The sequence below is a fragment of the Curtobacterium sp. Leaf154 genome, assembly GCF_001424595.1.
In the GTDB taxonomy this organism is placed as follows: Bacteria; Actinomycetota; Actinomycetes; order Actinomycetales; family Microbacteriaceae; genus Curtobacterium; species Curtobacterium poinsettiae.
Genome location: NZ_LMOS01000006.1, coordinates 170,552 through 228,222, shown reverse-complemented (window position 1 = coordinate 228,222; position 57,671 = coordinate 170,552). Strand labels below are relative to the sequence as shown.

General features: G+C 71.4%; 50 protein-coding genes (2 of these 50 running past the window's edge). 23 read left to right on the top strand and 27 right to left on the bottom strand.

Going from position 1 to position 57,671, the window contains the following annotated elements; genetic code table 11:
• The 3 genes in view from ASF75_RS12845 to ASF75_RS12835 are tightly spaced (each overlapping or abutting the next) and all read left to right on the top strand, a layout consistent with a single transcriptional unit that may run on beyond the window.
• A protein-coding gene (locus ASF75_RS12845) for a pyridoxal phosphate-dependent decarboxylase family protein (RefSeq protein WP_056071975.1) crosses the window boundary here: on the top strand, positions 1-1,013 show its 3' portion. It extends 412 nt beyond the left edge of the window; 1,013 of the gene's 1,425 nt are visible here — the last part of the coding sequence; its start codon lies off the left edge, out of view; its stop codon occupies positions 1,011-1,013.
• Entirely contained in the window at positions 1,010-2,476 is a 1,467-nt protein-coding gene (locus ASF75_RS12840) for a lysine N(6)-hydroxylase/L-ornithine N(5)-oxygenase family protein (protein ID WP_082509739.1), read from the top strand. The genes ASF75_RS12845 and ASF75_RS12840 overlap by 4 nt, the downstream gene beginning before the upstream one ends.
• Complete coding sequence (locus ASF75_RS12835; RefSeq protein WP_056071970.1) at positions 2,473-4,884, top strand: GNAT family N-acetyltransferase; 2,412 nt, start codon at positions 2,473-2,475, stop codon at positions 4,882-4,884. Before ASF75_RS12840 ends, ASF75_RS12835 begins: the two co-directional genes overlap by 4 nt.
• Positions 4,885-4,914: 30 nt before the next feature.
• Here ASF75_RS12835 and ASF75_RS12830 read toward each other — a convergent pair whose 3' ends face one another.
• The 12 genes from ASF75_RS12830 to ASF75_RS12775 all read right to left on the bottom strand — a co-directional run bounded on the left by ASF75_RS12830 (position 4,915) and on the right by ASF75_RS12775 (position 14,568).
• Positions 4,915-5,550, bottom strand: coding sequence for a pyridoxal 5'-phosphate synthase (locus ASF75_RS12830; protein ID WP_056071967.1), 636 nt, complete (start codon positions 5,548-5,550; stop codon positions 4,915-4,917).
• A gap of 18 nt (positions 5,551-5,568) precedes the next feature.
• Positions 5,569-6,219 (bottom strand): NUDIX domain-containing protein, encoded by a 651-nt coding sequence (locus ASF75_RS12825; protein WP_017885456.1) that lies wholly within the window; start codon positions 6,217-6,219, stop codon positions 5,569-5,571.
• A complete protein-coding gene (locus tag ASF75_RS12820; protein WP_056071964.1) occupies positions 6,216-7,802 on the bottom strand; it encodes a nicotinate phosphoribosyltransferase in 1,587 nt (528 codons plus the stop codon). Before ASF75_RS12820 ends, ASF75_RS12825 begins: the two co-directional genes overlap by 4 nt.
• The gene (locus tag ASF75_RS12815) at positions 7,799-8,650 is read right to left on the bottom strand and encodes a phosphoribosyltransferase family protein (protein WP_056071961.1); all 852 of its coding nucleotides are present in this window, start codon (positions 8,648-8,650) and stop codon (positions 7,799-7,801) included. Before ASF75_RS12815 ends, ASF75_RS12820 begins: the two co-directional genes overlap by 4 nt.
• Positions 8,651-8,674: 24 nt before the next feature.
• Positions 8,675-9,757 (bottom strand): hypothetical protein, encoded by a 1,083-nt coding sequence (locus ASF75_RS12810; RefSeq protein ID WP_056071959.1) that lies wholly within the window; start codon positions 9,755-9,757, stop codon positions 8,675-8,677.
• Positions 9,754-10,185, bottom strand: a complete 432-nt coding sequence (locus tag ASF75_RS12805; protein WP_156463882.1) for a hypothetical protein — start codon at positions 10,183-10,185, stop codon at positions 9,754-9,756. Before ASF75_RS12805 ends, ASF75_RS12810 begins: the two co-directional genes overlap by 4 nt.
• 188 nt (positions 10,186-10,373) lie before the next feature.
• The gene (locus ASF75_RS12800) at positions 10,374-11,144 is read right to left on the bottom strand and encodes a hypothetical protein (protein ID WP_156463881.1); all 771 of its coding nucleotides are present in this window, start codon (positions 11,142-11,144) and stop codon (positions 10,374-10,376) included.
• 53 nt (positions 11,145-11,197) lie between these two features.
• Entirely contained in the window at positions 11,198-11,806 is a 609-nt protein-coding gene (locus ASF75_RS12795) for a hypothetical protein (RefSeq protein WP_017885450.1), read from the bottom strand.
• Positions 11,803-13,038: a hypothetical protein gene (locus ASF75_RS18150; protein WP_235517673.1), complete on the bottom strand. Its 1,236-nt coding sequence runs from the start codon at positions 13,036-13,038 to the stop codon at positions 11,803-11,805. Before ASF75_RS18150 ends, ASF75_RS12795 begins: the two co-directional genes overlap by 4 nt.
• A gap of 497 nt (positions 13,039-13,535) precedes the next feature.
• On the bottom strand, positions 13,536-13,832 hold a 297-nt coding region (locus ASF75_RS18145), incomplete at its 3' end, for a WXG100 family type VII secretion target (protein ID WP_268750874.1).
• Between the two features lie 2 nt (positions 13,833-13,834).
• A complete protein-coding gene (locus ASF75_RS12780) occupies positions 13,835-14,164 on the bottom strand; it encodes a DUF6507 family protein (RefSeq protein ID WP_152427322.1) in 330 nt (109 codons plus the stop codon).
• A 107-nt stretch (positions 14,165-14,271) separates the two neighbouring features.
• Positions 14,272-14,568: a WXG100 family type VII secretion target gene (locus ASF75_RS12775; RefSeq protein ID WP_017888162.1), complete on the bottom strand. Its 297-nt coding sequence runs from the start codon at positions 14,566-14,568 to the stop codon at positions 14,272-14,274.
• Between the two features lie 105 nt (positions 14,569-14,673).
• Between ASF75_RS12775 and ASF75_RS12770 the strand changes: the two genes are divergently transcribed.
• The gene (locus tag ASF75_RS12770) at positions 14,674-19,089 is read left to right on the top strand and encodes an FtsK/SpoIIIE domain-containing protein (RefSeq protein WP_056071947.1); all 4,416 of its coding nucleotides are present in this window, start codon (positions 14,674-14,676) and stop codon (positions 19,087-19,089) included.
• A gap of 64 nt (positions 19,090-19,153) precedes the next feature.
• Here ASF75_RS12770 and ASF75_RS12765 read toward each other — a convergent pair whose 3' ends face one another.
• The 6 genes from ASF75_RS12765 to ASF75_RS12740 form a co-directional block, all read right to left on the bottom strand.
• Positions 19,154-19,765, bottom strand: coding sequence for an FHA domain-containing protein (locus ASF75_RS12765; RefSeq protein WP_056071944.1), 612 nt, complete (start codon positions 19,763-19,765; stop codon positions 19,154-19,156).
• Positions 19,765-20,373 (bottom strand): hypothetical protein, encoded by a 609-nt coding sequence (locus tag ASF75_RS12760; protein WP_017888159.1) that lies wholly within the window; start codon positions 20,371-20,373, stop codon positions 19,765-19,767. Before ASF75_RS12760 ends, ASF75_RS12765 begins: the two co-directional genes overlap by 1 nt.
• A gap of 5 nt (positions 20,374-20,378) precedes the next feature.
• Positions 20,379-21,218, bottom strand: a complete 840-nt coding sequence (locus ASF75_RS12755) for an oxygenase MpaB family protein (protein ID WP_082509737.1) — start codon at positions 21,216-21,218, stop codon at positions 20,379-20,381.
• Positions 21,215-21,580, bottom strand: coding sequence for a hypothetical protein (locus ASF75_RS12750; protein WP_152427321.1), 366 nt, complete (start codon positions 21,578-21,580; stop codon positions 21,215-21,217). Before ASF75_RS12750 ends, ASF75_RS12755 begins: the two co-directional genes overlap by 4 nt.
• Before the next feature lie 38 nt (positions 21,581-21,618).
• Entirely contained in the window at positions 21,619-21,906 is a 288-nt protein-coding gene (locus ASF75_RS12745) for a hypothetical protein (protein WP_017888156.1), read from the bottom strand.
• Positions 21,907-22,139: 233 nt separating this feature from the next.
• Positions 22,140-23,771: a RecQ family ATP-dependent DNA helicase gene (locus ASF75_RS12740; RefSeq protein WP_056071940.1), complete on the bottom strand. Its 1,632-nt coding sequence runs from the start codon at positions 23,769-23,771 to the stop codon at positions 22,140-22,142.
• A gap of 223 nt (positions 23,772-23,994) precedes the next feature.
• Here ASF75_RS12740 and sucC point away from each other — a divergent pair, with 223 nt between their 5' ends.
• From sucC to ASF75_RS12700, 8 genes are all read left to right on the top strand, one after another.
• A complete protein-coding gene (gene sucC / locus ASF75_RS12735; protein ID WP_056071937.1) occupies positions 23,995-25,164 on the top strand; it encodes an ADP-forming succinate--CoA ligase subunit beta in 1,170 nt (389 codons plus the stop codon).
• 11 nt (positions 25,165-25,175) lie between these two features.
• The gene (gene sucD / locus ASF75_RS12730) at positions 25,176-26,063 is read left to right on the top strand and encodes a succinate--CoA ligase subunit alpha (protein WP_042539799.1); all 888 of its coding nucleotides are present in this window, start codon (positions 25,176-25,178) and stop codon (positions 26,061-26,063) included.
• A 141-nt stretch (positions 26,064-26,204) separates the two neighbouring features.
• Positions 26,205-28,274, top strand: coding sequence for a DUF6350 family protein (locus ASF75_RS12725; protein ID WP_056071934.1), 2,070 nt, complete (start codon positions 26,205-26,207; stop codon positions 28,272-28,274).
• 41 nt (positions 28,275-28,315) lie between these two features.
• Positions 28,316-28,909, top strand: coding sequence for a phosphoribosylglycinamide formyltransferase (gene purN / locus ASF75_RS12720; RefSeq protein ID WP_056071933.1), 594 nt, complete (start codon positions 28,316-28,318; stop codon positions 28,907-28,909).
• Positions 28,906-30,540 (top strand): bifunctional phosphoribosylaminoimidazolecarboxamide formyltransferase/IMP cyclohydrolase, encoded by a 1,635-nt coding sequence (gene purH, locus ASF75_RS12715; protein WP_056071930.1) that lies wholly within the window; start codon positions 28,906-28,908, stop codon positions 30,538-30,540. The genes purN and purH overlap by 4 nt, the downstream gene beginning before the upstream one ends.
• Before the next feature lie 584 nt (positions 30,541-31,124).
• Positions 31,125-32,933, top strand: coding sequence for an ABC transporter ATP-binding protein (locus ASF75_RS12710; protein ID WP_042539805.1), 1,809 nt, complete (start codon positions 31,125-31,127; stop codon positions 32,931-32,933).
• A 119-nt stretch (positions 32,934-33,052) separates the two neighbouring features.
• Entirely contained in the window at positions 33,053-34,852 is a 1,800-nt protein-coding gene (locus tag ASF75_RS12705; RefSeq protein ID WP_031260262.1) for an ABC transporter ATP-binding protein, read from the top strand.
• A 37-nt stretch (positions 34,853-34,889) separates the two neighbouring features.
• On the top strand, positions 34,890-35,318 hold the full coding sequence (locus ASF75_RS12700; RefSeq protein ID WP_017888146.1) for a DUF805 domain-containing protein: 429 nt from the start codon (positions 34,890-34,892) through the stop codon (positions 35,316-35,318).
• Between the two features lie 22 nt (positions 35,319-35,340).
• Here ASF75_RS12700 and ASF75_RS12695 read toward each other — a convergent pair whose 3' ends face one another.
• From ASF75_RS12695 to ASF75_RS12660, 8 genes are all read right to left on the bottom strand, one after another.
• Entirely contained in the window at positions 35,341-35,679 is a 339-nt protein-coding gene (locus tag ASF75_RS12695) for an MGMT family protein (protein ID WP_082509736.1), read from the bottom strand.
• A 14-nt stretch (positions 35,680-35,693) separates the two neighbouring features.
• Positions 35,694-36,149: a GNAT family N-acetyltransferase gene (locus ASF75_RS12690; RefSeq protein ID WP_017888144.1), complete on the bottom strand. Its 456-nt coding sequence runs from the start codon at positions 36,147-36,149 to the stop codon at positions 35,694-35,696.
• Between the two features lie 104 nt (positions 36,150-36,253).
• The gene (locus ASF75_RS12685) at positions 36,254-37,003 is read right to left on the bottom strand and encodes an SDR family NAD(P)-dependent oxidoreductase (RefSeq protein WP_056071924.1); all 750 of its coding nucleotides are present in this window, start codon (positions 37,001-37,003) and stop codon (positions 36,254-36,256) included.
• Complete coding sequence (locus ASF75_RS12680; protein ID WP_235517669.1) at positions 37,003-37,800, bottom strand: SDR family NAD(P)-dependent oxidoreductase; 798 nt, start codon at positions 37,798-37,800, stop codon at positions 37,003-37,005. Before ASF75_RS12680 ends, ASF75_RS12685 begins: the two co-directional genes overlap by 1 nt.
• Entirely contained in the window at positions 37,797-39,146 is a 1,350-nt protein-coding gene (locus ASF75_RS12675) for an MFS transporter (RefSeq protein ID WP_017888141.1), read from the bottom strand. The genes ASF75_RS12680 and ASF75_RS12675 overlap by 4 nt, the downstream gene beginning before the upstream one ends.
• A gap of 82 nt (positions 39,147-39,228) precedes the next feature.
• Positions 39,229-40,275, bottom strand: a complete 1,047-nt coding sequence (locus ASF75_RS12670) for an asparaginase (RefSeq protein WP_017888140.1) — start codon at positions 40,273-40,275, stop codon at positions 39,229-39,231.
• Positions 40,272-40,646, bottom strand: coding sequence for a hypothetical protein (locus ASF75_RS12665; protein ID WP_056071918.1), 375 nt, complete (start codon positions 40,644-40,646; stop codon positions 40,272-40,274). Before ASF75_RS12665 ends, ASF75_RS12670 begins: the two co-directional genes overlap by 4 nt.
• Positions 40,646-41,548 carry a polysaccharide deacetylase family protein gene (locus tag ASF75_RS12660; protein ID WP_017888138.1) on the bottom strand — a complete coding sequence of 301 codons (903 nt, stop codon included), beginning with the start codon at positions 41,546-41,548 and terminating at the stop codon, positions 40,646-40,648. Before ASF75_RS12660 ends, ASF75_RS12665 begins: the two co-directional genes overlap by 1 nt.
• A gap of 195 nt (positions 41,549-41,743) precedes the next feature.
• Between ASF75_RS12660 and ASF75_RS12655 the strand changes: the two genes are divergently transcribed.
• The 4 genes from ASF75_RS12655 (at position 41,744) to ASF75_RS17410 (ending at position 47,911) form a co-directional block, all read left to right on the top strand.
• Positions 41,744-42,796, top strand: a complete 1,053-nt coding sequence (locus tag ASF75_RS12655; protein WP_082046968.1) for a LacI family DNA-binding transcriptional regulator — start codon at positions 41,744-41,746, stop codon at positions 42,794-42,796.
• A 103-nt stretch (positions 42,797-42,899) separates the two neighbouring features.
• Positions 42,900-44,246, top strand: a complete 1,347-nt coding sequence (locus ASF75_RS12650; protein WP_056071915.1) for an ROK family transcriptional regulator — start codon at positions 42,900-42,902, stop codon at positions 44,244-44,246.
• A gap of 101 nt (positions 44,247-44,347) precedes the next feature.
• On the top strand, positions 44,348-45,325 hold the full coding sequence (locus ASF75_RS12645; RefSeq protein ID WP_156463879.1) for a hypothetical protein: 978 nt from the start codon (positions 44,348-44,350) through the stop codon (positions 45,323-45,325).
• Between the two features lie 267 nt (positions 45,326-45,592).
• Complete coding sequence (locus ASF75_RS17410) at positions 45,593-47,911, top strand: lamin tail domain-containing protein (protein ID WP_162243024.1); 2,319 nt, start codon at positions 45,593-45,595, stop codon at positions 47,909-47,911.
• A gap of 199 nt (positions 47,912-48,110) precedes the next feature.
• Here ASF75_RS17410 and ASF75_RS12635 read toward each other — a convergent pair whose 3' ends face one another.
• Positions 48,111-48,623, bottom strand: coding sequence for a hypothetical protein (locus ASF75_RS12635; protein WP_056071909.1), 513 nt, complete (start codon positions 48,621-48,623; stop codon positions 48,111-48,113).
• A 144-nt stretch (positions 48,624-48,767) separates the two neighbouring features.
• On the opposite strand from ASF75_RS12635, the gene ASF75_RS12630 reads away from it, so the two are divergent.
• The 7 genes from ASF75_RS12630 to ASF75_RS12600 all read left to right on the top strand — a co-directional run.
• Positions 48,768-49,610, top strand: a complete 843-nt coding sequence (locus tag ASF75_RS12630; protein ID WP_056071906.1) for a PhzF family phenazine biosynthesis protein — start codon at positions 48,768-48,770, stop codon at positions 49,608-49,610.
• Positions 49,611-49,809: 199 nt separating this feature from the next.
• Positions 49,810-51,168 carry an extracellular solute-binding protein gene (locus ASF75_RS12625; RefSeq protein WP_017888132.1) on the top strand — a complete coding sequence of 453 codons (1,359 nt, stop codon included), beginning with the start codon at positions 49,810-49,812 and terminating at the stop codon, positions 51,166-51,168.
• A 108-nt stretch (positions 51,169-51,276) separates the two neighbouring features.
• A complete protein-coding gene (locus tag ASF75_RS12620; RefSeq protein ID WP_017888131.1) occupies positions 51,277-52,227 on the top strand; it encodes a carbohydrate ABC transporter permease in 951 nt (316 codons plus the stop codon).
• Between the two features lie 5 nt (positions 52,228-52,232).
• Positions 52,233-53,126 (top strand): carbohydrate ABC transporter permease, encoded by an 894-nt coding sequence (locus ASF75_RS12615; RefSeq protein ID WP_371830315.1) that lies wholly within the window; start codon positions 52,233-52,235, stop codon positions 53,124-53,126.
• Positions 53,127-53,230: 104 nt separating this feature from the next.
• Positions 53,231-56,266, top strand: coding sequence for an alpha-mannosidase (locus tag ASF75_RS12610; RefSeq protein ID WP_056071903.1), 3,036 nt, complete (start codon positions 53,231-53,233; stop codon positions 56,264-56,266).
• A gap of 385 nt (positions 56,267-56,651) precedes the next feature.
• A complete protein-coding gene (locus tag ASF75_RS12605) occupies positions 56,652-57,392 on the top strand; it encodes a histidine phosphatase family protein (protein ID WP_056071900.1) in 741 nt (246 codons plus the stop codon).
• Positions 57,382-57,671, top strand: the start of a protein-coding gene (locus tag ASF75_RS12600) for an NAD(P)H-hydrate dehydratase (RefSeq protein WP_056071897.1). Its footprint extends 574 nt past the window's final position; 290 of the gene's 864 nt are visible here — the first part of the coding sequence; the start codon lies at positions 57,382-57,384; its stop codon lies beyond the right edge, outside the window. The genes ASF75_RS12605 and ASF75_RS12600 overlap by 11 nt, the downstream gene beginning before the upstream one ends.

The window sequence follows — 57,671 nt, the reverse complement described above, 5'->3', positions numbered from 1 at the left end:
CCGCGGGGGACGGCATCTTCACCTCCGGCGGCTCACAGTCGAACCTGCAGGCCCTGCTGCTGGCGCGCGAGGCCCTCGGCACCGGCGGCACCGTGTTCACGACCGCTGAGACCCACTTCAGCATCGCGAAGTCCGCCCGGCTGCTCGGGCTCGAGACCGTGGTCGCCGTCGCGACCGACCACGCCGGCCGGATGGTGCCCGCGGCCCTCGCCGAGACGATCGCTGCAGCCAGGGCCAACGGGCAGCGACCGATGGCCGTCGTCGCCACGGCCGGTACCACCGACCGCGGCGTGATCGACCCGATCGAACCGATCGCGGACGTCTGCGACCTGGAGGACGTCTGGCTGCACGTCGATGCCGCGTACGGCTGCGGGCTGCTCGTGTCGCCGACGCGCCGCCACCTGCTCGACGGCGTCGAACGAGCCAGGAGCGTGACCGCCGACCTGCACAAGTCGTTCTTCCAGCCGGTGTCGTCGAGCGCCCTGCTCGTGCAGCGCCCGGAGGACCTGCGCCGCACCGCGTGGTACGCCGACTACCTGAACCCGGAGGACGCCGCCGAGCCGAACCAGGTCGACAAGTCCCTGCAGACCACCCGCCGGTTCGACGCCCTGAAGCTCTGGGCCACGCTGCGCGCGACGGGGGCCGACGCTATCGGAGCAGCGTTCGACGCCGTCATCGACCTCGCCGCAGCCACCCACCGGATCGTCGAGGAGCACCCCGACCTGGTGCTCGTCGCGCCGACGCAGCTCAGCACGGTGCTGTTCCGCTGGCAGCCCGCCGGCATGACGGACGACGACGCCGACGCGCTGGTCGCCCCGATCCGCTCGGCGCTGCTCGCCGAGGGTCGGGTCCTCATCGCCAAGACGGTCATCGACGGCCGCCCGTGCAACAAGCTCACGCTGCTCAACCCCGAGACCACCCCGGAACAGATGCGCGCGTCGCTCGAGCACGTCGTCGCCACGGCCGCCCGGGTCAGGGCCACCACCACCGCCCCGGAAGGAGCGTCCCGATGACCGCCGACCGCGCAGACCGCACCGCCGACCGCGCAGCAGACCGCACAGCAGACCGCACCGCCGACCGCGCAGCAGACCGCACCGCCGACACCGTGCACGACGTCGTCGGCATCGGCATCGGCCCGTTCAACCTCGGCCTGGCCTGCCTGACCGACCCGATCGCCGACCTCGACGCGGTGTTCCTCGACGCTGCCGACGGCTTCGCCTGGCACCACGGCATGATGCTCGACGACGCCACGATCCAGGTGCCGTTCCTCGCCGACCTGGTGACGATGGCCGACCCGACGTCGCCGTTCTCGTTCCTCGCCTGGCTCAAGGAGACCGGACGCCTGTACCCGTTCTACATCCGCGAGGACTTCCACCCCCTGCGCAGCGAGTACGACGCCTACTGCCGCTGGGCCGCCGACCGGCTCGACACCCTGCGGTGGGGCCGCCGGGTGACCGCCGTCGAGCACGACCCGGTCACCGACACGTTCACGGTGCACGCCGAGACCGATCAGGGTCCCGAGACGTACCGCGCACACCACGTCGTCGTGGGCATCGGCACCGAGCCGTCCGTCCCCGCCCCGCTGCGCGGGATCGGCGGACCGGCCGTCCACTCCGCCGAGTTCCTGCCGAACCGCAATGCCCTGCGCGACGCCGGGTCGATCGCCGTCGTCGGCAGCGGGCAGTCCGCCGCCGAGGTCTACCGCGAACTGCTCGAGGACATCCGGCAGGACGGCTACCGCCTCGACTGGATCACGCGGTCGCCCCGGTTCTTCCCGATGGAGGACACCAAGCTCACCCTCGAGATGACGAGCCCGGAGTACACGGACCACTTCCACGGGCTGCCCGAAGCCGTCCGCGATCGCCTGGGGCGGGAACAGCGCGGCCTGTACAAGGGCATCAGCGCCGATCTGGTCGACGACCTGTACGACCAGCTCTACCGGATCAGTGCGCGCGGCCCCGTCCCGACGACGCTCCGGACCGAGACGAGCGTCGTCGACGCCGCCTGGCTCGCCGACCGTGGCACGTACCGCCTGACGCTCCGGCACGAGCAGCTCGACCAGACGTACGAGCACGAGGTCGAGCAGCTGGTGCTGGCCACCGGGTACACCCCGCGGGTCCCGCGCTTCCTCGACCCGGTCGAGCACCTCGTCGCCCGCGACTCCCGCGGTCGCCTCGCGGTCGCCCGCGACCACCACGTCGACACCCTGGGCGGGCGCATCTGGGTGCAGAACGCCGAGGAGCACACGCACGGCCTGACCGCGCCCGACCTCGGCATGGGTGCGTGGCGGAACGCGTCGATCATCCGGTCCGTCACGGGTCGCCCCGTGTACGGCCTGGAGGCCCGGATCGCCTTCCAGGAGTTCGGCCTGCCCGCCGCGGAGCAGTCAACACCAGAGCCGTCCACCGCCCATCCCGGCGCCGCGGAGCGCGCGCCGGCCCGGCCTGCGACCGAACGTGCGGAGGTCTCCGCATGAGCACGACCGTGACCACCACGGCGCCGGACGCGACCGCGCCCGGAGGAGCCGGGCCGGGCCTCCTGACCGTCGAACCCGTGGACCCGGAACGCGACGCCGCCGTCGTGCAGTCGTGGCTCGCCCACCCCGCGTCGTCGTGGTGGGAGATGGGCGACCTCGACGTGGACGGCGTCCGCACCTACCTGGCCGGCGTGCAGGCCGACCCCGCGCAGGCCGCGTGGCTCGGCCGCCGGAACGGCGAACCGTGCTTCCTGGCCGAGACCTACGACCCCTCGGCCGTCCTGCTCACCGACGTGTGGGCTGCCGAACCCGGCGACGTCGGCATGCACCTGCTCGTCGCACCGGTGCCGGCCGAGGGCCGCGTGCACGGCCTGACGAGCGCGGTCATGCGTGCCGTCGTCGAGCACTGCCGGGACGCCCTCGGCGCGCGCCGGGTCGTCGTCGAACCGGACGTGCGGAACACCGCCGTGCAGGCGAAGAACGCCGAGGTCGGGTTCCGTGCCCTGCGACAGGTCGACGTCGACGGCAAGCGGGCGCTGCTGTCGGTGCTCGACACCGACCGGATCGGCGTCCCCGACGACGACGGGCCGGCCGCGCACCTGCGGCCCGAGCACCTGGAGCCCGCCGAACGGCACCTCGTCGCGAAGGCGATCGCGGAGTTCACCCACGAACGGCTCATCGCACCCGTGCCGGACGGGGACGAGTGGCGGCTCGACACGGGGGAGTCGACCTACCGGTTCCGGGCACGGCAGCACCTGCTCGAGCACTGGTCGATGGACGAGGCCTCGCTGACGCGGACCCGTGCGAGGGCGTCTGCACCGCTCAGCGCGCAGGAGCTCGTGCTCGAACTGCACGAGGTGCTCGGGATCCCCGACGAGTTGCTCGGGACGTACCTGGAGGAGATCGCGTCGACGCTGGCGAGTGCTGCGGCGAAGCACCGACGGGGTGGGCCGTCGGCCGGGCAGCTGGCACGGGGGCGGGGCGGGGCCGGGTCGGCCGGTTCGGTCGGTTCGACCGGTTCGACCGTCTCGTCCGGGGCCGTCGACGACGCCGTAGCGTCGTTCCAGGACGTCGAGTCGGCGATGACCGAGGGCCACCCGGCGTTCGTCGCCGCCAACGGGCGGATCGGGTTCGGCCTCGACGAGTACCGGGCGTTCGCGCCCGAGTCCGGCGGCCGGTTCCGGTACCGGTGGCTCGCCGCCCGACGCGAGCACACGCACCTGGCGCTCGCCGCGGACCGGACCGAGCAGGCGCACTGGGAGTCGGAGCTCCCGGCAGCGGTCGTGGCCGGGTTCCGGGCCACCCTGGAGCGCCGCGGGCTCGACCCCGACGACTACGTGTGGCTGCCCGTGCACCCCTGGCAGTGGCAGCACCGGATCGCCGTGACCTTCGCGCCCGACCTGGGGCGGCAGGACCTGGTGGACCTGGGCGAGGGGCCCGACGAGTACCAGCCGCAGCAGTCCATCCGCACCGCGTTCAACCGCACCGAGCCGGCACGCTCGTACGTGAAGACGGCGCTCGCCGTGCAGAACATGGGGTTCCTGCGGGGGATGTCGCCCGCCTACATGCGGAACACGCCGGCCGTGAACGACTGGGTCGCGTCGATCGTCGCCGCCGACCCGACGCTCGCCGAGGCCGGGTTCTCGGTGCTCCGGGAGCACGCCGCCATCGGCTACACCGGCGACGCGTACCACCGGGTCGACGTGTCCTCGCCGCAGCGCAAGATGCTCGCGGCGCTGTGGCGGGAGAGTCCCGTCCCGCAGCTGGCCGAGGGCGAACACCTGCTCACCATGGCGGCACTGCTGCACCGAGACGGTGCGGGGAACGCCGTCGTGTCAGCCCTGATCGAGGCATCGGGAGTCCCTGCCGACGAGTGGGTCCGACGCTGGCTCGACGCCTACCTGCTGCCCGTCGTGCACTGCCTGACCGTGCACGACCTGGTGTTCATGCCGCACGGTGAGAACCTGGTGCTCGTCGTGCGCGACGGTGTCGTCGTCCGCGCCGTGATGAAGGACATCGGCGAGGAGGCCGCGGTGCTCGGCCGGCTCGACGACCGCCCGGTGCCCGCCGACATCGACCGGATCGTGCACCCGGTGTCCGACGACGAAGCGGCTCTCGCGGTGTTCACCGACGTGTTCGACGGGGTGCTGCGGTTCGTCGCGGCGATCCTCGACGACGACGGAGTGCTGCCGGAGGCCCGGTTCTGGCAGGTCGCGGGGGAGTGCATCGACGCGCACGCCGCCGCACACCCGGACCGCCGTCGGCCCCTGGACCTGCGGGTGCCGACGTTCGAGCACTCGTGCCTGAACCGGTTGCAGCTGCGGAACACCCTGTCGATGGTGGACCTGGCCGACCAGTCGTCGTCGCTCATCCGGGCGGGCGCGATGCCGAACCCGATCGGGCGGTAGGGGGCGCCGGCTCTCGCGATGCGCGAGACGTCAGGGCTGCAGGCGGGTGGCCGACCACGCAGCGTCGGCGAGGACGTACTGCAGCCGGCGGTGCATCCGGTCACGGCTGCCGTGCCAGAACTCGACGACGTCGGGTTCGAGTCGCCAAGCCACCCAGCCGGCCGGCCGCGGCACGGCGTCGTCGGTCTCGTCGAGCAGGTCGTTCGCGTCGTCGATCAGGTCCTGCAGGGTCCGCGGTTCGAGCACGTCGGACTGGTCGGCGATCGCGGTCGCCGCGCGGGACTTCGGGGAGCGGTCGGCGAACAGCGTGTCGGACTCGTCGTCGGAGAGCTGCACCGCCCGGCCCTCGAACCGCAGCTGCTGCATGGTCTCGCGCCAGTAGACCTGCAGCGCTGCGTGCGGGTTCTCGGCGAGCTGGCGTCCCTTCGGGCTCAGGGTCGAGGTGCCGAACACCAGCCCTCGGTCGTCCAGGCGCTTCACGTCCACCGTCCGGGCGCTCACCCGACCGTCGGCGCCGGCGGTGGCGAGGGTCATCGACCTCGGCTCGGAGACGTCGCGCTCGTCGGCGGCATCGAGCCACTGTCGGGCCAGGTCGAGGGGTGATGCCGGGGGAGCGTCGAACTCGGGCAGCTGCAGGGAGTCGTCACCGGACAGGGAGGAGGACATGCCTCCACCCAACCGTGCTCAGGCGCTCCACGTCCAGGCTGCCGGGGGACGACCCCCGCGGGGACCGGCCGCGGCGGGGGCGTCGACACGGCTGAGCACCGGGTTCGTCCGGAGCATCCGGTTCAGGTTGCCCGGGTCCGGGCTCGCGCCGGTCAGCGCGGTGAGCAGCCGACGGGCGTCCGCCGTGGTGAAGGGCGATCCGAGCAGCGCACGCGTCAGGGGGACGTCCGACCAGCACCGCAGTCGCACGTGCTCCAGCGCGGCGTCGACGATCCGGTCGTGGTCGAAGGGCAGCGCGAGGGGGCGGTCCGCGGCGGCGTGCCACGTCGCCGTCGAGTCCGTGCCCGGCTCGACGACCGCCAGGAACGCGATGCTGATCGCGGCGCTCCGCGGGTCGCGGTCGGGTCCGTCGAACGCGCCGATCTGCGCCAGATGGCGGACCGCGGCCGCGTCGATCCCGGTCTTGGTGCGCAGCGCGCGCCGCGCACCGTCCGCCAGGATCTCGGTGCCGTCCAGGAGCACGCCGGGCAGGGCCTCCAGTCCGGCGTACGGGGCGTAGGCCCGACGCGCTGTGGCGACCCGCAGGCCGTCCGCCCCCGCGAACGACACCGGGACGACGTCGATCGCGATGAGCGGTTGGTCGCGGGTCGCCGATCCGGCGGCCGTCACGCGATGGTCGTCCGGCGGGCAGCGCGGGCCGCACGTTCGTCCCGCAGCGTCTGCCGGACGTCGGCGAAGGACTGGAGGCGCGTGAACCGTCCGTCGATCCACACCGGCTGGAGCAGGCTGGTCGCCTCGTCCTCGGCCGTGGCCTGGTCGGTCTGCCGGATCTCGCCGGTCTCGTCGCGGTGCAGGGCGATGCGGCCCTTCGCGCTCTTCTTGCCGCTGCCCGTCTTCGGGTCCTTCTGGATGTCGACCGGCTCGCCGTCCACCAGTGCCCAGGTCGCCTTGACGGCGCTGCCGAGGTTGTCGCGCGTCATGTACTGGTACGTGTACGACCCGATACCGAGCACGATGTTGTCGCTCGAGTAGCCCTTCGCGGCGAGGCGCTCGTAGATGCGCTGCGCCCGGTCGAGCGTGATGCTGTCGCCGTAGATGACGCCGATGTGCTGATCGAGGACCTTGAAGCCCTGGTCGTTCACGGTGTGGCCGAAGATCTCGTCGAGCAGTTCGACGACGCCCTTCTCCTCGTGGCTGCGCCCGGGGGCGAGCAACTCGGCCTCGTCCACGCCGTGCACGGTGCCGGTGACGATGTCGACCGGGTCGCCCGAGTCGGGTCGGATGACGAGCTTGCCGTCGCGGGCCGTGATGCGGTCCTTGAGGGCCGGGAGGGTCTCGGTGACGACCTTGAACAGGTCGAAGCCGTCGCTGACCGCCGACACGATGCCCGTCGGGTAGACGTCGAGGATCTGCTCGAACGTCGCGAGCTCCCCGTCGGCACCACGGACGCACATCACGCTGTGCTCGGTCGCGGGGACGCTCGCTGCCACCAGCCCGTTGTCGCCCGGGTAGTACCGGTCGATGAAGTCGAGCGACGGCATCGAGTCGGTGCCGAGGAACGAGAGCAGGTGGCCCGCCCCGCCCGCCGCAGCCGACTCGATGCTCGACTGCCCGCGGAACGAGAAGTCGTGCGCGGCGAAGTCGATGCCGGCCGGGACGGCACCGGTGCGCGCTGCCCAGTCCTCCATCAGGTCGCGGTAGGCGAGCGCCTTGGTCGCGACCGTGGACGGGTGCCAGATCGATGCGGACAGGGCTGTCTCGATGTAGTTGGGCAGCCAGAAGAACTCGTCGATCGTGTTCTCGACGGTCAGGGTCGCGACGCCGATCGGGGCGAGGGTGCCCTCGGGCAGGGCACGGATCTCGAGCGGCAGGTAACCCAGGCGGTGCAGGGCGCGGACGTGGTCGGTGCCGATGTGGTTCGGGCCGAAGTACCCCTGCAGGGCTTCTTCGAACAGTCGGGCGACCTCGTCCTCGTCCGCGGCGAAGAACGGCGCCCAGGCCTCGACGAGCGAGCGCTGGATGAACGCCTGCAGCCCGAAGACCACGGCGTGCGTCGACTCGGGCATGTGCGCGTTCGACCGGTTCGTCCAGTTGATGAGGATCCGGGTGGTGCCCGCGGGGTAGACCTGCCGGTGCGAGTGCTTGTAGCCGTCGACGGCCAGCAGCGGCGCGATCGGGCTCGCCGTGGTGATGCGGGGTTCGAGGCCGGCGGCGCCGGTGCCGGTAGTGGTTGCGGGGGCGGTCTGGGTCATCGGATCTGCTCCGTCAGGTAGGGGGTGAGTGCGATCGTGCGCAGGCCGTCGATGGCGTTCTGCGCGGGGTACGAGTCGGTGGTGACGATCTCGCCGAAGTGGTCGGCGAGCTGCGCTGCCCGGCCGGAGAAGACACCGTGCGAGACCCAGAGGCTGAGCCGCTCCTTCGGCAGTCCCGTCGAGCCGGCGAGGCCCATGAACGTGCCGCCACCGTCGCAGATGTCGTCGACCACCAGGAACCGGCCGGTGTCCGGCAGCGGTTCGCAGGTGAAGCCGTCGAGCTTGCCGGTGTCCGGGTTGCGGTGCTTCTCGGCGCGGTACACCGGCAGGCCGCATGCCCGGGCGACCGCGGTCGCCCGAGGGACCGCGCCCTTGTCCGGGGCGATGATGCCGGTGTACGGGTCGCCACCGCCGTGCTCGGACGCCCCGACCACCGCGTCACGGACGACCTGTTCGCTCGTGACGACGGTGAGGTTGTCGACCAGGCCGACGATGACCGGCGAGTGCGGGTCGAACGCGATGACCTGGTCGACGTGGAAGCCGTTGAGGATGTCCGCGTAGACCTTCGCGCCGAACGGCAGGCCGCGGTCCTGCCGGGCTCCGGGCAGGTAGGGGACGAGCGCGACGGACTTCGAACCGCGCTGTCGCACGGCGTCCGCCCACATGCCGAGCATGATCAGGTCGTCGCCGTTCGTGCCGCGCAGGGTCGCGATCTCGGTGGTGCCCCCCGGCTCGGCGGTGTCGTTCGCGACCTTGACGTGGGCTTCACCGGCGGGGAACCGCATGGTGGAGAACGTCGGTGTCGTCTGGTTGCCCTGGGCGTCCCAGGTGCTGAGTTCGACTGCCATGGCTCGACCGTACCACGGTATTTGTCAGTCCGACAAGAACGGTTTCTCCTGAACGATCCGGAGGTGCCCGACACCGCTGACGAGCACCTTGTAGGCCGCCTTGTCGGCCCAGCCGTGGAACGTCGTGTTCGACCCCTGGTCCTCGTCGCGACCGGTCGGGACACGGCCGCGGTCGGTCCAGAACATTGCATCGATAGCTGGTGTCGGCACCAGACCGAGACCCTGGACGTGCCGCCGCAGCGCATCGACCTGCCGCTGCCCGGTGAGCGCTGCCAACTCGTCCGGCCGGAACCGTGTCGGTGGCAGACCCTGCGCGCGGGTGTCGAGCAGCACCTCCACGTGCGCGCGGGTCCGTCCGGTGTAGCGGCGTCGGAACCGTCGGACCCGCACCACGCCAGCCTCGTCGACCCCAATGTCGACGAGGTCCGACCACCGCACACCGTCCTCGTCCGCACCGACCGTCGTCACGAGCCGCACACCGTCCGGTTCGACGGACAGCGCTTCGGCCTCGTCCCATCGGTCTGGTCGCAGTGCATCGCCGACCAGCGAACGCACGACCTGCCATCGCTCGTCGCCGGGGCGTCGGCCACCGAAGAGTGCGGCACGGAGGCCGCCTCGCCGGCTCCGTTCGGCGACGAGCTGGTCGCACGGTGCCGAGACCGAGACCACCTCGTCGGCGTCCTCGTACGATGCGGCAGCAAGATCGAGTGGCGCGACCCCGACCGCCAGGCGCTGCTCGGCCACGGTCGCCAGGTGATCGGCAGCCGGAGCGAACACGTCGACCAGGTCCGCTGAACGGGGAGAACGCCCACGTCGGAGCCGGTAGGCGCGAAGGCCCCCGCCCTGGTCCCTCGCCATGCCGCTCGGCCAGACGTCGATCCGTGCACCCTCGACGCCGAGCAGCCAGCCGCGTCGTTCGAGCTCCATCCGCACCGTCGACAGGGCCCCGAAGGCGTCGTCCTCGACGGCGACGTGCTCGACACCGTCGACGACGACGGTCACGGAGTAGCGAAATCGGCCGTCCGAGCCGGACGGCTCGGAGCTCACGGTGATCATGGCTGGCGTCGTCTCGCCCTGGCGGTGCGCCGTTCGCGCGTACTCGGTCATCCGGGCGTCGATGCCAATGTCGGCCCGAGCAGGTTGCGGGCGGCGGTTCGCCAGGCACGGGCGACGGCGTCGAGGGAGTCGACGACGGTGATCTCCGGGTGCGGGCGTCGACCAAGGGCCTCGACCGCTCGCCTCCGCCATTCGTCCGGGTCAGGGTCGATGATGACGGTGCAGCTCGCACCGCCCGTCGACGCCTCGAGGAGCATCCATGCCGAGTGCGGCCGAGCCAGTCTGCTGACGACGTCCCCCCAGATCCCGTTGGCTGCCGACAGCTCGAGGACGCGGACGCCGGACGGCGCGAACGAGATTAGACCTGGGCGACGCGGCTGTCGTTCCGTGATCAGGACGCCGTCTCCGTGTCCCTCGGCGGCGACCTGCACGACGAAGCGACCGCTCCGCTCGTCATCGAGCAGGGACTGCCGCGTCACCGGTCGCGTTGCGACTCCTCGCGTCGCCGGACGGTCCTCGGCGACCGAGTACGCGGACTCGACACGAACATCCCGATCGTGCGGTTCGGTGGCGGGGCGACCATCGGACTCGATCGCCAGGTAGAGGCCGTTCGGAACCGGTACAGCCCAGACCGTCGTCTGACGGGTACTCGCGCGCCAGGTCACCATCAGGACACGTGGCTGTCGGGCCGCCCGAGCACCCACGCCTGCTCTGGTGAGGACCGGCGATCGGTCACGAAGACGGGCAGGGGCACGAGCGATGCGGCCTGGACCCGGACGCGTCCGAGTTCGTCGGCGTCATCCGTGTCGACGAGTACCACGATCCGCTCGGACGCCCGTTCGACGATGACACCGACCGTGCTGATCGCCGCCCCGTCGTACTGTTCGCGGAAGTCGGTCACCGCCGGGTACTGCTCCGGCTTCGGGGCACCGACGACGACGTCGAACCCCGCCGGGAACGGGCTCGCCGCTCGGACGAGTGCCGCCGTCGTCCATGCGTCGAGTTCGAGGGGCATCGTCGGCCCCGCCGCCAGCGTCAACGGGACGCCGGATCGGCCGGCCTGGTCGAGGAGCACCCCCACGGGCAGACCATCCGGTTGCGGGCTGACGACTCCGTCCACGATCACCGCGGGGATCATCGACGTGATCGCCAGGTCGCGGGGTGAGAGCACCGGCGCGCGGTCTCGCGATACACCGACGATCCGGTCGATGTCCTCGGGCAGCAGGACCTGCTCGTCGGGCTGGCCGGGCTGGAGCAGGAGAGCCACGTCGGCCGGGGTCGCGCGGAGCGCCGACCACAGCGTCGTGTGCAGGAGGACCGCGTCGTCCGGGGCCGCGGCCTGCGCCTGTTGCTGGTCGAGGAACGCGAGCGCGACGGCCTGGGGCGACTCGTCAGCCGGGGCGATGACCGCCGGGACGCCGTCCTCCGTCGCCAGCATCCACAGGTCCGTATCGACCGCCCGTCGCCAGGCCGTGAGCTCGGCCGGCTCGCTCAGATCCACGGGCCTTCGAGTTCCCGTTGCGCGGGAGTGGCCTTCGTCCGCCAGCGATCTACGATCTTCGTCCATCGGTGCAGTGCCTTGGTGGTCTGCTTCGAGGGCGGTGCAGCATTGTCGGTCTCGAAGGAGAGGACCTGGTCGAAGTACCCGGTGTCGCCGTGGCGCGTGAGTGCGGCTCCGGGGCCGATCTGCGAGACGACATCGGCGCCGCGGGGGAAGGTGAAGAGCCCTTGTGCCATCGAGGGTTCGTTGCGGACATCCACGAGTCGGCCGAGGTCACTCGACCGGATCACAGTGGTCGTCAGCGAGCCGTACGCGAGCAGGCGCGGCGGAGTCCCACCGGCGCGGGTGTCGACGCGCCCGTCGATGTGGTCGTTGAGCAGGAACTGGTGACGTGCGCCGACTCGGACGTCGACTTCGGGGTCGAGCGCGTCGAGGAGCAGCGCTAGGAGTTTCGCCCGTGCGACGAGATCCGGGAGCGTTGCGTCAGGGGACCACCGAGGCGCCGTGCCGTAATCGATGACCAGCTGGCCGTCATCGGAGAACGACCGATCGGCGACCGGTCCCACGACGAGGACGTCCGGGAAGCCCTCGTGGATCATTCGTCGCTCCCGACGAGCGGCTGCGTGTAGGCCACCGCGCGCCACGGTGCGTGCAGGGCTCCGCGCATACCGACCGACTCGGTGATCGACCGAACGCTCGGGTCCATGCCGGAAGGCCCGCCTGCCGGGAACGGCGATGGGCTGTCGGTCGCCATGCCGGAGTGGAAGTACTGCGTTCCACCGCCGGCGCCGAACTGCGGGTTGGCCCGCGCCGTGCCGACGGCGTACGGCTGGTCCGCTCCGATGTGTGCGACTGAGACGTCTTCACGGTACGGGGTCGGGTAGTCGAAGTTCGCGCCGACCTGGGCCGATTCGTGGAACGCGGCGGAGTCGCCGCTCGGGGCGTTCGGGACGGCGTAGCTCGCCGACGGGCTCTGCATGCCGGACGGCGTCGAGGCGAACGCGTCGATCTGCGCGTGCGGGCCGTTCACGTTGGTCATCGAGTCGACACCGTAGTAGCCTTCGCCGCCCTGCCACAGCTGGCTGGCCCGGGCCGGATCCGTCCGAGCGATGTCGGACACGTGGGCGTTGTAGGCGCCGCTGACGGTGCGGTTGAAGGCGCGGTCACTCGCGGTGAAAGCGTCGGTGAGGCGCTCGACGATCGGCTTGCCCTGCGACCCCAAGAAGCCGGTGTGCAGCCCCTTCGCCGCATCGACGGCGCTGTGCACCATGTTCGCTGGGGTCAGGTAGCGCACCTGGAGCGCCATGCGCTCGAGTCGCCGCGTCGGGTTTGACGCGAACTGCTTCACCGCCAGCGGAAGCTCTTTGAGCGCCATCACGCCGTAGCGGCCAGCTCCGCTGAGGGTCCGGGCGGCGAGCGAGCCGAGCGATCCGGTCGAGCGGGCGAGCGAGAACGCCTTGCGTGCGTCGCCGGCTGCGGACAGCAGCCGTCCGGCGGTGGTGATCCCCTTCATACCCGGGATGCAGTCGAGCAGCGCGAACGCGAGGTCCCACCCGTCGGCGGTGCCCTTGCTCATCTTGTACAGGGTGTCAGCGAGTACGAGCAGCGCTGCACCGAGCACGATCCATGCGAGCGGTCCGCCGACGATCATGACGATGATGCCGCCAACAGCGACGACGACCTTCGCAATGGAGACGATGGTCTCCCATCGTTCGGACCCGAAGATCTTGTCCCACGTGGACTGCTTCCCGAGGCCCGCGTCAGCAGCTTCACCGATCTTCGTCGCGGTCCGCTGCTCCGCGTCCTGCCAGTCACCCTTCGCATCCGCCACGAGCCGCTTCGCCGCATCGATCCGCGACTGCGCCGCCGAGATGTCCCCCTGCGCCGACGACACCGACCCCTGCGCGACGGCGCATCGATCCGCGACTGCGCCGCCGAGATGTCCCCCTGCGCCGACGACACCGACCCCTGCGCGACGGAAGCGTTGTCGGACGCTGCCCGCAACTGCGCCGGCGACGGAACATCCACCCCGTCCGGCACCTCGGAACCGGCCGGGTACTTGTCCGCGACCTTCGACAGGTCCTTCGACGCCGACTGGTAGTGCGACAGGTTCGACTGCGCATCTGCCAACCGGTCCTGCGCCGCGGCGAGGTCCCCGGAGGCGTCCTTCGCGTCCGCCAACGCACCGTCAGCCCGGTACTGGGCGTCATCGACCGTGTCAGCCCACCCCGACAACGCCGTCGCGGCGAGTTCGTACGAATCGACGAGCTTGGTCAGGTCCGACGGGGTGTCCTCGATCGCGTCGACGAACACGTCCGCGGCTTCACNGTCATCGACCGTGTCAGCCCACCCCGACAACGCCGTCGCGGCGAGTTCGTACGAATCGACGAGCTTGGTCAGGTCCGACGGGGTGTCCTCGATCGCGTCGACGAACACGTCCGCGGCTTCACCCTCCCAGTCGGTCAGCCACCCCGAGCCCTTCACCGACTTCAGTCGGGTCGAGGCGTCATCGGCTGCGTCGGAGATGCGCTGGTACTCCCGCGCCATCATCCGCAACGTCGACGGATCACCCTTGACCGGATCATCACCCTGATCGACAACGTCCCACCCCGACGGCCGCCCCATGGCTACTGAGCCCTCGAGGCGACGGGCCCGCCGCCGCCGTTCTCGTCGTTGACCTGCAGGGCCTGCGCGAGCTTCTCGTCGGTCTCGGTGTAGGTCTCGATGGACGAGCTCAGCATGTCCGCCAACGCCTTCGTCGACTCGCTGATCTTGTCCCGCTTGTCGCCCCAGCGGTGGTCGAAGTCGTGCAGAGCGTCCTGTACCGTCCCCGAACCGATCTCGTCGTCGGACGCATCGACACGCTTGTGCGCCTGCTCGAGCGTGCTGTGCACGGTCGTCAGGTCGTTCTGGAGCTCCCCGAGCCCCATCAGATCAACCAGCAGTTTGCCTGCCACGGAACAATCCCTCCCCGATCACGAACCGGCGCCACCAGGACGACGCCACAGGAACCGCGACGACCCCGTGCCCCACGCGATCGCGGGGCACGGGGTCGACGACGATGTCAGCCCTTGAGGCCGGAGGCCAGCGACTCGTCCGTCTCGGACAGGGTCTGCGAAGCCTTCGAGAGGAACGTGGAGAGGCCTTCGAGCCCCTGGACCGTCTGGCTCACGCCACGGTTGAACTCGTCGTAGGACTCGCCGAACGCGACGGACGACTTGTCGGTGACGTAGCCATCCGAGATGAGCTGCTGGATCTTTCGCTGCAGTGCTGACAGACGGTCTTCGATGTCTGCCTGGCCTGCCTTGAGGTCGGAGGCTGCTGCCTCGAGGTCTGCGTACGAGACGTTGATGTTCGCCACGGTGTGACTCCCTTTCCCCGGAGTTTCGTTGTCCCCCCAACGGGGCGTGTGGGATGGACACTACCATCGTCCTGCGACACGAAGTCAACGCTACGGGGGATTGCCATGACCTTCACGTTCACGATGGTCGACCGCGAGAGCGGCCAGACCGCGAACGTCTACGTCGACGGTGACGATTCCCGGGCGGTGCGCGAGTTGGTGGCCGAGGCCGAGCGCCTCATCGCGACGGACGTCGACGCCTCCGGTCGGACTCCGGTGTACTTCGTCGGGGAGCAGCAGCTCGACCTCTCGGCGTCGGTCGCCGAGTCCGGTGTCCGGGAGGGAGTGGTGGTGAGCCGCAGCCTGGAACAGGTGCCGCCGCAGCCACTCCGTCCGCTGACCGACGCCGAGATCCGGATCGTCTCCGGGCTGCACGCGGGGACGATTGTCCGGGTCAGCACCGGCACGGTGACCATCGGTACAGCACGGTCCGCGCACGTGCGGGTGCCGGTGAGCACCACGGACGAGGTGGAGGCCGAGGCGTCGGGGGTCGACACGGTGCCGGAGATCGCCCTGCTGGTCACGGTGACCGCCGACGGCGCGAAGGTGCGTCCGGCGAACGGCTTCTCCGGAGCGCTGCTCGACGGTGAGCCGGTCACCGAGGAGACGGACTGGCCCGAGACAGCACAGCTCGCGATCGGTGCGGTACTGCTCGGATTCGGCCGCGCTCCGGACCGTGGCGCCCATCTGTCACTGGCGGACGACGGCATGTCGCTCGAGTACAACCGGCCGCCGCGCATCCTGCCCCCGGACGAGCACACCCGCTACCAGCTGCCGCCGCCGCCGACCGAGCCCCCCGCCCGGGCGCTGCCCATCCTGATGGCACTGGCGCCGATGGGCATGGCGGTCATGTTCGTGTCGACAACCGGCCGCTGGATCTACCTGCTCATCGCCTTGCTGTCGCCGGTCCTGATGATCATCACAGGGCTGCAGGGTCGCCGACAGGGCAAGAAGACGTACCGGCAGCGCGTCGTGGAGTACGAGGACACCAAGGCGCGGATCGAGGCGGACGCGACCGAGAGCCTCCAGTCCGAACGCGCACGCTGGATCGCGAGCGCGCCGGACCCGGCCGCCGTCTACGAGACCGCGGTCACGCCGCTGCCGCGACTGTGGGAGCGACGCCGGACTGATCCGGACCACCTGCTCGTCCGCGTCGGCACGGCGACGCAGCGCTCCGAGGTGACCATCGAGGACCCGGAGCAGCTGTCCCACAAGCGGACCGTGGCGTGGGACGCCACGGACGTGCCGGTCCGCATCCGTCTGGCCGAGCGCGGCGTGATCGGCATCGCCGGTCCCGACGACGACGCCCGACGACTGGCGAACTGGGTGGTCGCGCAGCTCGCGACGCTGCAGAGCCCGAAGGACGTCACCTTCACGCTGCTCACCGACACCACGCGCACGTCGCTGTGGGAGTGGATGTCCTGGCTGCCGCACGTCCGCCGGGACGGTGCAGACCAGCCGATGACGAGCATCGCCTCGAACGCCGCGTCGACCGCGCGGGCGATCGCCGAGCTCGCCGCGATCATCGACGCCCGGAAAGAGGCGGGTATCGGCAAGAAGACCCCGCCAGCTGACGAGATCGTCGTCGTGATGGACGGCGCACGGCGGCTCCGCGCGATGCCCTCGCTCGTGCAGGTGCTCAAGGAGGGGCCGTCGGTCGGGGTGTTCAGCATCTGCCTCGACCTGGACGAACGGCTCCTGCCCGAGGAGTGCGACGCGGTGGTGGTCGTCCGCGACGACCGGGTGCGGGTCACCCAGCAGCGCAGTGAGCGCATCGACGACGCACGCCCCGACCTGGTCGACCAGGACTGGCTCGAGTGGGTAGCCCGGTCGCTGTCGCCGATCGTCGACGCCAGCCCGGACGTGCAGGACGGCGCCATCCCCTCGTCCGCCCGCCTGCTCGACGTCCTCCAGCTCGAACCGCCGACGTCCGAGGCCGTCCAGGCTCGCTGGCTGCTCGGCGGCCGCAGCACCACCGCCGTGGTGGGGGCGTCGATCGACGGGCCGTTCGCGATCGATCTGCGGAACGACGGTCCGCACGGCCTGGTCGCCGGCACGACCGGTTCCGGCAAGTCCGAGCTGCTGCAGACGATCGTGGCGTCCCTGGCGGTGGCGAACAGGCCGGACGAGATGAACTTCGTGCTCGTCGACTACAAGGGCGGTGCGGCCTTCAAGGACTGCGTCGACCTGCCGCACACCGTCGGCATGGTCACGGACCTCGACACGCACCAGGTCGAGCGCGCGCTCGAGTCGCTCGGTGCCGAGCTCCGCACCCGCGAGCACGCCCTCGCGGAGGTCGGCGCGAAGGACCTCGAGGACTACCAGGACCTGCAGGCCAAGCGTGCGGCGAACGGGGACACCATCCCGAGCCTGCCGCGGCTGCTGATCGTCATCGACGAGTTCGCCTCGCTCGCCCGTGAGCTGCCCGACTTCGTCAAGGGCCTGGTGAACATCGCCCAGCGCGGTCGCTCCCTCGGCATCCACCTCATCCTCGCCACGCAGCGACCGGGCGGCGTCGTCTCGCCTGAGATCCGCGCGAACACGAACCTGCGGATCGCGCTGCGCGTCACCGACCAGTCGGAGAGCCAGGACGTCATCGGCGCGAACGACGCCGCGCGGATCGCGAAGTCGACCCCGGGGCGCGCCTACGTGCGGCTCGGCGCGGCCTCGCTGCTGCCGTTCCAGTCCGGTCGCGTCGGCGGGCGCCGGCCCGGCACGGACGACCAGGAGGCCCGACCCGCCCTGGTCCGCGAGCTCACGTTCGCCTCGTACAGTGACCCGGCCCCTCGCCCGGCCGCCGTCGAGGCCGCCGCGAGCGACGTGGAGGTCACCGACCTGAGCGTCCTCGTCGCGTCCATCGACGACGCCACCCGAGCCCTCGGCACCCCCGAGCAGCGGAAGCCCTGGCTGCCACCGCTCGGCGAGGTCGTCGGGCTCGACGACGTCGAGGCGACCGGCACCGGCGACCTGGCGCCCCTGGCGGTCGCCTGGGGCGTCGAGGACCACCCCGGTGACCAGCGGCAGCGCCCGGCGGTGTTCGACCTCGACGCGGACGGCCACCTGTTCGTGATCGGCTCGCCACGCTCCGGTCGCAGCCAGACCCTCCGCACCCTCGCCGGTGCGATGGCCCTGCGGCTCGGCGTCGGCGACGTGCACATGTACGGGATCGACTGCGGCAACGGTGCCCTGCTCGCCCTCGGTGCTCTGCCGCACTGCGGTGCCGTCGTGCAGCGGCACGAGCCCGACCGGGTCTCGCGGCTGCTCGGCATCCTGCTCCGCACGGTGCAGGAGCGCCAGGCCGCGTTCTCCGCCGGCGGCTACTCGTCGATCGCCGAACAGCGGACCGACTCCGGCACCGTGCCGATGCCCCACGTCGTCGTGTTCCTCGACCAGTGGGAGAGCTTCATGGCGACCCTGGCGGACGCCGAGAACGGCATGCTGCACGATGCCGTCCAGACCCTGCTGCGCGAGGGCGTCGGCGTCGGCGTGCACCTGGTCGTCTCCGGCGACCGCACCCTCACGTCCGGCCGGATGTCGAGCCAGGTGGAACGGAAGCTGCTGCTTGCCCTGGCCGACCGCGGCGACTACAACTACGAGGGCATCAACGGCAAGAAGCTGCCGGAGTCGATCCCGCCGGGGCGCGGGTTCCGCAACGCGACGGCGACGGAGACCCAGGTCGCCGTTCTGCCCGGCGGACTCGGGGGCCGCGACCAGGCCGCCGCGCTCCGGGGCATCGGTGACGAGGTCCGTGCGCACGTGTCGGCCGACGCCCCGAAGCCGTTCCGGATCGACGTGCTCCCGCGCTCCATCACCTTCGAGGACGCCGTGCGGTACCTGCCGTCGGCGGAGGCGTCGGTCGGCCGGGTCGCACTCGGCGTCGGCGGCGACGAGCTCCGGCTGTTCACGCACGACTTCGTGCAGGACACCTCGGTCTTCATCGTCGGCGGCAGCCCCCGCTCGGGCAAGAGCACCGCACTCGTCGCGATGGCCCGCCACGTGCTGTCTGCCGGTGGTTCGGTGGTCGCGGTGACCCCGCGGGAGTCCCCGCTGCGGGCGCTCGACGGAGCGCCACGAGCCACGGTCGTGACCGATGGTGCGATCGGAGCCGAGGGCCTGTCCGCCGCCATCGACACCGGCGCCGCGGGCTTCACGCTCGTGCTCGTCGACGACGCCGAAGCCCTGAAGGAGTCGCCGGCCGAACCGGTGTTCCGGGCGATCATGGAGTCCGACCGGGGCCGTTCGGTCGGGCTCGTCCTGGCGGGAGACGTCGAGGGGGTGGCGAGCGGGTTCCGCGGTTGGCAGGTCGACGCGAAGAAGGCCCGTCGGGGCATGCTCCTCGCGCCGCTCAGCACGGTCGATGGCGACCTGATCGGCACGAAGCTGTCGAAGAGCCTCGTCACCCAGGACCGCGTCGCCGGCCGGGCTCTGCTGAACGACGCCGACCAGGCGCTCCGACTCGTGCAGGTGCCGGCCGGCGACTAGCGCCGGCCGCAGGGGCGCAGCCCGGAGCGTGCGCACCCCGCAGTCTGCCCGGTCCAGGGTCGGCTCAGCCCAGCGGCGTCTCGCTGACGAGTCCGACGGCGGGTTCGGCGCGGAGCGAGTGCCCGCCGAACACCACGGTGTCCCCGGGCCGCACGGTCGTGCGCTGCGACGGAACGAGCATCGCCGGGGGGAACCCCGGACGCTGCAGTTCGACCCCGTTGGCCGACGCGGTGTCGAGCACCCAGAGCGAGCCCTCGGCACCGAACCCGAACTCCAGGTGGGTACGACTGAGCAGCCGCTCCGGGTCCTCCAGGGCGATCATGTGGGCGTATCCGTCGTCGGGATGGGAGCTCGCAGGATCGCGGCCGATCAGTCCCCCGCCGGACACGGTGACCCGCTGGGCGCCGTCGAGGACGAGCACGGCCGCCGCGGCCTGGCGGGCCGGCGCGGCGTCGGGTCGCGCGGTGCTTCCGCCGGACGAGCCGAGTGGTCGGCCGGGCATCTGCGCCACGGTCGCCCGGACCCGGTCGGCGCTCGCACGCGGAGCCAGGGGAGGGGTGACGACGGAACGGGCGAGCTCTCCGCGCTGTGCCATCTGCGCCAGATCACGCTCTCCGACCCGTTCGACGACGGGTTCGACGACCTTGCGCTTCTTCCGGAACGGCCAGAGGCGCATCAGGACACCTCGCTGCCGACCGTGGCGGAGTCGATGAGCTCGAAGGTGTCGGTGACGGTCTCGAACAGTTCGTACAGCGGCTCGGCCAGGTCGGTCGCGGGTGACGAGACGCTGACCAGGGCGACCTGGTCGCCGGCCGGCACGAAGGTCTGCATGAGCACGACGTCGAACGATCCGCGGCCGTCCGGTGCCTGCACCGTCGAGACGCCCCAGACTCGCGGCACCCGGCCGATGCGAGGGACCTCGTGCACGTCGACGTGCATCCCGTCGTCGTCCCCGCCGAGCGCGGCGACGTGGTCGGTCAGTGCGGCGAGTGGGTCCCCGCCGGCCTCGGGCGCGGGCAGGACCGTCACGGTGAGGGCACCGGAGACGATGCCGTCCTCGCTGGGCTCGGCGAACGCGGCGCAGTACCGCGCCCCGCTGTCCCAGGCGGAGCGGGCGAACCGGCGGAGCACCCGGACGATCTCGGTGCGGTGGTCCCAGAGTTCCCGGTGGTCCTCGATGCGTTCCTGCACGAGGGCGCTGATCCGGTCGTCGCGGCGTTCCGGATCGACCGGGAGCTCGAACCAGGAACGCGGGACCGTGATGGCGAAGTGGTCGACCGACATGCCCGCTACCGTACCGCGCCGTGTCGCTCGGCGGTCCGCCGCATCGCCCGCAGCAGCACCGGCCCCGGCACCCGCAGCAGCGCCCGCGGCACGAGCGCCCGCACCCCGGCCACCACCCGCACGGTCCGCCGGAAGCGCCGCTCCTCGCGCCGCCCCCACGCGAAGCCGTACGCCGTGCGCACCGGTTCCGGCAGCATCCCCACGGTCACGATGCGCACGAGGGGCATCGCCGCCCGCACCCACAGCGGCGCGAACCGCGGGTGCAGCAGGTCACGGACGACCCCGCGGGCGTCGTCGGTGACCTGCAGTCCGTCGAGCGTCTGCTGCCAGTACCGGTCGAACGCCGCGACCGAGGTCGGCCAGCGCTCCGCTGGCACTCGCAGCGCGGTCGCGATCGGCGCGTAGGCGGCGAGGACCTGCTCGGCCCGGGCAGCGGAGACCTTCGTGCCGAACAGGTCGTGCGCCCGCCGGGCGGAGTCGAACAGGGTCGCGGCCACCCAGAGCTGCCGGTCGACGTCGTCGGCGCCGGCGACGGGCCCGTGCGCGTGGTTGACGAAGCCCGTCGCGGTCGCCGAGTCGGACTCCGTGCCGATGACGACGGCGTAGATGAACATCAGGGTGTGGGCGAGCCGCTGCTGGGGTCGCCGGGCGAAGTCCGAGTGCCGTCGGACACCGGCCGCGACGACCGGGTCGGCGATCTGCAGCAGGATGGCGCGGCCGCCCGCGGCCACGGGTGTGCTGTCGGCGAGGAACCGACGCAGGTGACGGTCGTGGACGTGCGCGGGAGACGGACGGGAGGCCCGGTGCGGGTCGTGCGCCGAGCCTCCAGGCCGTGGGGTGGTCACGCCGCACCCCGTCGGCGTCGCGCCCGCAGGACGGGTCGCAGGTCCACAGCGATCGCCACCAGGAGCGCGACTGCGCCGACGATCACGGCGACCCGTGTGGAGGCGGGGTCGACGGGCGCGTCACCGGTCAGGGCGAGGAGCGTCGCGACGAGCCAGATCGCGGGGAGCGGCCAGAGGCGGGTCGGGGAACCGGTGACCAGCGCGCCGAGGACGCCGGCGACGAGCAGCGGGACCCAGCGGCCACCGGGCTCCGAGCGGGCGGCGAGGTGCGCTGCGGCGGCGACCAGCAGCATCACCGCGACGGCCAGCAGCCGCGCCGCCGAGGGCATGCTGCGGACGCTGGCACGGACTCGTCGGAACACGGCCCGATGCTACCGAGCCGTGTTCCGGGGGAGCCTGGTCAGAGCGGCTTCGTGCCGAGGTCGCCGCCGAGGTCCGGGCGCTCCTCGTCCTGCTCCCACAGGTCGGGCGAGCCCTCGCGCGGGGATCCGCCGGTGGGACCGTCGTCGGAGCCGTCACCGGGCTGCGGTTCCACCGTCTCGCCGGCGACCGCGTCGTTCGTGACGGTCTCGAGCGACTCCTCGGCCTCGTCCACCTCGTACGGGCCGACGTGCTCACGGTCGATGTCGTCGTCGCGACGCTGCTGGGAGTCGAAGTCGTCGACGGGGCTGATGCCGGGGTCGCTCATGGTGGTTCCTTTCCGTTGCGGGCTTCCTGCCTACCCGCGGGTGCTTGGCGGCTGTCCGGTTTCGTGTCGTGTTCACCCGGGCGTCACCTCCCGGTCACGCCGTCACGGCAGCATCGCCGATGCTCGGGGGAGTGGAGCGCGGTCGCCGACGGGTGGTCGAGCGGCCGCGCCTTCCCCGCCCGGGTCGGCTGCGCTGGTGCGCTGGCCGCCGGTGCGCTCCGTCCGTGCCGCTGTCAGACGCGTTCGAGCAGGTCGCGTTCCTCGACGCCGGCGAGTGCGAGGGTGCGGTAACCGGCGGACTCGAAGAACACCGTGATGCGGTCCTCTTCCGTGCTCATCACCACGCCCGTGCCCCACTCCGCGTGCTCGACGCGGGCATCCGGTGGCCAGACGGCGTCGTTCGCACCGTCGGCCACGTGGGCGGAGGCGTCGCGTGCCGTGCCGGACGAGCAGGTGTCGCAGTTGCCGCACGGCTCCGGCAGCTCGTCGCCGAAGTAGCCGAGCAGGAACTGCCGGCGGCACGCGGTCGTCTCGGCGAGCTGGCGCATCATCGCGATGCGGGACTCCTCGACCCGTTCCCGTTCGGCGGCTCGGTCGGCGGTGGCGCGAGCCGCGCGGTCGGCGTCCCGGGGGCCGTCCGGCATCCGGGAGACACCGTCGACGTCGTCTCGCAGGGCGCCGGCGTCGAGCAGGGCGTTGAGCGCACGGCCGGCGGTGCGGGCCGACAGCCCCGAGGCCTCCGTGAGCGCGGAACGGGCGATCGAGCCGCTGGGCGGGACGGCGTCGAAGACGGCCCGCACCGATGCGGGCCGGGGGGAGCCGGACGCGAAGAAGGTGCGCAGGCCGAAGTCCTCGGCGCGGTAGTGCAGGGTGGCGCCGGCCGGTTCGGCGTCCCGCCCGGCCCGTCCGATCTCCTGGTAGTAGGCGTCGACCGACTCCGGGACGTCGGCGTGCACGACGTACCGGACGTCGGGCTTGTCGATGCCCATGCCGAACGCGCTGGTCGCCACCACCACGTCGACGTCGCCGTCCAGGAACCCGGTGTGCACGGACTCGCGCTCCGCCACGCGCATGCCGGCGTGGTACGGCTGCGCGCGACGACCACGGGTGGCGAGGGCATCGGCGTACTCGGTGGTCGCGGCGCGGGTGGCGACGTAGACGACCGTGGCCCCGTCCAGTTCGGCGACCTGGTCGACCACGGCCTGGCGCTTCTCGGCGTCCTCGGCGTGCCGGATGACCTCGAGTCGGATGCCGGGTCGGTCGAACCCCGACGCGAGCACGAACGGGTCGCGCATGCGGAGCCGCTCGACGATGTCGTCCCGCACCGGAGCGGAGCCCGTCGCGGTCAGGGCGAGCACGGGTGGGCGGCCCAGGCGCTCCGCGACCTCACCGAGCGCCAGGTAGTCGGGTCGGAAGTCGTGACCCCAGGACGAGATGCAGTGCGCCTCGTCGACGGCGACCAGCGCGACGCCGGCATCGCGGAGTCGCTCGAGCACGTCGTCCTTCACCAGCTGTTCGGGGGCCAGGAACACGTAGCCGACCTCGCCCGCGGCCACGGCGTCCCAGGCATCGGCGACGTCCCGGGCCTTCTTCGTGGCGTTCAGGGCGACGGCGCGGGGCGCACCCGGATGGTGCTCGAGCCCGACCACCTGGTCCTCCTGCAGCGCGACGAGCGGGGAGACCACGACGACGAGCCCGTCCAGGCCGAGGCCGGCGACCTGGTAGATCGCCGACTTCCCTGAACCGGTGGGCATGACCGCCAGGGCGTCGCGGCCTTCGAGGACCGCGTCGATGACGGACTCCTGGTCGGGGCGGAGCTTCCAGCCGAAGACCTCGGTGGCGCGGGTACGGAGTTCGGGGTGCACCGATCCACAGTGCCGAGCGGGAGCCTGAGGCCGGTCCCAGCGATGCGCGCAGCGGCTCACGCCCGTCGGAGCCGGCCCGCTCCGGCATCCGTGCACCGGCCGTCCACCGAGCAGCGCTAGGCTGCGTGGCGGCCGTTGTCTCGACATCGAGCGACCCTCGATGTGGAGTGCGCGACCGGGAAACCGATGCCGATCGCACGAACCGTGCGGGAAGAAGAACAGCGTGGATCTTTTCGAGTATCAGGCCAGGGACCTCTTCGAGTCCTACGGCGTCCCCGTGTTGCAGGGGATCATCGCCGACACCCCCGAGCAGGCGAAGGCGGCGGCCGAGAAGATCGGCGGCGTCGTGGTCGTCAAGGCGCAGGTGAAGGTCGGCGGTCGCGGCAAGGCCGGCGGCGTCAAGGTCGCGAAGACCCCGGACGAGGCCTTCGAACACGCGCAGGCCATCCTCGGCCTCGACATCAAGGGCCACACCGTCCAGCGGGTCATGGTCGCCCAGGGTGCCGACATCGCCGAGGAGTTCTACTTCTCCGTGCTGCTCGACCGGGCCAACCGCTCCTACCTCTCGCTCACCAGCGTCGAGGGCGGCATGGAGATCGAGCAGCTCGCCGTCGAGAAGCCCGAGGCACTCGCCCGGGTCGAGGTCGACCCGCTGACCGGCATCGACAAGGCCGCGGCGCTCGAGATCGCCGCGCAGGCGAACTTCCCATCGGAGCTGCAGGACGCCGTCGCCGACGTCTTCGTCAAGCTCTACGACGTCTACAAGGGCGAGGACGCGACCCTCGTCGAGGTCAACCCCCTGGTCCGCACCGGCGACGGCCAGATCCTGGCACTCGACGGCAAGGTCTCGCTCGACGAGAACGCCGACTTCCGCCACGAGGGCCACAAGGACCTTGAGGACACCGCCAGCGAGGACCCGCTCGAAGCCAAGGCGAAGGCCCACGGGCTGAACTACGTCAAGCTCGACGGCCAGGTCGGCGTCATCGGCAACGGCGCGGGGCTCGTCATGTCGACGCTCGACGTCGTCGCCTACGCCGGTGAGCGCCACGGCGGCGTGAAGCCCGCCAACTTCCTCGACATCGGCGGCGGCGCCTCGGCCGAGGTCATGGCCAACGGCCTCGACGTCATCCTCGGCGACCCGCAGGTGAAGAGCGTCTTCGTGAACGTCTTCGGCGGCATCACCGCGTGCGACGCCGTCGCGAACGGCATCGTCGCCGCGCTCGGCATCCTCGGCGACGCGGCCACCAAGCCGCTCGTCGTGCGCCTCGACGGCAACAACGTGGAAGAGGGTCGTCGGATCCTGGCGGAGGCAGCGCACCCGCTCGTCACCGTTGCCGCGACCATGGACGATGCGGCCGAGCGGGCCGCCGAACTCGCCGCCGCAGCGGCCTGAAGGGACTGACCATGTCGATCTTCCTCAACAAGGACTCCAAGGTCATCGTCCAGGGCATCACCGGCGGCGAGGGCACGAAGCACACCGCCCTGATGCTCAAGGCCGGCACGAACGTCGTCGGCGGTGTCAACGCCCGCAAGGCCGGCACCACCGTCACCCACGGTGACGTCGAGCTGCCGGTCTTCGGCTCGGTGCGCGAGGCCATCGACACCACCGGTGCCGACGTCTCGATCGTCTTCGTCCCGCCGGCGTTCGCGAAGGACGCGGTGACGGAGGCCATCGACGCCGAGATCCCGCTCGTCGTCGTCATCACCGAGGGCATCCCCGTGCAGGACTCGGCCGAGTTCTGGGCGCACGCCAAGGCGAAGGGCGGCACGACCCGGATCATCGGGCCGAACTGCCCCGGCATCATCACCCCGGGGGAGTCCCTCGTCGGCATCACCCCGGCGACGATCACCGGCAAGGGCCCGATCGGGCTCGTCTCGAAGTCCGGCACCCTGACGTACCAGATGATGTACGAGCTCCGGGACCTCGGCTTCTCGACCGCCATCGGCATCGGCGGCGACCCCGTCATCGGCACCACGCACATCGATGCGCTCGCCGCGTTCGAGGCCGACCCCGAGACCGAGGCCATCGTGATGATCGGTGAGATCGGTGGCGACGCCGAGGAGCGCGCGGCCGAGTTCATCAAGGCGCACGTCACCAAGCCGGTCGTCGGCTACGTCGCGGGCTTCACCGCTCCCGAGGGCAAGACGATGGGGCACGCCGGCGCGATCGTGTCCGGTTCGGCCGGCACCGCCGAGGCGAAGAAGCAGGCGCTCGAGGCCGCAGGCGTCAAGGTCGGCAAGACGCCGTCCGAGACCGCCGCGCTCCTGCGCGAGGTCGTCGCCGCCCGCTAGCGACGAGCCCGTTCCGCAAAACACCGGTGTTCGTCGGGTGAACCGCGTCCTGCGCGTGTTCGTCCTGCGAACACCGGTGTTTTGCGTCGGCAGCCGCGCGGCTCCGGGGTGGCCGCGCGAGGGGCACGTATCCTCGCTGCGATGAACCGCCTGGGAACCGCTCTGCTCGCCGCGATCGAGGCGGTCGTGACGGTCGGCGTCGGCATCGGGATCGCCCTCGTGCCGCTGACGCTGCTCTGGGGGTTCGAGTACGGCCTGCAGGTCGACTGGGACGTCTTCTGGAAGGCCACCGGCAGCGTCTGGCTCGTCGGGCACGGCGTCGACGTCTCGTTCCTGCTCGGTTCCGCACTCGCCAAGAGCACCGGGGTCAGCGGCGCAGCCGACCCCATCCACGTCACCCTGGCGGCCCTCGGGTTCGCGGTCGTGACCGCCTGGCTGGGCGCCCGTGCCGGACGCCGGTTCGCCGAAACCGAGCACCGCACGACCGGCCTGCTGGTCGGCACCGCCGTCGTCGCGGTCCTCGGTCTGGCCGTCGCGCTGTCGACGACCTCCGCCGCCACCCACCCCACGCTCTGGCAGGCCGTGGTGCTGCCGGCGCTCTGGTTCGGGATCCCCGCACTCGCCGCGTCCGAGGTCTGCCGTCGTCGCCGGGACATGCCCGCCGACGCCGTCACCCAGCGGGTCATCGACCTGGTCGACCGCGTCCCCGCCGTCTGGCGGTCCGTCGCCGGGTTCGGCCTGCGCGCCGGGACCGCCGCGACCGCCGTGGTCGTCGGCGTGGCCGCGGTGCTGGTCGGCCTGCTGCTCTTCACCTCGTTCGCCGAGGTCATCACCCTGTACGAGCAGTCGCACGCCGGGGTCATCGGCGGCGTCGCGCTCACCGTCGGACAGCTCGCGTTCCTGCCGGACTTCGTCGGGTGGGCGACCTCGTGGCTGATCGGCCCCGGGTTCGCCATCGGCACCGGGTCGAGCGTGTCCCCGATCGCCACGACCCTGGGCCCGATCCCCGGCCTGCCGGTCTTCGGCGCGCTGCCGACCTCTGGCCACACGTTCGGACTCGTCTGGATCCTGGTGCCCGTCATCGCCGGGTTCGCGATCGGCGGCTCGATGCGGCCGCGGTTGGTGCGGGCCCTGGGCGCTGCGGACTCCGCACTGCACCGTGCGTTCGGCGGCGTCGCGGCAGGACTCGTCGCCGGCGTGCTCACGGGGCTCATCGCCTGGGTGTCGTCCGGTTCGTTCGGCCCGGGACGCCTGGCCGACGTCGGCCCGAACGCCCTGGCGGTCGGTGGGTTCGCCGCACTCGAGGTCGGCCTGCCGGCGATCATCGCCCTCGCCGCGGGCAGTGACCTCGTCCGACTGCCGGAGGGCGGGTGGAGGCGCGAGCGCTGGACCGAAGCGGACGAGGCCGCCGAGGCCGACGAGGACCACGACACCGCGCGCGCCGGAGCAGACCTCGGCGAGGGGTCTCTGCTCGCCGCGCTCGACCAGGCCGGGGCCGGACGGACCACCGACGTGCACCGCTTCGTCGTCGAGGAGTCCCACGACGGGTCGACGGCAGCGCGCCCGCGGGTGACGACCGAACGCGCGACGACCGAACACACGACCGGGCCGATCGGCAGCGAGGTCGTCGGGGACGAGCCGGCCGATGCGACACCGCCCCGCCCCGCCCGCGAACCCGACCCCGCCTCCGCACCCACGCCTCCACCCCGTGCCGGCGACACCGACCACGACGTCGAGCTCCCCGACTGGGCGAAGACCGACGCGGTGGCCGCCGACCGCCTCGCCGCCGAGCCCGAACCGGTGCGACGCGGTGCCGGACGAGCAGCCCTGGGCGGCCTGCGCGACCGTCTGGCCGGCGCGGCCGAGGGGGTCCGGGGACGAGCCGGTGCACTGCGCGGCCGCGTGACCGGCTCCGACGCCGAGCCGCAGCAGCCCGCCCCCGAGCCGCCCACGGCCACCGCCCCCGCGGCAGCACCGCCGCGCGTGCCCACCGACGCCCAGCCCGCGTTCCCGTGGAGCACCGAGGAGTTCGTCGCCGGCCGGGACGACCTGGACGAGACCGCTGAGGCGGACCGCGTCGACGTCGTCCACGACACCCGGGCGCCCGCACCGGAGCGGGAGCAGCAGCCCCGCCCGGCGAAGTGGGACGTCACCGACCAGATCCCCGAGGACGAACTGCCCTGGTGGCGACAGCCGAAGGACGACCGGTAACCGCGCCCGCCGACGCCGTGCCTCCCGGTAGGGTTGGTGCCGTGCTCGAACTGGTCGTCCTGATCTCCGGTACCGGGTCGAACCTCCGAGCCCTGCTCGAAGCGACCTTCGACGCCGAGTACCCCGCCCGTGTCGTCGCCATCGGTGCCGACCGCGACGCCGAGGGGCTCGGGCTGGGCGAGGAGTTCTCGATCCCGACCTTCACGGTCCCGTTCACCCGCTACGACTCCCGCGCCGAGTGGGGGCAGGCCCTGGCGGAGCAGATCCGTCCGTGGTCGCCCGACCTGCTCGTGCTCTCCGGCCTGATGCGCCTGCTGCCCCCGGCCGTGGTGTCCGAGTTCGCACCGGGGATCATCAACACCCACCCGGCGTACCTGCCCGAGTTCCCCGGCGCCCACGGCGTGCGGGACGCACTCGCCGCCGGCGTGACCGAGACCGGTGCGAGCGTCATCGCGGTCGACGACGGCGTCGACACGGGGCCGATCCTGGCCCAGGAGCGCATCCCGGTGCTGCCGGGCGACAGCGAGTCGACGCTGCACGACCGCATCAAGCCGGTCGAGCGCCGCCTGCTCATCCAGACCATCCTCAACATCGCCAACGGCACCACCGAACTGAAGGGCACCCCGAGCGCATGAGCGTGCACGCAGCCGACCCCAGCCTCTACCGCGACCGGGACGTGGTGCCGGTCCGCCGTGCACTCATCTCGGTGAGCGACAAGTCCGGCCTGCTCGAGCTCGCCGGCGCCCTGGCCGACTCCGGGGTCGAGATCGTGTCGACCGGCTCCACCGCCCAGACCATCCGTGACGCCGGGTACGCCGTCACCGACGTCGCGAGCGTCACCGGGTTCCCTGAGTCGCTCGACGGTCGCGTGAAGACGCTGCACCCGTCGGTGCACGCCGGCCTGCTCGCCGACCTGCGGCTCGAGTCGCACGAGCAGCAGCTCGCCGACCTCGACATCGCGCCGTTCGAGCTCGTCGTCGTGAACCTCTACCCGTTCGTCGAGACCGTCGCGTCGGGTGCCGACACCGCGACCGTGGTCGAGAACGTCGACATCGGCGGCCCCGCGATGGTCCGTGCCTCGGCGAAGAACCACCCGAACGTGGCGATCGTCGTCTCCCCGGCGTCCTACCCCGAGGTCGTCGAGGCCGTCCGTGCCGGCGGCACCACGCTCGAGCTCCGGAAGCGCCTCGCCGCCCAGGCCTTCGCGCACACCGCCGCGTACGACACCGCGGTGGCGTCCTACTTCGCGAGCGACGTCGTCTCCGCCGCCGCAGCCCCAACGGCCTCCGGCGACATCCGGACCCCCGGCGCGTTCGACGAGTACCTGTCGGTCGGTGCCGAGCTGTCCGCGACCCTGCGCTACGGCGAGAACGCCCACCAGGCCGCGGCGCTCTACACGACGCCGGACGGCACCGGCATCGCACAGGCGACGCAGCTGCACGGCAAGGAGATGTCGTACAACAACTACGTCGACGCCGACGCGGCGGTCCGCGCCGCCTTCGACTTCGACGAGCCCGCCGTCGCGATCATCAAGCACGCCAACCCGTGCGGCATCGCGATCGCCCCGGCCGACGCCGCCGACCCGATCGCCTCGGCCCACGCCGCCGCGCACGCCTGCGACCCGCTGTCGGCGTTCGGCGGGGTCATCGCCGCGAACCGCCCGGTCACCCTGACCATGGCCGAGACCGTCAAGGACATCTTCACCGAGGTCGTCGTCGCCCCTGGGTTCGACCCCGAGGCGCTCGAGGTCCTGTCGCGCAAGAAGAACATCCGCCTGCTCACGCTGCCGGCCGACTTCGCGCTCGCCGACCGCGAGGTCAAGCAGGTCTCCGGCGGGTTCCTGGTGCAGGACGCCGACCGCTTCACGGGCTTCGACCAGTCCACCTGGACCCTCGTGGCCGGCGAGCCCGCCGATGCGCAGACCCTGACCGACCTGGCCTTCGCGTGGCGTGCCAGCCGTTCGGTGAAGTCGAACGCCATCCTGCTGGCGAACCAGGGCGCGAGCGTCGGTGTCGGCATGGGCCAGGTCAACCGGGTCGACTCGTGCCACCTCGCCGTGAACCGTGCGGGTGACCGGGCTGCCGGCAGCGTCGCGGCGTCGGATGCGTTCTTCCCGTTCGCCGACGGCCTGCAGGTGCTGCTCGACGCCGGTGTCCGTGCGGTGGCGCAGCCCGGTGGCAGCGTCCGTGACGACGAGGTCATCGCTGCGGCGAAGGCTGCTGGCGTGACGATGTACTTCACGAGCGAGCGCCACTTCTTCCACTGATGTGCACTGCCACTTCGTCCACCGATGTGAACAATCGGTGGCAGACCATTGCGCGGCGACAGTCACTGTGAATAGTCTGTAAGGCTCCGCGGCAGGCAGCCGACGATCCCTCGGGACCGGCGGCACCGCGGACACAACGGTGACGAAGACGACGACTGGAGTGACGATGGACAACATGACCGGAACCGTGGCGACGGCCGCCCGCGCAGGTCTCGTGTCCGTCGTGGGGACCACTCCCGCACGGCGATCCCCGATCGCACCGCGACCCCGCGTCGCGGCCGCCGTCTAGTCGGGCCGTTCCCACGGCCCCGCGACGCAGCACCACCGGCGTCCGCGAACCACCCGCCTGAACCCGGGGGACGACGCTCCCCCGGTGCCTCCGGCCCGACCGACGTCACGCGAGTGACGGCGGAGACGCGACCACGCGCCCGGCCGATGATCACCACGCAACGCCACACCGAGCCTCCAGGCCGAAGCCGCGCGACGCGAGCAAGCAAGCAGCAAGCAAGCAGCAAGCAAGCAGCAAGCAAGCACGCACCGCGCAGCGCGACCCGGGGACCCGGCAGACGCATGAGGACGCAACCATGTCCAAGTCGCCCACCACGGCGCGCCCGTCCACCTTCCGCGCGATCGCGCGGATCTACCCCTACGTGAAGCCCTACCAGGGGCGCCTCATCGGCGGCATGGCCGCAGCGATGGGAGCCTCCCTGGTGGCGCTCGCAATCCCCTACGTGCTGCAGTGGCTCGTCGACGGTCCGCTGTCGTCGCGCGACTCGGCACAGATCTGGCCCGCCGGGCTCGGGGTGCTCGCCCTCGGTGTGCTCGAGGCGTTCTTCATCGCCTCGCGCCGCCGGCTGGTGATGCGTCCCTCGACCCGCATCGAGACGAGCATGCGCAACTCGCTCTACGCGAAGCTGCAGGACCTGCCGGTCGCGTTCCACGACCGCTGGGAGTCCGGGCAGCTGCTGTCCCGTTCCGTGTCCGACCTGTCGCTGATCCGGCGCTGGCTGGCCTTCGGGGTCGTCCTGCTCGTCGTCAACATCGTGACGATCGTCGTCGGCTTCGTCGTGCTGTTCACCTTCGGGTGGATCCTCGGGCTGATCTTCCTGATCGCGTCGATCCCGCTGTGGATCAACGGCCTGCTGTTCGAGCGCCGGTACTCCGCCGTCGCACGCCGCAGCCAGGACCAGGTGGGCGACCTCGCCACGAGCGTCGAGCAGTCGGTGCACGGCATCCGCGTGCTCAAGGCGTTCGGTCGCGGCGGCGCGAAGCTCGAGGAGTTCAGCGAGCAGGCCGAAGCCCTGCGCGGCACCGAGATCAAGAAGGCGAAGGCCATCGCCGGCATCTGGCTGTGGCTGCTGCTCGTGCCGGACGTCGCGTTCGCGCTGTGCCTGCTCGCCGGCATCTGGCTGGCCTCGCAGGGGCAGCTCACCGTCGGCCAGCTGTTCGCGTTCTTCGCGACGGCGACGGTGCTGCGGTTCCCGATCGAGTCGATCGGCTTCCTGCTCTCGATGACGTTCGACACCCGCACGGCGGTCGACCGCTTCTTCGAGGTCATGGACTCCGAGAACACCATCACGGACCCGGAACACCCGAAGACGATCGCCGAGCCGCACGGTGCGCTGTCGTTCAACGGCGTGCACTTCCGGTACCAGGACTCCGCACCGCAGTACCCGGACCTGATCAACGGCGTCGAACTGCAGCTGCAGCCGGGCGAGACCATGGCGCTCGTCGGGCTGACCGGCTGCGGCAAGACCACGCTGCTCTCGCTCGTGCCGCGCCTGTACGACGTGACCGGCGGTTCGGTGACGATCGACGGGGTCGACATCCGCGACCTCACCCGCGAAGAGCTCCGCCGGCACGTCGGCGTCGCCTTCGAGGACGCCACCCTGTTCTCGTCGACCGTGCGTGAGAACGTGCTGCTCGGTCGACCGGACGTGCAGGGTGCCGAGGCCGAGGCGCTCATGCGTGAGGCGCTCGACATCGCGCAGGCGTCCTTCGTGGACGACCTGCCCGACGGCGTCGACACCCGGGTCGGTGAAGAGGGGCTGTCGCTGTCCGGTGGGCAGCGCCAGCGTCTGGCACTCGCCCGTGCGATCGCGGCGCGGCCGTCGGTCCTGGTGCTCGACGACCCGCTGTCGGCGCTCGACGTCGACACCGAGGCGCGGGTCGAAGCGGGCCTGCGACGCGTGCTCGCCGACACCACGTCGCTCATCGTGGCGCACCGTCCGTCGACGGTGACGCTGGCCGACCGGGTCGCCCTGATGGAGAACGGCGTCGTCACGGCCGTCGGGACCCACCACGACCTGATGGCCACCAACGAGCACTACCGCTACGTCATCTCGTCGCTCGACGACGACGACGCGACCGCACGACAGGAGGCGATGGCATGAGCCAGCAAGAGAAGAACCTGCCGCTCGACACGTCGGCCGGGCCGGGAGGCGCGGATCCCGTCGTCGACGACATCGCCGACGCGCAGTCTGCCGCGCCCGTCACCGCCTCGATCACCACCATGGGCGTGCGCGGCGAGGAGCGTGAGGACTTCACGAAGGCCGAGAGCAAGCGCCTGCGGCGCCGGTCCCTCGCCCTGCTCGGGTCCCTCGCCGCACCGCTGAAGCTCCGGCTGGTACTGCTCGGCATCGTGGTCGTGGTCTCGACCGCCGGCACCGTCGCGGGTCCGGCGCTCATCGCGTGGGGCATCGACAACGCCCTGCCCGCGGTGATGGACCAGAACGACTGGGTGCCGGCGTTCGGCGTCGTCTCGACGTACATCGTCGTGGCCGTCCTCGGTGCGGTGCTCACCGCCTGGTACACGGTGCTCGCGGCGCGGATCAGCCAGGCGATCCTGTTCGACCTGCGCAAGCGGGTGTTCCTGCACACGCAGCGGCTCTCGCTCGAGTTCCACGAGACCTACACGTCGGGCCGGATCATCTCGCGCCAGACGAGTGACCTCGACTCGATCCGCGAGCTGCTCGACTCGGGGCTGAACCAGCTCATCCAGGGCGTGCTGTACATGGCGTTCACCGCCGTGGCCCTGGTGCTGCTCGACCCGACGTCCGGGCTCGTGCTCGCGGTGTCGCTCGTGCCGCTCTGGTTCCTGATCCGCTGGTTCCAGACGAACTCGCAGACGCTGTTCCGCTCCACCCGTGTCACCTCGGCGCGCGTGATCGTGCACTTCGTCGAGACGATGACGGGCATCCGCGCGGTGCAGGCGTTCCGCAAGGAGTCCCGCAACCGTGACGAGTACGGCGGCTACGTCGAGGACTACCGGGTGGCGAACACGAAGGTGTTCAACCTGTTCGGGACCTTCGACCCGGTGCTCGTGCTCATCGGCAACGCCACGCTCGCCGCGGTCGTCATCGTCGGCGGCTTCCGGATCGTCGGCGGGACGCTCGAGGTCGGTGCGCTGCTCGCGGTCGCGCTGTACGCCAAGCGCTTCTTCGACCCGGCGCAGGAACTCGCGATGTTCTACAACGGGTACCAGTCCGCCTCGGCGGCGATGGAGAAGATCTCCGGCGTCCTCGAGGAACGGCCGAGCGTGCCGGACCCCGTGAAGCCCACCCGTCTGGCGGACGCCACCGGGAAGATGGACTTCGACGACGTCGTGTTCGCCTACAACAAGGGCAAGGTCGTGCTGCCGGAGTTCGACCTGCACATCCCGTCGGGGCAGACCATCGCCCTCGTCGGTTCCACCGGCGCCGGCAAGTCGACGCTCGCCAAGCTCATGGCGCGCTTCTACGACCCGAGTCAGGGCTCCGTCAAGCTCGACGGTGTGGACCTGCGTGACCTCGACACGAAGGACATGCGCCGCGCGATCGTCATGGTCACGCAAGAGGCCTACCTGTTCTCCGGAACCGTCGCGGACAACATCGCGCTCGGCAAGCCCGGGGCGTCCCGCCAGGAGATCGAGGCGTCGGCCAAGGCGGTCGGCGCGCACGAGTTCATCATGGCGCTGCCCGACGGGTACGACACCGACGTGAACAAGCGCGGTGGCCGTGTCTCGGCGGGCCAGCGGCAGCTGCTCTCGTTCGCGCGGGCGTTCATCGCGGACCCGAAGGTGCTCATCCTCGACGAGGCCACGGCGTCGCTCGACATCCCCTCGGAGCGACTCGTGCAGGAGGGCCTGGAGACCCTGCTCGCCGACCGCACCGCGGTGATCATCGCGCACCGGCTGTCCACCGTCGCGATCGCCCACAGGGTGCTCGTGATGGAGCACGGCCGGATCGTCGAGGACGGTACCCCCGCCGACCTCATCGCCGGCACCGGGCGCTTCGCCCAGCTGCACGCAGCCTGGCGCGACTCGCTCGTCTAGGCCCCGGTCGGGCTGCACCACGTGGTTGGCTTGCTCCATGAGCAACGACAGCGTGGTGCAGCCCGGCGGCGTCGCCCTGCACGACCCCTTCTACGGTGCCCCCTTCACCGAGGCCGTTCGCCGGTTCTGGCGGAAGTACACCGTGTTCACCGGACGGGCATCGCGCGCCGAGTTCTGGTGGTGGTGGCTGACGTCGCTCGCGATCGGGCTCGTGCTGCAGCTCGTGCCGCAGGTGTTCACGCCGGACACCCCGGTGCTCGAGAACCCCGTCGGCTCGTACCTGTTCATGCTGTGGGTGCTCGCGACGCTCGTCGGCTCCCTCGGCCTCGGCGCCCGACGACTGCACGACGCGAACCTGTCCGGCTTCTGGCAGTTCCTGCACGTGCTGCCGGGCCTCGGCTCGCTGATCGTGTACGTCCTGTGCCTGCTGCCCGCGAACCCGAAGGGTGCGCGCTTCGACCGCTGAGGTCGACCCGCGCGGCGCGGGGTCAGAACGGGTCGTCCGCGTCCGTTGCCGGTGACCAGCGCGCACGACGCATGTCGAGCCTCCAGGTCGTCGTCCCCTGCACGAGCGGGGTCCCCTCGGCCCGGTAGTGCTCGAGCGCCCGGGCCTCGTGGTGGAGCGGCGGGTGCCCACCCGCGCGCACCACACGCCACCACGGCAGGTCGGTGCCCTCGTGCGCCATCACCTTGCCGACGGCACGAGAGGCCCGCGATCCGAGGGCTGCCGCGACGTCGCCGTACGTCATGACGTGACCGGGCGGGATCATCCGCACCACCTCGGCGACGGCAGCGCCGAAGTCGACCGATGGGTCGTCGGTGGGCACGTCGTCGGAGCGTGCTAGAGCGTCAGGACCGCGAAGTGGTCGCCGTACTGGGTCTCGCGCACGACCTCGAAGCCCACGGCGCGGAAGAACGCCTCGGGGCTGTCGTCGCCGCCGGGCTCGTACACGACCGTCAGTCGCTCGAACCCGCGGCTGCGCGCTTCGTCCGCCAGACCGTGCACGGCGAAGCGACCGACGCCACGGCCCTGCGCGCTGGCTGCCACGTTGACGCGCCAGATGCAGCTGCGCAGTTCTTCCTGCGCGTTGTCGGCGTCGAACGAACCGATGATCAGGCCGAGGACCTCGTCGTCGTCGAGGACGACACGGGTCCACGCGGAGCTCGGCTTGACGTCGGTCTCGGCGACCCCGTAGGTGGTCGGCTGCACGAACTGTTCCTGGCCCGGCTTGAGCGTCAGGGAGTTGGCCGCGGCAGCGGTCTTCGCGGAGAGTTCTTCCAGGCGCAGGTCGGACATGCGGCCAGGGTAACGGTGCTGACCCTGCGGAAGCCAGTGGCGACGGCAGACCGAGACCGCACCGTTGTCGCGGCGGAACCGGGCGGCCGACCGGCGGGTGCTGCTCACGGCATGACGTCACCCGAGTTCGGGCCGAGCGTCTGCCCGGTGTACAGGTCACCCGCCGGGGACGACGCGAGGAGCAGGGCGGTCGGCGCGACCTCGGCCGGGATGCCGAAGCGTCCGATCGGCAGCTCGGCGGCCTTGTCGGTCCGCCACTGCTGGGTCATCCGGTCCGTCATCGGGGAGACGATCGGGCCGGGTGCGATCGCGTTGACGAGCACACCCCGCCCGCTCCACTCGATCGCGGCGCTCTTCGTCAGCGCGATGACGCCGGCCTTCGCTGCCGCGTAGTGCGCGACCTCGGAACCGCCCTTGATCGCCAGCTGCGAGGCGAGGTTGATGATGCGCCCGTGCCCGTCGCGGAGCATCCGCCGACCGACTGCTCGCATCACCAGGAAGACCCCGGTCAGGTCGATCGCGATGACACGCGCCCAGTCCGCCGTGGTGAGTTCCTCGAGCGGCGCCTGCGAGAGCACGCCGGCGGCGTTCACCAGGACCTGGATCCCACCGGACTCCTCGTCGACCGACGCCACGGCGGCCTCGACCCGGTCCTCGTCGGTGACGTCGAGCACGATGGTCCGGACGCCCAGCCGCTCGGCGAGGTCCGCCAGGCCGTCGGCGTCGAGGTCGGCGGCGACGACCCGCGCTCCTGCGGCGACGAAGGTCTCCACGATCGCGAGCCCGATGCCGCTCGCACCGCCCGTCACGAGCGCGGTCGTCCCGGTGAGGTCGAACACCGTCCGGTCTGGCATCAGTCGGCCATCAGGATCGTCAGGCCGCCGTCGACGACGAGTTCCTGCCCGGTGACGTAGCGCGCCTCGTGGCTGAGCAGGAACCGGATGGCCGCGGCGGCCTCCTCGGCGTGGCCGACACGACCCCACGGGATCCGAGCACCCGCGGCGGCGAGGCCCGCCGGACCGAGCGAGTTCTGGGCGTCCGAGGACTGCGGCGTCTCGATGAGCCCCGGGATGATGGTGTTCACCCGGATCCCACGCGGTGCCAGTTCGGCCGCCGCACTCCGGGCGAGGCCGATCACCGCCGCCTTGCACGCGGCGTAGTGGCTGTGCGCGACCCAGCCGTACACCCCGCCCGCGATCGACGAGACGGCCACCATCGACCCGCCCCGGTCGAGGTGTCGGGCGCCGGCCCGGAGCGTGCGCATCACACCGTGCAGGTCCACCTGCAGGATGTCGTCCCACGCCGCGTCGGTCATGGTGTCGAGCGGCTGCCGACGGAGCACCCCCGCTCCCGCCACGACGTGGTCGACGCGCCCCCAGCGGTCGACGGCCGCCTGGAACACGGCGTCGACGTCCTCGGTGCTGCGGACGTCCGCGGTGACCGTCAGCGCGCTGCCACCGGCCGCCTCGACGGCGTCGACGACGGGTGCGGGATCGTGCGGGTCACCCGCGAAGACGGGGATGACGATGTTCGCGCCGTACTCGGCGAGCTGCACGGCGAGGGCCGCGCCGATCCCGCTCGCGGCGCCGGTGATGACGACCACGCTCCCCGAGAACTCGGAGTACACGCCTGCCGGTGTCGTGGCGCTCAATGCTCGATCACCGCCACGCGCTTCGTCGCGAGCATGATCAGGCCGGAGAGGACCATGCCGCCCGCACCGACGATGAGGGCTGCCGGGCCGAGCCCGATGCTCCCGGCGACGAGGGCCGTCAGCACCGCCGAGCCGATGATGGTGCCGGGCTGTCCCATCGCGGTGACGAACGCGGACCCGGTCGCGCGGCAGCTCGAGTCGAAGCACTCCGCCTGCAGGAAGAGCAGCGACGCGTACGGTCCGAGCAGGAAGAACAGCGTCAGCATGTACGTGACGAGGACGTAGCCGAAGTCGTCCGGCCCGAGCACGAAGAGGGTCCAGCACACACCGGCGAGCACCCAGCCCACGACGATCGTGGTCTTGCGGCCGATGATGTCGCCGAGCCAGCCGTGGAACAGGTAGCCCGCGGCGCCTACCACGTTGGACAGCACGATGATGAGCAGCGACATGCTCGGGTCGACACCCTTGACGCCCTCGAGCATCGTCGTCCCGAGCACGCTCGTGGTGGTGATGCCGAAGTAGTTCACGATCCAGGCGATCGAGAGCACGACGGTGTTGCGTGCGTACCGTCGGCCGAAGATCGCCCGCAGCGGGTTCGGACCCTCGTCGACGATGCCGAAGCGGGCGGCGACCTCGGCGGCCTCCTCGGTGCGACCGGACTTCCGCAGCTGCCGCAGGTAGGTGTTCAGACGGTGCTGCGGCGTCTCCTTGATGCCCTTGCGCAGGAACAGCACGAAGAGCGCCGGGACGGTGGCGATGAGGAACGCGAGCCGCCAGGACTCCTGTCCGAACAGCCCGTTGATGCCGGCGATGAACGCGGCCGCGAGGAGCGCGCCGATCGGCCACCCGGTCTGGACGAGGCTGTAGAAGAAGCCGCGACGCTTCTTGACGCCCTCGAGCTCGGTGAGCGCGAAGACCTCGTTGAGGTAGGTGGAGTTGACCGACTGCTCGGCCATCCCGAAGCCGCTCAGGGCCCGGAAACCGACGAGCGAGGCGACCCCCGTCGACGCCGCCGTCAGCAGCGAGGACAGGGCCGCGCCGCCGATCGTGATCATCATGCCCCGGCGCCGACCGAGTCGGTCCACGAACAGACCGACGAGGACGACGACGACGAAGACCCCGACGCTCACGAGGGTGTTCGCCAGCAGGGCGGTCTGCTCGTTCCACCCGAAGTCCTCGGCGATGCGGGGGAGGAGCGTGCCGAACATGATGAAGTCGTAGACGGCGAGGGTCCAGGCGAAGAACGCCAGCGTCGCGCCGCGCTTGGTCTCCTTCGGCCCGATCGTCGGGAACGTCCCGGTGGCGAGCTCGAGGTCCTCGGGCTCGTGGATGGTCGTGGTGGACATGGTCTTCCTCTCGGTACGGCGGTGCGGCGCTGCGACGGTGTCGCGGCGCGGGCTGACGGGCGGAGGCGGAGCGTCGGTGCGGTCAGGGGTGTCCGGTCGGGGATGAGCCCCGGCCATGGGCGTCGAACGCCGCGTGGATGCGGTCGTCCGGGGCGTCGAGGGCGAGCAGCGCGGCCAGCAGGAGGCGCGCCTTGAGGCCGTCGAGGGTGCCGGCGGGGACGAGTCCGGCGCCGAGCAGGTCGATCTCGCCGCCCGCGAAGCCGTACGTCGTCGTGAGCGTCGCGCCGGCGCCGGTCCGCGACGCCAGCACGACCGGCATCTGCGCGGCGAGTGCGCGGACGGCATCGACCGTGCGCTCGGCGACGTGCCCGCCGCCGAAGCCCTCGATGACCGCGCCGCGGTACCCGAGTCCGTCCAGGGTCGACAGGACCCGGCCGTCGTCAGCGAGGGTGACCCGCTGCAGGGCCACCGGGGGCAGCGGGGCGACGCGTGTGGTGAGCGCGGGCACTCGGGCCGCCGGAGCGTGGAAGACGGGCGAGCCCTCGGTGACCCGTCCGAGCGGACCGGAACCCGGAGAGGTGAAGGCGCCGGTCGACGAGGTGTGCGTCTTGCGGACCGCCCTGGCGGCGTGCACCTCGTCGTCGAGCACGACGAGGACACCGCGTCCCGCTGCTGCCGGTGCCGCGGCCACGTTCACGGCCGCCAGCAGGTTCGCCGGACCGTCCGCACCGGGCGAGGAGGCGTGGCGCATCGCTCCGGTGACGACGAGGGGCTCGGGGCGGTCCCACGCGAGGTCGAGCAGGTACGCGGTCTCCTCGATGGTGTCCGTGCCCTGCGACAGCACGACGCCCGAGGCTCCGGAGCCGACGGCGTCCCGCGCGGCGTCGAGCGCGCGCTGCACGTCGTCGAAGTCGAGCGAGGGAGAGGGCACCATGCCGAGCTGGCGGGCCTCGACCCGTGCGACCTGCGCGATGGCCGGCACACCGGCGAGGAGGTCACGGGCTGCGATCCGCGGGACGGCGCCGGAACCGCGCGGATCGCCGGAGCCGCGCGGATCGCCCGAGGTGACGCTCGCGATGGTCCCGCCGAGGGCGAGGTACACGATCCGCGGGAGCGTGGGGTCCGTCACGGCCGGGTGTCCTTTCGTCGATCGACCGCGCGGGCGAGGCTGCGGTGTTCCCAGTCGGTGTCGTCACGCGGGTCGGCCCTGCGGACGCGGGTCGCGACGGCCGACCAGTCGGTGCGCCCGGCTCCGACCTGTTCGACCGCGTCCAGGACGCCGTCGACGCCCTGCGCCACGACGCGCTTGCCGGTCGGCCCGACGATCACGAGGCGGACGGTGCCCGGGACCTCGTGGACACGGATCCGGTCGTCCGCGAAGAGCCGGGTCGCCCAGGCGGCCAGCCGGAGCTGCGCCCGCTTGCGCGCGGCCGGGGAGTCCTCGACACCGGCGGCGTACCAGTCACGGTTCCCGCCGTTGCCGCCACATCCGCCGCACATCAGGACTCGCGTGGACGCTCGGGCTGCGCGAACGGGAATCGGACGCGGAAGTCGTCGGCGATCTCGTTCATCGTGACGAACCGGACGCCCTCGTGGCCCCTGATGTACTCGATGAGCCGCTCGATCATGAGCAGGACCTGCGGGCGCCCGGAGACGTCGGGGTGGATCGTGATCGGGAAGACGGCGTAGTCGAGTTCGCGGTACACCCAGTCGAACTGGTCCTTCCACATCTGCTCGACGTCGCGCGGGTTGACGAAGCCGTGGCTGTTCGGGCTCGACTTGATGAACATCATCGGGGGCAGGTCGTCGACGTACCAGTTCGCCGCGATCTCGACGAGGTCGATCTCGCTCCCGTGGACGAGCGGCGTCATCCACGTGTGCGGGTCCTGCGAGTAGTCGATCGGTGTCCACTGGTCGCCGACGATCGAGTAGTAGGGGACGAAGTCCTTGTGCTGCTGACTGTGGTCGTAGCTGAACCCGAACTTCTCCAGGAGTGTGGGCGTGTAGCTGCTCAGTTCCCACCACGGAGCGACGTAGCCCGTCGGCTGCCGACCCGTGAGCCGGGTGATCAGCTCGACCGAGCGCTCCATCACCGCGTCCTCCTGCGCCTCGGTCATCGCCACCGGGTTCTCGTGGCTGTACCCGTGCGCACCGATCTCGTGGCCGGCGTCGAACAGGGCCTTGCACTCGTCCGGGAAGGTCTCGAGCGAGTGGCCGGGGATGAACCAGGTCGCTGCGATGTCGGCGCGGTCGAACACCTTCTGCAGACGCGGCACACCGGTGCGCCCCGCGAAGATCCCGCGCTGGATGTCCGAGGGGGAATCCGCCCCGCCGTAGGAGCCGAGCCAGCCCGCGACCGCGTCGATGTCGACGCCGAAGGACACGAAGATCTCTTTCACCATGGGACACCGTCTCTCATCGTTGCTGCAATTCGTGCAATCGTTTGCATTGCCCGGAATCCTGACACCCGACTGTTTCGACCGACGTCCAGCCGTGTAACCAGTGTGTTTCGGATCCTCCGGGCCGTCGTCGGTCGAGGTGCTCGCAAACGTTCGCGCCGCACGGTGTCACGACGATCCGTCACATAGACTCGACGGATGGGCAGTGCAGGCGACGACCCGGCCGGACACGGTCAGCAGGATCGTCGTGGTGACGTGAACCTCCAGGCCATCGCCGCGCTCGCCGGCGTGCACGTCTCGACGGCGTCGCGCGTGCTCCGACAGGCGGAGCCGACCAAGGGGTGGAGCGACTCGGCGCAGCGGGTGATCGCGGCGGCGGCCGAGCTCGGGTACCGCCCCAACCGGATCGCAGCGTCGCTCCGGACCCGGCGGTCGAACACCATCGGCGTCGTGATGCCGCGGCTCGCCGACACGGTCATCGCGACGATCTGCCAGTCCGTCGAGTCGGCTGCCCGCTCCGCCGGGTACCAGCTCCTGCTCACGACGCCCCCGGACGACATGGGCGCGCAGCTGGACGCGGTCGACTTCCTGCTCTCCCGACAGGTCGACGGCCTCATCGTCAGTTCGCTCCACCTGTCGTCCCCGAACCCGCGGCTGACGGACCTCCCCGTGCCGGTCATCGCGACGAACCGCCACCCCGGGGACTGGATGCCCGCGGTGGTCGGTGACGACGTCGAGGGCGGCCGGATGGCCACGGAACACCTGCTCGCTTTGGGGCACCGCCGCATCGGCGTCATCGCCGGTCCGCGCCACGCCAGCACCGCCGTGGAGCGGGTGGCCGGGTTCCGTCTGGCACACGAGCGACGGGACCTCGTCGTCGACGACGCGCTCGTCGTCCACAGCGACTTCGAGGTCGAGGGAGGCGTCGTCGGCGCGCACACGCTGCTCTCGCTGTCGGACCCGCCGACCGCGATCTTCGCCGTCAACGACACCGCGGCGATCGGCGTGATGGGCGCTGCACGGCAACGCGGCCTCCGCGTGCCCGACGACCTGTCGATCGTCGGCTACAACGACATCTCCGTCGTGGCGCAGCTGCCCACACCCATGACGACCGTGCACTCACCGACCGCCCTGATGGGCACCGTGGCGGTGGAGCGACTGCTCGCGGCGATCGGCGACGGGACACTGCAGGGTGCGACGCTCCCGGTCTCGCTCGTCGTGCGGTCGTCGACGGGGCATCCGGCGGGCTGACCCGGCACAGGGCACCCGGACCGGACCACGCGAGCGGGCGCCAGAGCGGCGGACGCTGGCCCACCCGCCGGGTACCCGGGCGGGGTCGCGGTATCGTCGCGGCATGGCAGAGCATCGACGCGGAGCGAACCTCCCGTCGATCGGCGGGTTCAACCGCACCGTGGTCCTCGACGCCGTCCGCCGCTCGCCCGACGGCCTGAGCCGCGTCGAGCTCGCCGCCCGCACCGGCCTGAGTGCGCAGACCGTGTCGAACGTCACCCGGTTCCTGATCGATGCCGGGATGATCGTCGAGTCCGGCACCGTCGTCTCGGGCCGCGGCAAGCCCCGCACCATCCTGCGGCTCGAGCCCGGCAGCCGGTACGCGGTCGGCGTGCACGTCGACCCGGCCGTCGTCACCTACGTGCTGCTCGACCTCGCCGGCACGGTCGTCGCTGCGTCCACGACCTCGACCCCCACCGCCGACGACCCGTCCCAGGTGGTGCGCACCATCGCCTCGGCCGTCGACGGGCTCGTCGCCGACGCCGGGGTGGCCGTCGACAGCGTGCTCGGCGTCGGGATCGCGAGCCCCGGACCCATCGACGTCGAGGCGGGCATCGTGGTCGACCCGCCGTTCCTGCCGCGGTGGCGGGACGTGCCCCTGCGCGACGCGCTCGCCGAGGCCACGGGCTACCCGGTGCTGCTCGAGAAGGACGTCACGGCCGCCGCGGTCGGTGAGATGTTCCTGGCGGGGGAGTCCTCGGCCCGCAACTTCGCGTTCGTGTACTTCGGCACCGGGTTCGGCGTCGGGCTCGTCGTCGACCACGAACCCGTGCGCGGGGTGGGGTCGAACGCGGGCGACGCCGGACACATCATGGTCGACCAGGGGGCGCTCGCGGGCACCCCGGACGGCTCGGGCACGCGTGGCGAGGTCGGCGCTGCCGTCGCGCCGGACCGGCTGGTGCGGGTCGCGCGGTCGCGGGGCCTGGCGTTGTCCGGCGGCGGCGTGGGCGCCGAGGCCGGCGCCGCCGACGATGTCAACGACGCCGAGGCCGACGATGCCGGCGGCGCCGAGGCCGTCGCCGCCGACGCCACGGACAGCGGCGCCACCGACGTCGACGCCGTGGACGCCGCGTGGGACGAACTCGCAACGGCGATCGCTGGCGGGGACGACACCGCCGTCACGCTCGCGGCCGATGCCGGCACCGTCATGGGCAACGCCGTCGTCCTCATCGTCAACCTGCTCGACATCGACCGCGTGGTGTTCGGCGGCCCGTTCTGGTCGCGCATCGCGAGTGCGGCGCTGCCCGCGGCGCGTGCAGCCATCGTCGGGTCGCCGCTGCTCGTGCCGAAGCACCCGGTGCAGGTGGTCGAGAGTGACCGCGGTGCCGACGTCGCCGCCGTGGGTGCCGCCTGCCTGGTGCTCGACGCCGCGCTCTCGCCGCGGGCCAGCACCCTGCTCATCCGGCGCTGACGACCCCGGCAACGAGACGGGCCCGATCCGTGGGCACCGCCCCGGCCCGCTACGCTGCGATCCGACGCACCCGCCGTGGGTGCGGGGACGACGGGGGACACATGACGGACAGCGGCACGGACAGTACGGACAGCACGGACAGCACCGACGGCACGATGGATCCGCGGTGGGCGAGGGTGCGCCCGCTCGTCTTCCGCACGATCATCGGCGCGGTCGTCGCCGCCGGGCTCGTCGGGATCGCCGCGGTGCTCCTCGGCGACTTCGGCATGGTCGCGGTCCAGCTGCTCCTGACGATCGTCGTGGTGGTCGTCTTCGCACTGCTGTCCTGGTACGACGCCGACGTGTCGTCCCGGCGGTCGGGGATCTTCGCGTTCGCGAGCATCGCCACGTCGATGTACCTGCTCGTCGCCGGCCTGTACAAGGTGTGGATCGTGCCGACGGGGCCGGACGGTGACGGCATCTGGTACGTCCTGGAGCACTTCTGGCACTGGATCTGGCTCGTCGGCGTCGCCCGGGTGGCGCTCCTGCACGTCCACCTGCTGCTCGTGATCCACCGCCGCTACCCGACGCCCGTCCTGCAGGTCGTCGCGAAGACCACCGTCGGCGTCATCGCCCTGCTCGCGCTGCTGCTCTCGATCCCGCTGCTCGCGCCGGACGTCGACTACGCGCGGGGCTACTGGCGGCTCGTCTGGGTGGTGGTGATCCTCGACCTGCTCGGTACCGTCGTGGTGCCCCTCAGCAACGCGCTGTTCCGGCCCCGAGCGCCCCGGTCATCGGCGACGTGGCCGGTGCCCGACCAGCAGCCGGCGTGGGGTGCGACGCCGACGCCCGCCGCTCCGGAGCCCGAGGCTGCCGTGCCCGAAGCGCCCGCGCCGCCCGCGCCCGCACCTGCACTGCACCCTGAGCTCGCCCCGGCACCGACGCCCGAGCCCGGCACGGTCGTCGCGTCCGACGGCCGTCGGTACGCGGCCCGTCCGACGGCCTCCCGCGCGCTGGCCTGGCCCCGCTACGTCGACGGCACGCCCCTGCCCGCGCTGCCCGACGGGACGCCCGACTTCTCGGAGGTCACCGAGCGCTGACACCCCGGGCAACGAGTGTGCAGAAGACGTCGGGTTCGCCGTGCGGACCCGGCGTCTTCTGCGCACCGGGTGCGGTGGGCTGTGCCCACGGCGGACGGGAGGCGCGGTGCGGGCCCGCCCCGAGCCTCCAGGCCGACACGTCGCGCGTCCAGCGCGCCGGGCGCGACCTGGGACACCGCCCGTTCACCGGGCGGCCACCGGCCGGTCGCGTGGATGCTGAACAGTCGTGCAGGTCTTCAGCCCGATCGCCCCCGAGAAGGACCCTGCATGCGCGCTCCTGCCCTGCGCCCACCCACACTCCGCATCGGCGCGGCCGTCGCGACTGCCCTGGTCGTCGCCGCCGGTGTCGTCACCGCCAGCCCGGCCCTCGCCGCCGTCGGTGACGACGACCCGTCCGTCGGTGCCGTCGCCGCGAACGGCCTCGTCGTCAACGAGGTCGAGTCGAACGCCGACGACACCGATTGGGTGGAGCTCGAGAACACCTCGGACGCCGCGATCGACCTGACCGGGTACGCGTTCCTCGACTCCGACAACTCGCACGACGCGTACGTGCTCCCCAGCGGCTCGACGATCGCCGCCGGCGGGTACTTCGTCGTCGACCAGCTGTCCGCGACCGCCCCCGGCTTCGACTTCGGGCTCGGTGGTGCCGACACTGCGCGCCTCTACGACCCTGCCGGCGACCTGGTGCTCCGGTACGCCTGGACGACCCACGCGGGTGTCACCTACGGCCGCTGCGCCGACGGTGTCGGGCCGCTCGTGGACACCACGGCGTCGACCAAGGGGGCTGCGAACGACTGCTCCTCACCCGTGCGGATCAACGAGGTCGAGTCGCAGGACGGCACCCCCGGCGACTGGGTGGAGCTGACCAACACCGGCAGCACCACCGTCGACCTGGGCGGGTACGTGCTGCGCGACAACGACGACGACCACGCGTACACGATCCCCGCGGGTACGACCGTCGCGGCCGGGGGCTTCACCGTCCTCGACGAGGCGGCGTTCGGCTTCGGACTCGGCGAGGCGGACTCCGCGCGGCTGTTCGACGCCCGCGGCGCGGTCGTCGACTCGACCTCGTGGACGGCGCACGCGACCACGACGTACGGCCGCAACCCCGACGGCACCGGGGACTTCGCCGAGACGGCAGCACCCACGAAGGGCGCGGCGAACCGGTTCGCCGGCGTCGTCACCGCCGAGGCCTGGCCCGGCGGCCCGGACGAGACCGTGCTCGACGACGAGGACACCTTCACCGGTGACCTGAGCGGCCTCGACTGGACGACCTCGACGACCTCGCGGGACGGGCAGCTCTGGGCCGTGCAGAACGGCGACGGCCTGCTCTACCACCTGACCTCGGACGGCGCGGGCGGCTGGGCACCGTCGAACGCCGCGGGCACCGACCTGCGCTACGCCGACGGCACGGGCACCCCGGACGCCGAGGGCGTGACCGTCACGAGCGACGACCCCGGCGCCGTCTACGTGTCGACCGAGCGCAACAACGACGTGTCGAGCACGAGCCGCCCGTCGGTCCTGCGCTACGCCACGACCGACGGCTCCGAGGCCACCCTGCGGGCCACCGACGAGTGGAACCTCGCCGCGGACTTCCCCGGGCTCGGCGCGAACGCCGGGCTCGAGGGCGTCACCTGGATCCCGGACACCTGGCTCACCGCGCACGGCTTCACCGACGAGCGCACCGGCGCCGCCTACGCACCGTCGCGCTACGCCGGACACGGCGAGGGGCTGTTCTTCGTCGGGGTCGAGGGCACCGCGAGCGTGTACGCCTACGCCCTGATGGACGACGGGTCCTCGGCGCGCATCGCCACGATCGCGACCTCGCTCGCTGTCGTCGCCGACGTGCAGTTCGACCCGACGCTCGACGCGCTCTGGGTGGTCTGCGACGACGTGTGCTCCGGCCGGACCGCGCTGTACGAGGTGACCGACGGGGCCTTCAGCGCCTCGACGCTGTACGAGGCACCCTCGGCCGCCGACCGCACGCTCGCCAACGAGGGCTTCGCGATCTCGGGCGTCTGCACCGACGGGGAGCGCGCGACCTTCTCCGCCGACGACAACGACACGGACGGGTTCTCGCTGCGGACGGGGACGTACCCGTGCGAGGGCGGCGACACCGACCCGGGCACGGAGCCCACGCCGACGCCGATCCCGTCTCCGGGCGACGGCGGCACGACGCCGACCCCGACTCCGGGTGGGACGCCCACCGCGGTCCCGACCCCTGGTCCGTCGGCTGCGCCGGTCGCCCCGGTGGCGCCGTCGGAGTCGGTGTTGACGGAGGCGAACCGTGGTGGGGTCTCGGCTCCGGCGTCGGCTCGTGCGGGGGAGACCATCACGGTGACGGTGGGTACTGCGTCTGCCGGTGACACGGTGAACGTGTGGTTGTTCTCGGAGCCGACGCTGATCGGCACGGCTGTGGTCGCTGCTGACGGGACGGTCCGGGTGACGATCCCTGCCGACACGGTGGCTGGTGCGCACCGCCTCGCGGTGACGGCTGCGGACGGCACGCTGATCGGGTGGACCCCGATCACGATCACCGCGGACGGGCAGCTCGCGTTCACGGGCGCCGCAGGGATGGGTGCCTGATCGTGCGTCGCCGCCGTCGGGCTGCGGCGGCGGAGTAGTCCCCACGCCCCACGTCGGGGCGATGAGTGTGCAGAAGACGTCGGGTTCGCGGTGCGGACCCGACGTCTTCTGCTCACCATGCGCGGTGGGCGCGACCGCGCGGCGGACGGGAGGCGCGGTGCGGGGCCGCCCCGCGCCTCCAGGCCGCGGGTGGCTGCGTTCAGTGCTCGGTGCCGTGCATGGTCTGGGTGTCGTCCTGACCGGGGATGGCGTCCTTCGTGGTCCAGCCGTACCAGCGGCCGTCGATCTCGGTGACCGCGCGACCGTCGCCGCAGGTGACGAGGCCCTTGGTCGGAAGACGCTCCGGCAGGAAGTCGGCGGTCATCGCCGTGCCGCCGTATGACGTGTCGAGCGGGGTGCAGGCGTCCACGTCCACGCCGTCCTTCGAGGCGAACCCGATGACGTACCCGGGCTGCGAGACGTGGAGGCGGACGTCGATGTCCTTCGCGTCCTTCGGCACCCACTTCGGCATGAAGAAGGCCAGGTCCTCGGACTCCCCGGAGTGCGGGGCGTCGGAGTACGTGTCGAAGTGCTTCTGCGGCGTCTTGTTCGGCACCATGTCCTGGATCGCGCTGCAGCCGGCGGTGAGCAGCAGGGCGGACACCGCAGCCGTGGTGGCGAGGGCGATCCGGAGGGTGCGGCGAGCGGTGGTGGGGCGCGTGTCGGTGCTCATGGATCCAGTCTCACGACGGACGCGTCGCTGAAACATCACGTGCGCACCCGGATGTGGTCGGGGGTTACCCCCACCCGCCACGCCGGGCCACCCGTCGGTGATCGGCCCGCGCACCCCGTCGTGACGCCGCAGTATCGTCGGGGCATGCAGCAGGAGATCCTCCGGTACACCGCGTTCGCCGCCGAGCCGGGCGGCGGCAACCCCGCAGGGCTCGTGCTCGACGCGGCCGGACTGTCCGACGACCAGATGCTCGCGGTCGCCCGGCAGGTCGGGTACCCCGAGACCGCCTTCGTCGTGGGTGCGACGGCGACCGGGCCGCGGGTCCGCTACTTCTCGCCGAGCGCCGAGGTGCCGTTCTGCGGGCACGCCACCGTCGCGCTGGCCGTCGCGCTGGCCGAGCGCGAGGGGCCGGGCCGCCGGGTGTTCACGACCCTGGCCGGCGAGGTCACGCTCGATGCCACCGTCGGTGCGGACGGCTCGGTGCTGGTCGCGATGACGAGCGTCGAGCCGGCGACACGGGACATCGACCCGGTTCTGCTGGTGCGGCTGTTCGACCTGCTCGGGCTCTCGGCCGCGGACATCGCTCCGGGGTTCCCGGTGCTGGAGTCCTTCGCCGGCAACTGGCACCCGGTGCTCGTGCTGCACGACTACGAGCTGTTCCACCAGTTCCGGTTCGCGCCGGGGCCCCTGGCCGAGCTCAAGCGCGAGGCCGGCTGGGCGGGGACCGTCACGGTGCTGCACCGCACCGGCGACCGGGAGTACGAGGCGCGCAACCTGTTCCCCGCCGGACGCATCACCGAGGACCCGGCGACGGGATCGGCAGCGGCGTCGACCGGGGCGTACCTGCGGCAGATCGGTGCGGTGCAGCCGGGCGACCGCATCACGATCCGGCAGGGGCGGCACGTCGGGCGTCCGAGTCTGCTGCTCGTGGACGTGCCCGAGGCCGGCGGGATCACGGTGAGGGGGAGCGCGACGCCGATCTCCTGACGGACGTTCCTTCCCAGAACGCACGCGATGAAGCGGAATCGGGCGTCCCTGGTCGAAACTTCCGACCCGGTACGCCCGATTCGACCCGGTGCGCCCGAATCCGCCAGGCAACCCCTTGACACGGTTAAGTCAATACGGTGGACTAATCCTGCGCGCGGGCGATGGTGCCCGCGGACATCACCCGTGCAAAGGAGCACCGATGAAACGCACCCGCATCATCGCCGGACTCGCAGCTGTGGCCGTGGCCGCAGTCGGTCTGGCTGGCTGCTCGAGCTCGGGGTCCGCCTCGAGCGACACGATCAAGATCGCGTACCAGAAGTTCGGCGCCTTCCAGCAGCTCGACGCCCAGATGAAGGTCGTCAAGAAGCAGTACGAGAAGGACAACCCGGGCAAGAAGGTCACCCTCGTGCCCATCCAGGCGCAGGGCAACGACTACTACACCAAGCTCGCGCTCATGAACAAGGCGCCGGCCACGGCCCCGGACGTCATGTACGAGGACACGTTCCTCGTCAAGGCCGATGCCGAGGCGGGCTACCTGCTGCCACTCGACAAGTACACGGACAAGTGGGACGAGTGGGACCAGTTCTTCGACAACGCCAAGCAGGCCGGGCAGGGTGACGACGGCAAGATCTACGGCGTCCCCATGGGCACCGACACCCGAGCCCTCTGGTACAACAAGGACATCTTCAAGAAGGCCGGGCTCGACGTCCCGTGGAAGCCGAAGACGTGGGACGACGTGCTCGCGGCGGCGAAGACCATCAAGGAGAAGCAGCCCGACGTCATCCCGTTCAACATCTACTCGGGCAAGGCGCAGGGCGAGGCCTCGACCATGCAGGGCTTCGAGATGCTCCTGTACGGCGCCGACGGCTCCGGCAACACCCTGTACAAGGACAAGAAGTGGGTCACCGGCTCGAAGCAGTTCGAGGACTCGCTCAAGTTCGTGAAGGACGTCTACCAGGGCGGCCTCGGCCCGACACCGCAGCAGGCGCTCGACACGAACGTCGGCACGACCATCGCCCAGACGTGGCTGCCGAAGGGCAAGCTCGCGATCGACCTGGACGGTTCGTGGCAGTCCGGCACGTGGCTGAAGTCCGGCACGGCGCCGTGGCCCGAGTGGAACGACGTGATGGGCCAGGCACCCATGCCGACCCAGAACGGGCAGGCTCCCGGCTACAACTCGATGTCCGGCGGCTGGACCCTGGCGGTCGGCGCGAAGTCGAAGAACCCGCAGGCGGCGTTCGACTTCATCACGAGCTTCCTCGACAAGGACGGTTCGCTCAAGTACGACACCGAGAACAGCCAGATCGCCGTCCGGAAGGACGTCGCGGACGACCCGGAGTACACGGCGGCGAACCCGACGTTCAAGTTCTTCTCGGGGCTGGTGGAGAACACCAACTTCCGCCCGGCGACGAGTGACTACTCGCAGGTGTCCAACGCGATCCAGGTCGCGATGGAAGCGGTCATGACCGGTCAGCAGTCGCCGAAGGACGCGGCTGCCGCCTACGACAAGGCCGTCACGCAGGTGGTCGGCAAGGAGAACACCGTCTCCGCTGGTTGACGGTCCGTCACCCACTGACGGACGGGAGGCGCGGGGCGGTCCCGCACCGCGCCTCCCATCCGTCCTTCCCCACCTTCGGAACCCCTCCGCACCCGGAAGGCACCCATCGTGTCCAGCACCCCCCTCGCGCCGACGCTGTCGGCGCCCGGTGCGCCGAAGCGCACCGATCCACCCGTGCCGCGCAAGCGGCGACCACTGCGGAACGTCGGACGAGCCGTCCCGCTCCTGCCCGCCCTGGTCCTGCTCGTCATCTTCCTGCTCGGCCCCGTCATCTCGTCGTTCTACGGGTCGTTCACCAACTCGGCCCTGACCGGTGCGAGCGCGGCCGACCAGCAGTTCGTCGGCTTCCAGAACTACGTCGAGCTGTTCCAGGACCCGGACTTCCCGAAGTCCGTGATCCTGACCATCGTCTTCCTGCTGGCCTCGGCCGTGGTGGGGCAGAACGTGCTCGGGCTCGGCCTGGCGCTGCTGATGCGCTCGGCGAACAAGGCCGTGCGGGCGATCGTCGGCACCTTCGTGGTGGCGGCGTGGGTCCTGCCCGAGATCGTGGCGTCCTTCGCGGCGTACGCGTTCTTCAACGACGAGGGGACGCTCAACACGTTCCTCGCGTCCATCGGGATCACCGGCGCGAACTGGCTCTACACGTACCCGATGCTCGCCGTGATCCTGGCGAACATCTGGCGCGGCACCGCGTTCTCGATGCTCGTCTACTCGGCCGCCGTGCAGGAGGTCCCCGAGGAGATCACCGAGTCCGCCGAGGTCGACGGCGCCACCGGCTGGCAGCGGCTCGTCTACATCACGCTCCCGGTGATCCGCCGGAGCATCTCGACGAACCTCATGCTCACGACGCTGCAGACCCTGTCGGTCTTCACGCTGATCTTCGTGATGACCGGCGGCGGCCCGGGCACGAACTCGTCGACCCTGCCGATCCTGGCGTACCAGGAGGCGTTCAAGTTCTCGCAGCTCGGCTTCGGGACCGCGATCGCGACCATCCTGCTCGTGGTGGGGGCGGTCTTCTCGATCATCTACATCCGAGCCCTCAAGCCGGAGGTGGACTGATGGCCATGACAGCCCCGTCCCTCGACCAGACCACGACCCGATCGGTGACCGCACCGGGGTCGATGCACATGACCTCGCCGCGCGGCCGCACCATGCGGTGGGTGTCGAACGTCGTGCTGCTCGTCATCGCGGTGTGCTTCGCGGTGCCGCTGCTCTGGCTCGTGCTCGCCTCGTTCGACACCCAGGCGTCGCTGTCGGTGAAGCTGCCGTCGCAGTTCACGCTCGACAACTTCGCCAAGGTGCTCACCCCCGAGCTGTCGTTCATCCCGCTCGCGAACAGTCTGCTGCTCTCCGGCGGCACCGCGGTCGTCACCGTGGTGTTCGCCCTGCTGGCCGCGTACCCGCTGTCCCGCTACAAGATGCGCGTCAACAAGCCGTTCCTGTACAGCATCCTGTTCGGCACCGGCCTGCCGATCACCGCGATGATGGTGCCCGTCTACGCGCTGTTCGTGTCGCTCAACCTGATCGACAACGTGTGGGGCTGCATCTTCTTCCTCGCCGCCACCAGCTTGCCGATGGCGATCTGGATGGCGAAGAACTTCATGGACTCGGTGCCGATCTCGCTCGAAGAGGCGGCGTGGACCGACGGCGCCTCGATGCTCACCACCCTGACCCGCATCGTGATCCCGCTCATGCGTCCGGGCATCGCGGTCGTGTTCATCTTCGTGTTCATCCAGGCGTGGGGGAACTTCTTCGTCCCGTTCGTCCTGCTGCTCTCGCCCGAGAAGGTGCCCGCCGCGGTGAGCATCTTCAACTTCTTCGGGCAGAACGGGGCCGTGGCGTACGGCCAGCTCGCCGCGTTCTCGATCGTCTACTCCGTGCCCGTCATCGCCCTCTACGTGATCGTGTCCCGAGGCCTCGGCGGCGGCAACGCCCTCGCCGGTGGCATCAAGGGCTGACGCCGGCCCCACCCCCGCAAGACACCGGTGTTCGCGCGTCGAACACCCGCGAACCGCGGTTCGATCCGCGAACACCGGTGTTCCGCGAACCAGAAAGGAAGCACATGCACCAGGACGAACCGCTCGTCGAGGCCCGGATCGCCCGCCTCGTGCGCGACCGTGTCGACCCCGCCGTCCTCCGTCGCTCGGCGCCGGTGACGATCGAGGCGTGGGAGGTGCCGGGCGAACCGGTGCCGTTCGACGCCGCCGTGGGCGAGACGTACACACCGTTCACGGTGGGGTCGCACTGGGGCGGGCGCCCGTGGGGCACGACGTGGTTCCGGGTGACCGGTACCGTGCCGGCGGACTTCGGCACCGCGCAGGGGACCACCGCCGAGCTCCTCGTCGACCTGGGGTTCACCAAGCGGCAGCCCGGGTTCCAGGCCGAGGGACTCGCGTTCCGCGCCGACGGCTCCACGATCAAGGCGATCGAGCCGCGGAACGACACCGTGCCGCTCGAGGTCGGCCCGGGGGAGTCCTTCGAGCTCTGGATCGAGGCCGGGGCGAACCCCGACATCGGCGGCGACTCGTTCCAGGGGGCGACGCCGCTCGGCTCGCGCTCCACCGCCGGCGACGACCCCATCTACCGCCTGAAGGCCCTGGAGGTCGTCGAGCGGGACGACACCGTGTGGGAACTGCAGCAGGACCTCTGGGTGCTGCGCGGGCTGATGGCCGAGCTCCCCACCGACGGCACCCGCGGCGCCGACATCCTGCGCGCGCTCGAACGGGCCGCCGACGCCCTGGACCCGGACGACGTCGCCGGTACCGCCGCGGACGCCCGGCAGGTCCTGGCGCCCGTGCTCGCCGTCCCCGCCAGCCCCGCCGCCCACCGTGCCATCGCCGTCGGGCACGCCCACATCGACTCCGCCTGGCTGTGGCCCGTGCGCGAGACGAAGCGCAAGTGCGCCAGGACGTTCTCGAACGTGCTCGACCTGATGGACCGCGACCCCGACTTCACCTTCGCCTGCTCGTCCGCCCAGCAGTACGCGTGGATCCGCGACGAGTACCCCGAGGTCTTCGCGCGCATCAAGCAGCGCGTCGCCGAGGGCCGGTGGATCCCCGTCGGCGGCATGTGGGTCGAGTCGGACACCAACCTGCCCGGCGGTGAGGCCCTGGCCCGCCAGTTCGTCGCCGGCAAGCGCTTCTTCCTCGAGGAGTTCGGCATCGACACCCCCGAGGCCTGGCTCCCCGACTCGTTCGGCTACTCGGGCGCCCTGCCCCAGATCGTCCGCGCCGCCGGCTCGAAGTGGTTCGTCACCCAGAAGCCGTCGTGGAACGAGACGAACGTCATCCCGCACACCTCGTTCCACTGGGAGGGCATCGACGGCTCACGCGTCCTGACGCACCTGCCCCCGGCCGACACCTACAACTCCGACGTCTCACCTGCCGACCTGCGCCGCGGCGAACGGAACAACAAGGAGCGCGGCACCGCCAACACGTCGATGCTGCTGTACGGCTTCGGCGACGGTGGTGGCGGTCCCACCCGCGAGATGGTCGGTGCCGCACACCGCCAGCACGACCTCGACGGGTCGCCGCACGTGACCCTCGGCACGCCCGCCGAGGTGTTCGAGCAGCTCGAAGCCGAACTGCCGACGCCCGGGGTCTGGTCGGGGGAGATGTACCTGGAGTTCCACCGCGGCACCTACACGTCGCAGATCCGCACGAAGCAGGGCAACCGCCGCTCCGAGCACCTGCTGCGCGAAGCCGAGCTCTGGGCAGCGACGGCGGCCGTCCGGCTCGGCAGCGAGTACCCGTACGCCGAACTCGAGGACGCCTGGCACACCGTCCTGCTGCAGCAGTTCCACGACATCCTGCCGGGGTCCTCGATCGCGTGGGTGTACGAGAACGCCGAGGAGCAGTACGCCCGGGTCGCCGAGGTGCTCGAGGGGCTGATCGGGAGCGCGACGACGGCGCTCGCCGCAGGCGGGAGCGGTGCCGCTGCCGGCGCAGCCGACGACACCGCGTCGGTCGTGCGCTTCAACGCCTCGCCGGTCGCGGCGGGAGAGGTGACCGCCCTTGCAGGTTCGGTCGTCCACGCGCCGCGACCCGTGCCTCCCGTCCGGGCAGGCGACCGCTTCGTCTTCAACACCGGCGTCGTCACCGCGACCATCGACGCAGCCGGCCACGTCGTGTCCTTCGTCGACTCCGCGACCGGACGCGACGCGATCGCGCCAGGCGCGGCGGCGGCCGAGTACACGGTGTTCCGCGACACCCCGAACCAGTGGGAGGCCTGGGACATCGACCGCGCGTACCAGCGCAACGGCACGGTGCTGTCGGCGTCGTCGGTCTCGATCGCAGGCGACGCGCTCGTGGTCGAGCGGTCCTTCGGATCGTCGACGCTCACCACGCGCTACTCGGCGGTGCAGGGCGAACCGGAGCTGACCGTCGAGACCGAGGTCGACTGGCACGAGCACCAGAAGCTGCTGAAGCTCGCGTTCCCGATCGACGTGCTCGCGTCGTCGGCCTCGAGCGAGATCCAGTTCGGGCACATCGACCGGCCGACGCACCAGAACACCTCGTGGGACCACGCCCGGTTCGAGACGTCGGCGCACCGCTGGGTGCACGTCGCGGAGCCGGGGTTCGGGGTGGCCGTGGCCAACGACTCGACCTACGGCCACGACATCACGCGTGAGACCCGGGCGGACGGCGGGACCACCACGCTCGTACGGGAGTCGCTGCTGCGCGGACCGACGTTCCCGGACCCGAACGCCGACCAGGGGCACCACGTGTTCCGGACGGTGCTGCGGATCGGGGCCTCGGTGCTCGACGCCGCAGACTCCGGGTACCGGCTGAACCTGCCGGTGCGGAGCGTCCCCGGGTCGACCCCGATCGAGCCGCTCGTCACGGTGTCGTCGCCGCAGGTGTTCGTCGAGGCCGTCAAGCTCGCCGAAGACCGCTCCGGCGACGTCGTCGTGCGGCTGTACGAGGGGCTCGGGGGCCGGGCGACGGACGTCGGGGTGGCCTTCGGGTTCGACGTCGAGTCGGTGTCGCAGGTCGACCTGCTCGAGCGGCCGCTGGAGCGCTCGTGGTCGGCCGGTCAAGCAGTCGCGTTGACCCTGCGTCCGTTCGAGATCGTGACGCTGCGCGTGCGTCGGGCCTGAGGCAGCGGGCCCGGCGCACTGCTGGGAGGGACCGCGGCGCCGGACGGGACACGGGTGCGTTCCGTTCGGCGCCGTGTTGTGCGCGGGGCTGGCCGGGTGGAATCGGGCGTCGCTGGTCGAATCGGGCGTACCTGGTCGGAACTTCCGGCCAGGTACGCCCGATCCCGCTTGGCATCGCGCCCGTTCTGGGAAGGAACGTCTTCCCTCCACAACCGCCCAGGCCTGGAGGCCCGTCCACAGTTCGCGACATCGGCCCGCTGGGCGGGTGGCCGGTCCGGCATTGCGGACGCGGCGTTGCGAGGTGGGTTCGACGTCGGCGACCTCGCGTGCGGTGACCTCGTCGCACCGGTGAACCGGCACAGCACGCTCTGGCTAGCGTGGCGGCATGGCAGTGCAGGAGATCTGGCTCGTCCGTCACGGCGAATCGGTCGCGAACGTCGCAGCGGCTCGGGCCGAGGCAGCGGGGGACGACGTCATCGACGTCGAGTTCCGCGACGCCGACGTCCCGCTCAGCCCGCTCGGCGCCGCCCAGTCACGTGCTCTCGGGCAGGAGCTCGCCGACCGCGGGATGGACGACGTCCCCGTCGCGCTCTGGGTGTCGCCGTACCTCCGGGCACAGCAGACCATCGCCATCGCGCTCGAGGCAGCCGGGCTCGCCGAACCCCGCAAGCGTGTGGACGAGCGCCTGCGCGACCGCGAACTCGGCGTCCTCGACCTGTTGACCCTGCAGGGCGTCCGCAACCGGTACCCCGACGAGGAACGCCGCCGGCAGTGGCTCGGCAAGTACTACCACCGGCCCGCGGGCGGGGAGTCGTGGGCGGACGTGATGCTCCGGCTCCGGACGCTCCTGGGTGACCTCGAGCGGGTCGACGGTGTCGAGCGCCTGGTGATCGCCGCACACGACGCCGTGGTGATGCTCGCCGTCGCGGTGTGCCTCGACCTCGACGAGCCGGCACTCATGGAGTTCGCCCACACCCACGCGGTCGCCAACGCCTCCCTCACCCGACTCCGACGCGACGGCGCCGGGTCGCCGTGGGTCCTCGAGGAGTTCTCCTCGGTCGGACACCTGGACGACGACGAGGTCACCCAGCACACCGGCCGGAAGGACGACGAACATGTCCACTGAACCCGTCACCCCGAACTTCCTGCGTGACTGGCCGCTGCCCGAACCCGGTGCCGGCAAGTACGGCCGCGGGCAGGTGCTCGTCATCGGGGGTGCGGCTCGCACCCCGGGAGCCGCGCTGCTCTCGGCGCTCGCCGCGCTCCGCGTCGGCGCCGGTCGCCTCACCCTGGCCGTCGGCCGGAGCGTCGCGAACGAGGTCGCGGTCGCCGTGCCCGAGTCCGGGGTCGAGCCCCTCGACGAGGACCAGGACGGGCACATCGCCGTCGGCGCGATCGAGGGCAT

Bases quoted from the DNA above. Each gene is read 5' to 3' on its own strand.
- ASF75_RS12840 (WP_082509739.1), top strand. From the start codon at position 1,010: ATGACCGCCGACCGCGCAGACCGCACCGCCGACCGCGCAGCAGACCGC.
- ASF75_RS12835 (WP_056071970.1), top strand. From the start codon at position 2,473: ATGAGCACGACCGTGACCACCACGGCGCCGGACGCGACCGCGCCCGGA.
- ASF75_RS12830 (WP_056071967.1), bottom strand. From the start codon at position 5,550: ATGTCCTCCTCCCTGTCCGGTGACGACTCCCTGCAGCTGCCCGAGTTC.
- ASF75_RS12820 (WP_056071964.1), bottom strand. From the start codon at position 7,802: ATGACCCAGACCGCCCCCGCAACCACTACCGGCACCGGCGCCGCCGGC.
- ASF75_RS12815 (WP_056071961.1), bottom strand. From the start codon at position 8,650: ATGGCAGTCGAACTCAGCACCTGGGACGCCCAGGGCAACCAGACGACA.
- ASF75_RS12810 (WP_056071959.1), bottom strand. From the start codon at position 9,757: ATGACCGAGTACGCGCGAACGGCGCACCGCCAGGGCGAGACGACGCCA.
- ASF75_RS12800 (WP_156463881.1), bottom strand. From the start codon at position 11,144: ATGCTGGCGACGGAGGACGGCGTCCCGGCGGTCATCGCCCCGGCTGAC.
- ASF75_RS12795 (WP_017885450.1), bottom strand. From the start codon at position 11,806: ATGATCCACGAGGGCTTCCCGGACGTCCTCGTCGTGGGACCGGTCGCC.
- ASF75_RS12770 (WP_056071947.1), top strand. From the start codon at position 14,674: ATGACCTTCACGTTCACGATGGTCGACCGCGAGAGCGGCCAGACCGCG.
- ASF75_RS12765 (WP_056071944.1), bottom strand. From the start codon at position 19,765: ATGCGCCTCTGGCCGTTCCGGAAGAAGCGCAAGGTCGTCGAACCCGTC.
- ASF75_RS12760 (WP_017888159.1), bottom strand. From the start codon at position 20,373: ATGTCGGTCGACCACTTCGCCATCACGGTCCCGCGTTCCTGGTTCGAG.
- ASF75_RS12745 (WP_017888156.1), bottom strand. From the start codon at position 21,906: ATGAGCGACCCCGGCATCAGCCCCGTCGACGACTTCGACTCCCAGCAG.
- sucD (WP_042539799.1), top strand. From the start codon at position 25,176: ATGTCGATCTTCCTCAACAAGGACTCCAAGGTCATCGTCCAGGGCATC.
- ASF75_RS12725 (WP_056071934.1), top strand. From the start codon at position 26,205: ATGAACCGCCTGGGAACCGCTCTGCTCGCCGCGATCGAGGCGGTCGTG.
- purH (WP_056071930.1), top strand. From the start codon at position 28,906: ATGAGCGTGCACGCAGCCGACCCCAGCCTCTACCGCGACCGGGACGTG.
- ASF75_RS12710 (WP_042539805.1), top strand. From the start codon at position 31,125: ATGTCCAAGTCGCCCACCACGGCGCGCCCGTCCACCTTCCGCGCGATC.
- ASF75_RS12705 (WP_031260262.1), top strand. From the start codon at position 33,053: ATGGGCGTGCGCGGCGAGGAGCGTGAGGACTTCACGAAGGCCGAGAGC.
- ASF75_RS12700 (WP_017888146.1), top strand. From the start codon at position 34,890: ATGAGCAACGACAGCGTGGTGCAGCCCGGCGGCGTCGCCCTGCACGAC.
- ASF75_RS12690 (WP_017888144.1), bottom strand. From the start codon at position 36,149: ATGTCCGACCTGCGCCTGGAAGAACTCTCCGCGAAGACCGCTGCCGCG.
- ASF75_RS12685 (WP_056071924.1), bottom strand. From the start codon at position 37,003: ATGCCAGACCGGACGGTGTTCGACCTCACCGGGACGACCGCGCTCGTG.
- ASF75_RS12675 (WP_017888141.1), bottom strand. From the start codon at position 39,146: ATGTCCACCACGACCATCCACGAGCCCGAGGACCTCGAGCTCGCCACC.
- ASF75_RS12665 (WP_056071918.1), bottom strand. From the start codon at position 40,646: ATGTGCGGCGGATGTGGCGGCAACGGCGGGAACCGTGACTGGTACGCC.
- ASF75_RS12660 (WP_017888138.1), bottom strand. From the start codon at position 41,548: ATGGTGAAAGAGATCTTCGTGTCCTTCGGCGTCGACATCGACGCGGTC.
- ASF75_RS12655 (WP_082046968.1), top strand. From the start codon at position 41,744: ATGGGCAGTGCAGGCGACGACCCGGCCGGACACGGTCAGCAGGATCGT.
- ASF75_RS12650 (WP_056071915.1), top strand. From the start codon at position 42,900: ATGGCAGAGCATCGACGCGGAGCGAACCTCCCGTCGATCGGCGGGTTC.
- ASF75_RS12645 (WP_156463879.1), top strand. From the start codon at position 44,348: ATGACGGACAGCGGCACGGACAGTACGGACAGCACGGACAGCACCGAC.
- ASF75_RS17410 (WP_162243024.1), top strand. From the start codon at position 45,593: ATGCGCGCTCCTGCCCTGCGCCCACCCACACTCCGCATCGGCGCGGCC.
- ASF75_RS12635 (WP_056071909.1), bottom strand. From the start codon at position 48,623: ATGAGCACCGACACGCGCCCCACCACCGCTCGCCGCACCCTCCGGATC.
- ASF75_RS12630 (WP_056071906.1), top strand. From the start codon at position 48,768: ATGCAGCAGGAGATCCTCCGGTACACCGCGTTCGCCGCCGAGCCGGGC.
- ASF75_RS12625 (WP_017888132.1), top strand. From the start codon at position 49,810: ATGAAACGCACCCGCATCATCGCCGGACTCGCAGCTGTGGCCGTGGCC.
- ASF75_RS12615 (WP_371830315.1), top strand. From the start codon at position 52,233: ATGACAGCCCCGTCCCTCGACCAGACCACGACCCGATCGGTGACCGCA.
- ASF75_RS12610 (WP_056071903.1), top strand. From the start codon at position 53,231: ATGCACCAGGACGAACCGCTCGTCGAGGCCCGGATCGCCCGCCTCGTG.
- ASF75_RS12605 (WP_056071900.1), top strand. From the start codon at position 56,652: ATGGCAGTGCAGGAGATCTGGCTCGTCCGTCACGGCGAATCGGTCGCG.